Genomic DNA, 57,089 nt, shown 5'->3' with positions numbered 1-57,089 from the left:
AAGGCGCGCGTCACCCGGAGCGCCGACAGCAGGTTGGTGGTGAGCACGTCGGTGAAGGCGTCGTCGTCGAGCTCGTGAAAGGCACCGGTCGGCCCCGTGATCCCGGCGCCGTTGACGAGGATGTCGATGTCGCCGACCGTCAGGGCCACCTCGCGGGCCAGGCGCTCGGCCGCGGCCACGTCGGAGAGGTCGGCAGCGATCTTGTGGACGCTCGACGAGACGGTGAGGGAGGCGACGGCCCGGTCGAGCTGGTCGGGGTCCTGGTCGCTGAGCACGACCTCCACCCCGTCGTCGAGGAGCGCCTGGGCGGTGGCACGGCCGATGCCGCCCGCACCGCCGGTGATGAGTGCCTTCTTGCCGGAGATTCCGAGGTCCATGGCACGAGACCACCACCTCGGGACGGGTCGGTCCCACCCCCGGAGGGGTTGGAGCGGTTGGGGGGCCCTGCCACTGTGGTCGGACCCCACGCCACCTCGAAGGAGAGTCGATGACCGACCGCAGGGCAGTGATCTTGGGCGCCAGCATCGCCGGACTCTCGGCGGCCTACTGGCTCGGCTCGTCCGGCTGGGACGTCACGGTCATCGAGCGGGCCCCGTCGTTCCGCGACGGCGGGCAGAACGTCGACGTGCGCGGTGTCGCCAAGGACGTCCTCGAGCGGATGGGCCTGACCGAGGCGGTCCGCGCGCAGAACACCACCGAGACCGGGACGGTCATGGTCGACGACTCCGGTGACGTGGTCGCCGAGCTCCCGTTCGGCGGCGAGGACGGCGCCACGGCCGAGCTCGAGGTGCTGCGCGGCGACCTGGCCCGGGCGATCCTCGACGTCCTGCCCGACGGCGTGGAGCTCGTCTTCGACGACCGGATCGAGGAGGTCCACGACGACGAGGTCGTCACCGCCGGCGGCCACCGGCTCGCAGCAGACCTGGTCGTGATCGCCGAGGGGGTGCGCTCGCGGACCCGCGACCTGCTGTTCGGCGACGAGGTCGAGAAGCGTCCGCTGGGCGTGACGATGGTGTTCGGCACGATCCCGCGGGTGCCGGGCGACGACGACCGCTGGCGCTGGTTCACCACCACCGAGGGCCGCCAGGTGCACCTGCGCCCCGACAACCGCGGCACCACCCGCGGGATCCTCGCCTTCACCGACGACGACGGCCTGGCCGGCCTCGACCACGCCGAGGCGATGTCGCTGCTGCGCGAGAGGTACGCCGATGCCGGCTGGGAGGCGCCGCGGCTTCTCGACGAGCTGGCGACGTCCGACGACGTGTACGTCGACGACCTCACGCAGGTCCGGGTGGAGACGTGGCACCGCGGCAACGTCGTCCTGACCGGCGACGCCGCGTGGTGCGTGACCCCGATGGGTGGCGGCGGCGCCTCGCTGGCGCTGACGAGCGGGTACGTCCTCGCGTCCGCCTTCAGCCAGCACCGGGACGACACGGCGGCCGCCATCGCGGCGTACGAGGGGTGGATGCGGCCCCTGGTCGAGGACGCCCAGACGATGCCGCGCTGGGTGATCCCGTTCGCCTACCCCCAGTCGAAGGTCGGCGTCGCCGCACGTCGGGTCGCCGACAAGGTGCTCACCGCCAAGATCTTTGAGCCGGTGGCCGCGAAGATCACCGACATCGCGGAGACCGAGCGCGAGCTGCCGCCGGTGCCGACCGCCTGAGACGGCCCCTCAGCGGATGCGCTCGCGGAAGACGCGGTGGAACGTCATCACCGCGTGCCGGCGGGTGTCGGCGCCCTCGATCGTCCCGGTGTCGAGGTAGTCGGTGAACCCGGGGATCTCCTCGGCCTCGCCGGGCGAGACCCGGCGGAAGCCCATCGACCAGCCGGAGAAGAGCCGGTCGGCGACCTCCTCGCGCCGCACGACCAGCACGCCCTGGTGCCGCGAGTCGTCCTCGACCTTGGCCATGATGGCGTCCACGGCCTCGTCGGGGCCCTCGAGCGTCTGGATGAAGTTGCCGCCGGAGTAGAGCAGCATCCCGGTGACCTCGACCGTCGCGTTGGTGCCGCGCGCGTGGCGGAGCAGCTCCTCGAGCTCGTCGTCGCTCCACTGCTCGACAGCCGAGCTGAGGTAGGTGATCGAGAGCAAGTGTCCTCCGGGTTCAGGGTGCGGGGGCGGCAATCGTGCCATTCCTGCACGATGCCTGCGGTGAGTTCCGATGGACCTCACACCCAGGGGTGGAGGACAGTGGACGGACCCCGCCACCCCTGGTCGCGCGGCCGGCGGTTGGCAGCGTCCCACGGCCGCGCGGGACCCCGGTTGGCGTGTGACCCCCCTCAACCGCCGGCCGGGGCATCCAGAGGACCTGCGCCTCACATCAGGACGATGCGGTCGCTCACCCGGTCGTACGTCGCCGGGTCGAGGTTCGCGTAGTTCACCAGGTCGTCCGGGTGCTGGAACCTCCCGAGCTGGGTCCGGGCGTCCACCACCTGCGCGGACTCCGCCGGGCTGAGGCCGAGCCAGTGGCTCATCACCTCCGGCGGCGCGCTGTTCACGTCGATGAGCCCACCGTCGTCGTACTGCCGCTCCAGGTCGGGCCTGCCGATCCGCAGGTCCCGCGCCATCATCGGGTCTCGTTGCAGCAGCTCGCGCGCCTCGTGGCGCTTGCGGCGCCCGGCCTCGACGCTCGCGACGGCAGCCGCGTTGGGGTCGTGCGGCGGCGATGGCGGCGGCGCTCCGTAGACGACCTTCCCCGGCCACTCGACCTTCGGACCCATCACGAGCGCGAAGACGACGGAGGTGATGAGCGTGCCGAGGAAGAGGAACCCGCCGACGTCGGACGTGGTGCCGTCCTCGTTCGAACCGATCATCGCGAAGCCGGCGAGCCACGCCGCCGACAGTGCGCCGGCGACCAGCCACGTGCGCGCCGACCTCGCCTTGGCCGCGATCGTGATCACCGGGACGAGCGCCAGGAAGCCCACCGACGCCACCGGCACGATCCACAGCCACTTGGGCGGCTTCGAGACGAGGTAAGGCGTCGGCGGCTGCATGCGGAGATCGTAGGTGTCAGCGCAGGCCGATGACGGCCCATGCCGCGGATCAGCCTTGGGCTAGACGTGAATGAGACTCGCGAGGAAGTCCTGCGTCTCGGCGTCCGTGGAGTACACGAGCGTCCCACGCATGCCCCGCGTGAGTAGGACCTTGTACGTGTTGCGGATCGCCCGGTCGAAGTCATCCGGTGCCGCCCGTCGGACCTGGTTGTCCTTGCTCCTGTCCGGGCGCGCCTCCCAGCGATCGGTGCGCCAGACCAGGTCGTCGCCAAAGATGACGCCGCTGTAGTCGTACTCAAAGCCTTGGGCGGTGTAGACGCAGCCCACCTGTTCGAACCCGGCAGGATCGGATGCCCAGAAGGGCCGCCCGGGCGCCGCGCCGACCTTCGTGTCCTTCGGGTTGTTCCACGGACGCTTCCAGTCGCCGATCTGCACGTCCGGAAAGAGGATGTCGCCCTTGGGCTTGCTCCAGGACCAGCAGTAGCCAGCCGCGATGCGACTCGAGAATCCTCGGTCCAGACGAGCGCGCAGCCTGAGCTCCATCTCACCGGGCGACTCCGCCAGGTCAAGATCGAAGACCTCATCACCGGGCCACGCCATCGGACCACCGGGTTCGAGCCCGAGCAGGCGCATGACCCACTCCTCGTACAGACGGCTACCACCGCAACGGAACTGGTCATCGAGGTCGATCTGAACGACCTCACAGCCAAGGCGGCCGGCAGCAGCAACGATGTCGGCCACGTTGCCGCGCTCGCCAGGCTTGACGACCTGGTGCTCGTCGAGGAGGAAGACGGAGACACGCGCGGCATCGATGAGGTCCTCGACCTGCGGACGTCCTGACCTCTTGGCTGCCGGCGTCCAGCGGTTGGTCGAAGTCTCGCGGATGCGGTGGGCCTCGTCGTTGATCAGGACGTCGAGACCGTTCTTGTCGGCGTCGACGAAGTTGTTGTAGTAGCTGAAGAGAGCTTTGACCCGAGGCTCCCGATGCCCCGCGACCTTGCGCAGGGTCTGAGTGAACGCCGACGAACCGGTGGCGTGGAGGACGGAGCGGCCCTGCCGCGACAGCTCGCCGAGAAGGCTCAGAGCGATCACACTCTTGCCGGACCCAGGACCACCCGTGACGACAACGACCTCTTTGGTGTTCGCTCGCCGCGCGTGTTCCACCGCCCGCAGAATCATGGAGTACGCGACTTGCTGCTCGTCGAGAAGGACGAACTGCTCCCGCTCCTTGATCTCCTGCGCGGCGAGGTCAAGGAGCTGCTTGCTCGGCTTGATGGCAGCTCCGAGCAACGCATCGGCCGCGTCGGCACCGGGGATCGTCGACAACCTGCCCTTGAGGAAGTCCAGGAACTCGCCGCGGCGCTGACCGGTGAACATACGACGTGTGCGGCTCTGCTCGAAGTCCCACAGTCCACTGACACCGTCGTCATCCGCGTTGTGCAGGTAGGCGACGCCGGCAAGTCGATCGGTCGATCCGCCGAGGGCTGCGTTGAAGTCCGCGAGGTAGTCGCAATATCCGCCTACTTGGGCAGCCGGGTGCAGTCGCCGGCCGCGACCGTCGTCGAGGACCACGTCATCGGTGCCGTCGACTGGCGCCGCACTGCTCCACTGCTTCAGCTCGACAACTACGTACGACGCCTCGCCCGTCCGAGGATGCGTGCCGCACAGCAACGCATCGACTCTTCGACTGGTCAGTGGGAGCTGGTACTCGAGCAGGACCTCGACCTTGTCCAGGCCGGCGTCGTGTAGGTCGCCCGTCAGAACCGTCAGACTGCGCTCCCACGACCGCTGTTCAGCGATGGAGGCGCGATACCCGTAGGCGTGAGCGAACTGCTCACTCATCGTCGGCACCAACGTGTTGGCAGCGATCTGGGCTCGGACTCCAGTGACGGAGGCGCGAAACAGCGGCACGACAACTCCAGGAAGGCATGACAGTCTTCCCGATCGGGTTGGAGGCTTGTCGTGAGAGACGCGCGCTGTCGGGCCGAGCGGATTACGGTGTCGATGCTAACCACCGTTGCGCAGGCACCTGTGTTCGTTGCCCGTGACGATCACATGGGAACGATGCCGACGGCTTCAGTTCTTGTTATGACCGAGGGTGCGGGCATGCAGAACCTCTTTCCAGTACGACTCCCGCTCGAGAACGTGATTGTCGTCGGTGCGCACGGACCAGAACTCCAGCAGCGCGAACTTCATGTTCTCGCGGAAGAACTGCTCGCCCTTCTCTCGGAGCAGCTCCTGCAGTCCAACGTTGTGTCCATGCAGAGTGGCCGCATATGCGCTCCACCGCTGCCATATTCCGGTATCCCCGTACGCGGATCCGACGTATCGCGCACCGGTCGTCTGGTCATGGATGACGTAGACACCCTTCATGTGTTCCAGAGCGATGCGCCAGTCAGGTCGCTGCTGCTGCACGATCACTTGGAGTTCTCCGAGCGAGTGATTGATGCGGTCATGCCCAGGGAAGGGGTCGCCGACGAACTCCTCTTCGAGAATCGACGACACCGCCATCTCGTCCAAACAGGACTCCATCGTCCTGCGGCGCTGTCGCCCGGCCAAGTGCATTCGCACGTACAAGCGGCGGATGAACGGCCCCATCAGATCATCGCGAGCGATGACGTCGTAGGAGTAGGTCCGCGGATCGGGCCGGCGGGCGGACACCTCCCACACACCACCGAACAACCAGAGACTCGCGTCGTGGCGATCCTGCGCTAGGGAGAAGATCAACTGGCGGTTGAAGTCGTTCTTGTCCCCGCGCCACGAGTTCCAGCGCTGCCACTCAGCCGGGTCGTTCGCCAAAACGTCAATCGGGTAGGTCGTGCCGTTGTAGACCGCGCAATGGAGCTTGCATGCCGTCGGCTCGAGATCGGCGGGCAGGATTGACGCCAGCGGGATCGGCTGCATGAACCGACTCTAGGCGGCAAGCTCGTGTCTCTGCCGCGAGCGCTGGCTGAACACCACGGGCGGTGACTCGCTCGCGGCGGGCTGGGCTACAGAGTTCCCCTCACTCCCCACCCCCGAAGTCCCAGGCCGAAGCAGCCTCGCGGATCAACCCCGCCGCCAGATCGACCACCTTCGGCACCCCGCGCCCCTCGTACCGCCGAAGCACGATGCGGCGCTGACCCAGCCCAGGCACGTCCAACGTCTCGATGCCCTCCTGCGTGATGCCCTCGAGGGCGAGGGAGGGCACGAGGGCCATGCCCTCGCCGGCGGCGACGAGGGCGAGGGCGGTCCGGGTCTCGGCGTAGCGGTGGATGGTCGGGGTGTCGCTGCCGGCGGCACGGCGTACGCGCTTCAGGGCACTTGCCCAGGCCCCGTCGGGGTCGACGCCGAGCCAGGGCAGTCCGAGGCGGGAGAGGTCGACGGAGTCCTCGGCCGTGATCGTGCCGGCGGGAACGACGACCTTCCACGGCTCGTCGAGCAGGGGCGTCTCGGTCAGGCGGGCGGGGAGCTTGCGCGCTGTCTCCTCGACGTCGATCTCCAGGATCGCGATGTCGAGCTCGCGCGCCCGCAGCATGCGCAGCGTCTCCTCCTCGGACGACTCGACGACCTCGAACCGCAGCCGCGGGTGGCCCTCCCGCCAGGCCGGGATCTGCGGCAGCAGCACCTGCGACAGGAAGCTGTGGAAGCCGCCGACGCGGACCGTGCCGCCGGGCTCGTCCTCGTCGTCGACGAGCCGCGCGCGGGCCTCGGTCAGCACCTTCTCCACGTCCTCGGCAGCCTCCGCCAGGGCCAGGCCGTCGTCGGTCAGCACGGTGCCCGTCGGCGTACGACGGACGAGCGGGCGGCCCACCTCGGCCTCCAACCTGGCCAACTGTTGGGAAACAGCAGATGGCGTGACGCGTAAGTCGTCAGCGGCCGCGAGGACGCCTCCGGACCGCGCCACGGCGAGCAGGAACCTGAGGCGCCTCGGATCGATCTCCATGTTCAGCAACTCTAAACTGCCGATGTAGAAATGTGCGTTTGATCTGAATACCCAACAGGGTCAGACTTCAGGGGTCGGTGGCCGTGGGGGTCGCCTGGGAAGAAGCAGGAACAGCACGATGATCGCGGCAGCACTGGGTTGGGTCGGCACGATGGGGACGTTCGCGGCCTACATCCTGTTGTGGCGGGGCAAGCTCGCCTCCGACTCGCTGACCTATGCCGTGATGAACACCGTCGGCGGTCTCCTCGGCGGTGCCGCCAGCGCCTACTACGGCGCCTGGCCGAGCGTCGCCTCCAACGTCGTCTGGGCCGCCGTCGGCATGCACAGCATCGGTGTCGAGGTCCGCCGCCGCATTCGCAGCCGTCGCTCGCGCGCGACCACCGCGATGCAGGCGCTCTACGAGCCCATCGACTGCCTGGTCTGACCCGCCCCGTAGGCCCGCTCGTCCGGCCTCAGGCGCCGGCGTCGAGCAGGGCGATCGCGTTGTCCAGCGAGCGCTCGAGGTGCGCGCGCAGCAACGAGGCGGCACGGTCCGCATCGCCCTCGACGAGGGCGACGAGGATGTCGCGGTGCTCGGCCAGCGCGGCGCGGGCCCGGGCCGGCTGGCTCGCCGACCTCGACCGCGCCAGGCTCATCCGCGCCGACACCGAGTCGGCCGCCTCGCGCAGCGCGGTGTTGGCGGCCAGCCGCATCAGCGTGCCGTGGAAGTCCTGGTCGGTGGGGTATGCCGCCGAGTCCTGCTCGTCGAGCAGCGCGGCCGCATCGTCGAGCGCCCGCGCCAGCTCCTCGACGCCCGACCGGTCGTCGAGCTCGGCGACGAGGCGGGCGGCGTGCGTCTCGAGGGCGATCCTGAGCTGGTAGAGCTCGGCGAGCTGGACCGGGTCGAAGGAGGAGACGAACGCGCCGCGGTGCGGCACGAGGTCGAGGAGTCCCTCACTGGCCAGTCGCCGCAGTGCCTCCCGCAGGGGACCGCGGCTGATGCCGAGCGCCTGCGAGAGGTGGACCTCGTTGAGCCGCTCGCCGGGTGAGAGGGAGCCGTCGAGGATCATCGCGCGCAGCACGGCGACGCTGCGGTCGGCATAGGTGACCTCACCGCCGAGCGGTGCCGGCATCGATGCGCCCACGGACCCTCCTCCCCCGGTCGTTCCCTCCCGCGAAACTACCGGACTGCGGCGTCGTCCAGCGCAGAGGCCCGGCGCCCGGCATGGGCGCCCGCGAGCCGGCCGAGGCCGATCGCGGCGAGCAGTCCGTTGCCGGACGAGTAGCCCGCGCCACCCTTCTGGCCGGAGACGCCGGCCGCGACGCCGCCACCGGCGTACAGGCCCTCGACGACCGTGCCGTCGGCGCGCAGGACACGCGCGTCGGAGTCGACGCGGACACCTCCCTGGGTGTGGAAGAGCGCAGGCTGCGAGCGGACGGCACACAGGGGCGTGCCGAGCGGGCCGTGGCCCCAGTCGGTGCGGCCGAACTCGTCCTCGGCCTCGCCGGCGGCAGCCGCGGAGGCGGCCTCCAGCGTCGCGCGCAGGGTCGCCGGGTCGCACCCGATCACCTCGGCGAGCGCCTCAGGCGTGTCGGCCTCGCGCACCCCGTTCATCTCGACGAGCTCGGCGAACTCCGGCTCCTTGCCGGCCACCCGGTCCCGGGTGGCGGCGTCCATCACGACCCACGACGTCGCGGTGCTCGCGGAGACCACCGCAGCGAAGCCGGAGTAGCCCACGGACTCGTCGTCCATCCGCCTCCCGGCGGGGTCGACGAGCACGGCGCCCTGCTCGACGGTGGTCCACGACGTGATGGACCCGTGCGGGTCGGCGACGGCGGCGTAGCCCTGGAAGGCACCCATGTTGGCGGTGTCGGCGCCGAGGTCGAGCGCCCACGTCATCGCCTCGCCGGTCGAGCCCTCCGCGCCGAGGTAGGGCGCGTCGACGACGTCGGGCAGGAACCTGGCGCGGAGCTCCGAGGAGTTGCCGAAGCCGTTGGCCGCCAGGATCACGGCGCTCGCACGCAGGTCGTACGACCCGCAGCGCGGGCCGTCGACGTGCACGCCGACCACCCTGCCGTCCTCGACGAGGAGCTCGGTGACCGGGTTTCCGACGAGCACGTCGACGCCTGCCTTGTCGACGGCGGCGAGCAGGTCCTTCATCAGCGACGCCCCGCGCTTGTCGGCGGGGGCGTGGAGCCGCGGGACGCTGTGCCCGACGTGCTTGTACTCGGTGATGACCTGCAGCCCGACGGCGTGCTCCTCGACCAGCCACTCGACGAGCGACGCGGACGTCCGGGCGAGCAGCGCCGTGAGGTCCTCGGCCTCGTGCGGCCCGGACTGTCGCAGCAGGTCGGCGATCATCCGGTCGGCGTCGTCATCGATGCCGGCGGCGCGCTGGTACTTCGTGCCGGCGCCCGGGATCGAGCCAGTCGACACGAAGGTGTTGCCGCGCGCGGTGTCCATCTTCTCCAGCACCACGACGCTGGCACCCGTGTCCGCCACCGCCAGTGCCGCCGCCAGACCGCACCCTCCGGAGCCCACGACGACGACGTCGACGTCGGTCGCCACGCCCTGTTCGTCCACGTGCGCCGTGGCGGCGGTCATCGGGCCGCCGCCTCTGGGATGGTCGAGAGTCGCTCGAGGATCTCCGCGGTCGTCGCGACGTCGGCGTACTTCTGCGACATGTCGAAGAGGTTCGCCTCGTGCACGACGGGGCTGCGGTCGTAGACCGCGTCGGACGGCACGCTCACCTTGAAGTTGTAGGAGAACGCATCGGCGACGCTGGACCGCACGCAGCCCGACGTGGTGCACCCGGTCACGACGAGCGTGTCGGCGCCGGCCTCGACCAGGTAGCTCGCCAGCGGCGTGCCGAAGAACGCGCTGGGGTGCCGTTTCGGGAGCAGTACGTCGCCCTCCCGGGGCGCGACCTCCTCCACGAAGTCGTAGCCGCGGGCGGGCACGTCCATGATCCCCGGGACCTTCGCGGCCAGCGCCCCGGTGTCGTACGACTGCTTCGGCGCGACGTGCGGGTAGAGGATCGGCCAGCCCTTCGCGCGGAACAGGGCGACGAGCTCGGCGATGTGTGTCACGGCCGCGTGCCCGACCTCGCCGCACGAGGTGGTGAACTCCTCCACCGACTCCTCGAAGGGCGCCGGCGTGGTGCCGATCGTGCGGTACTGGACGTCGATGATCAGCAGGGCGGGGCGGGTGCCCATCCCGATGGGCTTGCCGAAGCCGGCCAGCTCGTAGCGGTGGCGCGTGGTCTCGTCGATGATCCCCGCTCCTCCCACCTCCCAGGGGCGGTCACCGGTCGGGGTGCTCATGCGTGCTGCTCGCTCTCGTCGTGGGCGTCGGACAGGTGCGTGATCGTGTCGAGCGCGGCCGCGCCGCTCTCGGTGCGGGCGAGGTAGCGGCCGCTGGGCTCGTCGGAGACGACGCCGTCGCGCATCGCGAAGCGTCCCCCGACGATCGTGTGGACGACGCGCAGGCCGACCTCGGTGCCCTCCCAGGGCGAGTAGTCCGCCGCGGAGTGCTGGGTCTCGGCCGTCACCGTGAAGCTGCCGTCGAGGTCGACGACGGCCAGGTCGGCGTCGGAGCCGACGCGGATCGTGCCCTTCTGCGGGTAGAGGCCGAAGAGCTGGGCGGCGCGGGTCGAGGTCGCCTGGACCATCCGCTCGAGCTCGACGCCACGGCAGAGCCCTTCGGCCAGGCCGACCGGGAGGACCAGGCCGGTGCCGGGGAACCCGGCCGAGGCGTCCCAGATGTCCTTCTCCTTGTTGCTGCGGTGCCGGGCGTTGTGGTCGGAGCCGATCGTGTCGACCGCGCCCGACGCGACGCCTTCCCACAGCGCCTCGACGTCCTCGGCGTGCCGCAGCGGCGGGTTGACCTTGCCGTAGGTGCCGCAGTCGGCGGAGGTGTCGAGGGTGAGGTACTGGGTGCAGGTCTCGACGAAGAGGTTGTCGTAGTCGGAGCGCTGCAGCTGCATGGCGGCCAGCGCCATCTGGCTCGAGGTGTGCACGGCGTAGACCGACGCACCGGTCGCCTTGGCGAAGTAGGCCACGCGCTGCACGGCCTCGGCCTCCACGATCGGCGGCCGCGAGCGGTACCACGCCTCGAGCGGGCCGAGGGTCTCGTCCTTCGGCTGCTCGCGCAGCTTCCAGACCAGCTCGATGTTCTCCGGGTGCGGGCACACCAGGGCGCCGGCGTCGGCAGCCGTGCCGAGGAGGTCGTACATGTAGGCGTCGTCATTGCCGGGCAGCCCGAGGTACTTCCCCTCGTCACCGCGGAAGTTCATGAAGAATTTGAAGCTCGGCACGCCCAGCTCGGAGACGTAGGACGGGATGTCGGCGACCTGCTCGTCGGTGCCGAGCACGAGGTGGAAGCCGAAGTCGCAGTGGCTGTTGCCCTCCATCGCGGCCCGGGAGTCCGCCTGCACCTGGTGGTAGTCGTCGGCGCTCATCAGGTAGATCAGCATCGAGGTGATGCCACCCGCGACGGCCGAGGCGGTCTCGCGCTCGCCGTCGTCGGGGTCACGGGGGACGCGGATGTCCTTGCCGAGGTGGACGTGCGGGTCGATGCCGCCGGGCAGCACGGCACGGCCGGCGAGGTCGACGCTCTCGCGCGCGAGCACCTCGGCGCCCGGGGCGTGGAGAGCGGCGATCCGGCCGTCGTCGACGGCGACGTCGAGGGCGACGAGGCCGAGGCCCTCCTGGAAGACCTGGCCGCCGCGCAGCACGAGGTCGTGGACGTGGGGCTCGCGCATCAGCTCTCCTCCTGGTCCGCGTAGCGCGCATCGAGCTCGTCGAACTCGGGCTTGCGCACCAGCGCCTGTCGATCCTGCCAAGTGATCATCAGCTCGGCGGCCTCGCTGGTGTCCCCGTGCTTGGCGAGGTGGCCGAGCACCTCCCGCATCCCCTTCACCGCGCCGCGCATGGCCGCGTTGGCGTAGAGGGCGACGGCGAAGCCGAGCTCGGCCAGGTCCTCGCGGGGCAGGATCGGGGTCAGCCCGCCCTCGACCATGTTGGCCATGTGGATGCCGGGCACCGAGCTGGTGACCTGCCGCAGCTGCTCGCGCGTGGTGGGCGCCTCGACGAAGAGCACGTCGGCGCCCGCCTCGCGGTAGGCGTTGGCCCGCTCGCACGCGGCGTCGATGCCCTCGATCGCCAGCGCGTCGGTGCGGGCGATGACGACGAGGTCGTCGTCGTCGCGGGCGTCGACGGCGGCCTTGATCTTGCCGACCATCTCCCCGGTCGACACGACCTCCTTGCCGGCGAAGTGCCCGCACTTCTTGGGCATGACCTGGTCCTCGATCTGGATCGCCGCCGCGCCGGCCCGCTCGAGTGCCCGGACCGTGCGGCCCACGTTGAGCGCGCTGCCGAAGCCGGTGTCGGCGTCGACGACCAGCGGGATCCGCACGGCATCGGCCATCGCGGCGACGTGCGAGGTGAGCTCGGTGACCGACATGAGCCCGAGGTCGGGCATCCCGAGGAAGGTGTTGGTGACCCCGGCGCCGGAGACGTACGCCGCCTCGAAACCGGCCTCCTCGATGACGCGGGCGGTCAGTGCGTTGGGGGCGCCGGGAAGCAGCAGGGGCAGGTCACCGGACTCCAGCAGGGCGCGCAGGCGAGCAGGGGAGCGCGACATCAGGCGGTCACCGCCTTGAGGTTGGCGCCCCTGGTCTCACGCATCGTCAGGGCGGTCAGCAGGGTGATCACGGCGGTGCCGATGAGGAACCACGCCGGCGACAGCGGCGAGCCGGTCGTCTCGACGAGCCAGGTGCACACGTAGGGCGCGGTGCCGCCGGCCAGCGCGGCTCCGATGTTGAAGCCGAGCGCGATGCCGGTGAAGCGCACGCGGGTCGGGAACATCTCGGCGTAGGCCGACAGCGCGACGCCCATCAGGGCCGAGTCGATCAGGCCGAGCAGCACGTGGGCGAGGATCGCGCCGACGGTGCCCGACTCGAGCAGCATGAAGCCGGGCAGCGGCAGGATGATCGCGGCCACGGACGCGCCGATGAAGACCGGGCGGCGGCCGATGTGGTCGGACAGCCTGCCGAAGAGCGGCATGCACGCGACCGCGACGGCCAGGCAGGCCGTGGTCGACCAGAAGGCGGTGCGGGTCTCCATGCCCACCACGCGCTGGAGGTGGATGTTCACGTAGACGTAGACGACGTAGTAGGCCGAGAACAGCAGGATCGACAGTCCCACGCAGGTCAGGGTCGCGCGCCAGTGGTCGCGCAGCAGCTCGACGATCGGGGCGCTCTCCTCCTCGATCTCGTCCTCGGCGGCCTTGAAAGCCGGGGTCTCGCCCAGCTTGGAGCGGATGACGAGGCCGACGACGCCGAGCGGGATGGCGATCAGGAACGGGATGCGCCAGCCCCAGTCGTTCATGACGCCGTCGCCGAGGATCGTGAAGAGCAGCGTCACGACGAGCGAGGCGAGCAGCGAGCCGGCCAGGGCGCCCATCTGGACGAACGCGCAGAGCAGGCCGCGCTTCTCGGTGGGGGCGTACTCGGCGACGAACGACGCGGCTCCGCCCAGCTCGCCGCCGGCGGCGATGCCCTGCATGCAGCGGGCGAGCACGAGCAGTGCCGCGGCGCCGACGCCGATCGAGGCGTAGGTCGGGAGGAAGCCGATCAGGCCGCTCGCGATCGCCATCATGACGACCGTCGCGGCGAGGGCGTTCTTGCGGCCGTGCTTGTCACCGAAGTGACCGAAGACGATCCCGCCGATCGGCCGCAGCACGAAGGCCAGCCCGAAGGTCGCGAGGGTGAGCAGCAGCGCTGCCGTGTCGTCCCCGGTGACGAAGAACTTCGCGGCGATGATCGTGGCGACGTAGCCGTAGACGCCGAAGTCGAAGTACTCCACGATCGAGCCGACCGCACCTGCGAGCACGACCCGGGGCTGCACCTCGGTCGGAGCCGTCGCCCGGTGGGCGGGGGCGGGCGGGACGGTCGTCGGCGGCGTGGCGCTCTGCTGGTCCACGGCTTCTCCTCTGGTTGTGGTGCCGGACGCCGCCTCGGTGCTGCCGCTGGGCAGGCTCGAGCGGGATGCGGTGGCCCGGGTCACACCAAACTAGGATCGCGTCTGCCAACTGTCAACAGTTGAGAGTCGTCAATCTCCGGTCAGCCGTCGTCGCCGAGCTCCTCCTCGAGGGCCAGCAGGGCGCTCTCGACGACCTCGGTCAGCGCCGGGTGGATCCAGTACATCGAGCGCGCGAGACCGGCGACCGGCAGGTCGTGCGCCATCGCCATGACCAGCGGCTGCACCAGCACCGACGCCATCGGGGCCACGACGTGGGCGCCGAGGAGGCGGCCGGTCGAGCGGCGGGCCACCAGCTTCACGAACCCCGGGCCTCGGCGTCGCCGTCGAGGTGACCGGCCAGCGCCCAGCCGTACGCCACGTCGGCGACGTCGTGGCGCGCGACGACCACGTCGTCGCCGTGCTCGTCACGGGCCTCCGCCTCGGTGAGCCCGACCCGGCCCACCTGCGGGTGCGCGAAGACGGCCTGCGGGACCGCGGTGTGGTCGCTCGTGACCCACGACGACCGGTCCTCGTCGCCAGCCCGCAGCGCGCGGAGCAGGTTGTGCTGGACGACGCGCGCGTCCTGGTTGGCGACGTGCTTGAGCGGCTCCTCGCTGCTGGCGTCGCCGAGGGCCCAGACGCCGTCCGCGGACGTGTGCTGGTGCTCGCCGACGACGATGCGGCCGCTGTCGTCGGCCTCGACCCCGGCGGCGTCGAGGTCGAGCAGGTCGGAGTTGGGCTCGCGACCGATGGCGAGCAGCAGCACGTCGACCTCGGCCTCCTCGCCGTTCGCGAGGTGCAGGGTGATCGGCCCGCGGTCACCACCGCTGACCTTCTCGAGCTCGGTGCCGAGCCGGAGGTCCCAGCGCTCCTGCACGGCCGCGGTGAAGTGGGCGGCGACGTCGTCGTCCTGCCCGTTGAGGAGCGTGTCGCTCCCCTCGACCTGCACGACCTCGGCGCCATAGGAGGAGAACACGTGCGCCAGCTCCGAGCCGACGTACCCTCCGCCGACGACACCGAGCCGGGCCGGGAACGTCTCGAGCCGCATGATCGTGTCGCTGGTCTCGAAGCCGGCCTCCTCCAGGCCGGGGATGTCGGGCACGACCGGGCGCGTCCCGGTGGCCAGCACCACCTGGTCGGCGGTGATCTCGGTGACGACACCGTCGACGTCCACGGAGAGTCGCCGCGGGCCGGTGAAGGTCGCGGTGCCCTGGTAGACGTCGATGTTGTCTTCCTCCCGACGCCCGGCCAGGCCGTCGGCGGCGTCCTCGTCGACCTTGCCCATGACCCGGTCGCGGATGGCCGACCAGTCGGCCGGTCCGACCGTCGCGGGGACACCCAAGGCGTCCCCGCGACGGGCCGTGGTGGCGACGTCGGCCGGCAGGATGAACATCTTCGACGGGATGCAGCCGCGGTTCAGGCAGGTCCCGCCGAGCGGCCCCCGCTCCACGAGCGCCACCCGGAAGTCGTCGAACCGGTCGTCGACGATCGTGTTGCCGGAGCCGGCGCCGATGATGACGAGGTCGTAGTGCTCAGAGGCCATCCCCCGAGGCTAGGCAGCCACGCATGAGCCGGCCTCCCACGTCCGGGTGGGACGGTCGCCGTCAGTAGCGCTTCACGTCCACGCGGGTGAGGTCCTTGTCCGGCTTGCTCGTCCCGGCCAGCACCGGGTCGACCGAGCGGTCACCCTGGAGGTAGCGGGCGAAGAAGGCCTCGAGGTAGGTCGCGGCGACCGTGCGCTCGTCGTCCTCGCCGAGGGTGTCGTGGAGCTCGCCGTCCAGCTGGGAGACGCACTTCCCGGGGCGACCCTTCGGGTGCATCGCGTCGTCCTCGCCGCCGGGCAGGCCGCTGCTCGCGGCCCAGCGGGTGTTGAGGTTGTTGTGGTTGGCGCCGCGCACCATGATCGCGATGTTGACCGGGTTGTCGGCGCGCCGGGCGAGCCGGTTGAACTCGGCCTCGTCGCCGGTCGGGTCGCAGGACCCGGCCCACGTCATGAGCGGGACGTCGGTGACCTGCAGGCGCTTGAAGGCCCGGTCCATGAACGGCGGCTCGGCGGGCGCGAACCCGAAGACCGCACGGAGTCGTACGCCCTCGGGCACGAGGTGGCGGTTCTTCCTCGCCGCGGCCCACATCATCCCGCGGCCGCCGCGCGAGTGGCCCATCAGGCCGACGCGCTGGAAGTCGGCGGCACCGGTGAAGTCCGGCGTCGCCGGCGTGTCCGTCCCGGCGACCCGGAAGGCGCCGACGAGCCGGCCGCTCCCCTGCTCGGTGAGCTTCTGCCACAGCCGCAGGTGCCGGAAGGCGACCAGGGCGCGAGCCCGGTCAGCCACCTCGCCGAGCGATCCGGCGTTCACGCCGTTGGCGCCCACCGAGACCACGAGCATCCCGCGGGCCGCGAGCGTCCGGCCGAGGTAGTCGTAGCCCTGGTCGCTGTGAATGCCCTCGAAGCGCTCCCGGCACGGCCAGTTGGCCTCCGTCCTGCCGCTCGTGTTGTTGGCGCAGGTCCAGAACAGTCCGTGCGCGAGGATCGCGACCGGCAGGTGCCGGCCGGCGGCGTCGGCGGGTGCGTAGACGCGGCCGGTCAGCTCGATCGGCGCCCGCCCCTTGGTCGGCATGCCCTTGTCGTCGTACCCCCGGAAGCCGGGCACGGTCATCGCCGCGTCGCCCAGGTCGTAGTCGTAGACGGCCACCTCGGTGCTCGCGCGGTCGGTGCTCGCGCGGTCGGTCGTGCCGGCCGGTGCGGCGTACGACGTCGTGGTGGCGGTGGACAGGGACGCGACGAGCGCGCCGGCGACGACCACCGGGAGGGCGCGGCGCAGGAGCCTGGGCAGGAGGGGGTGACGATTCATGGCGGCAGCCTCGTCGACGGATGTCAGGAAGTTGTCAGGGCGTTGTCACGCGCCGGTCAGAGCCGGATCGTCGCGACGGTCCGGACGCCCGGATCGCTCTCGAGGGTCACGGTGCCGCGGTGCGCCTCGACGATCTGGCGCACGATCGCCAGCCCGAGCCCGCTGCCACCGGTGACCCGGCTGCGCGACGGGTCGACGCGGCGGAACCGGTCGAAGACGTGCGGCAGGTCGGCCGCCGGGATGCCCTCGCCCGTGTCCTCGACCTCGACGAGGCCGGGGGCGGAGCGGACGGTGACGGTGCCACCGGAGGGCGTGTGGCGCACGGCGTTGGCGACGAGGTTGGCGACCGCCTGACGCAGCCGCACCGGGTCGGCGTCGACCACCGAGCCGGGCTCCCCGGTCGCGAGCAGCGTGACCCCGGCGGCCTCCGCCACACCGCCGAAGGACTGGACGGTGCGCTCGACGAGGTCCGCCAGGTCGACCGGCTCGAGGTCGAGCACCAGCCCGCCTGCGTCACCGACGGCCAGGTCGCGCAGGTCGTCGACCAGCCGCTGCAGGAGGAGCGTCTCCTCGTGGAGGCTGTCGAGCAGCTCGCGGTCGGTCTCGACCAGCCCGTCCTGCGCGGCCTCGAGCCAGCCACGCACGTTGGACAGCGGCGTGCGCAGCTCGTGCGACACGTCGCTGGTCAGCCGGGTGCGCGCGGCGTCGTCGGCCTGGCGTCGCTCGGCCATCCGGTTGAAGGCGGCCCCGACCTCCCCGACCTCGTCACGCCGGCGGACGGGCACACGGGCCGACAAGTCGCCCTCCCCAGCCTGCTGCGCCGCCGTGGCCATCCGCCGCAGCGGCCGTACGATGCTGCCGGCCAGCAGGGCGCAGAGCAGCAGCGTCACGAGGAGTACGCCGCCCGCGAGCAGGCCGATGCGCTCCTGGCTCGCCCGCGAGAGGTCCCACAGCACCTCGGGCGGGGCCGCGTCGGCGCTGAGGTAGAGCAGCGCAGGCGGTGCGACGGACGACGCGAGCAGGTCGCGCCGCGCCTGCTCGGCGCACTGGGCGACCGCGTCGTGGCCGCGGCGGTAGTCGACGAGCACCGCGAAGTCGGGCCGCACGGCGTCGGCCCGCCGGAGGCCGGCGGTCCGCAGGCACTGGTTGGTGTCGCGCAGGAGCCCGGCCACGGCCGTCTTCGCGTCGGCCGCGTCGACGGACACCCGGCTGTCGACCAGTCCGGTCGGCTCCACGGCGTAGACCCGGCAGCGGACGGTCGCGTCGCACGGCCGGGCCACGAGCTCCTCGGCCGGCTCGGTCGCCGGCTGGAGCGGCTCGCGCAGCACCGGGTCCACGTCGAGCGCGTCGAGCCGGGCACGGGCGTCGGCGGGCGCCCGCGGGGCGTCGCGACCGTCGGAGTCGAGCAGGACGGTGCCGGTGAGGTCGGTGACCGTGACCGGTCGGCGCAGCTCGGCCGACAGCTCGTCCACCAGGCCGGCCGCACCCGCCCACCCGCGGTGGGTGGCGGCGTACTCGACGAGCGCGTCGTAGGCCCGCGCGTCCACCTCGAGCGAGGCTGCCTGGCTCTCGCGCACCGCGACCGACGTGGCGCGGACCGTCGCCCACGTCGTCGCGACGACGGCGACCAGCGCGATCACCGCGGCGAGGGCGAACAGCCGGACGAACAGGCTGCGCCGCCACGGCACCCGGGCCGACGGTCCGCTCACGAGCCGGCCGGGGCGACGGCGGCGTAGCCCACGCCGTGGACGGTGCGGATGAGGCCGGGGTCGAGCTTCTTGCGGAGGTTGGCGACGTGCACGTCGACCGTGCGGGGCGTCACGTGCGCCGCGTCGCCGTGCCCGTGCAGGCGGGTGAGGAGCTGGGCCCGGGAGAACACCCTGCCCGGCTCGGCGGCGAGCGCCTCCAGCAGGAGCAGCTCGCCGGGCGTGCAGGTGACGACCTCGCCGTGCCAGCGCACCTCGTGGGTCGTGGGGGCCACGGTCAGCGGGCCGAGGGTCACCGCCGACCGCCCCGCCTCGGCGGCGTCGATGCGTCGGCGGCGCAGCAGCGAGCGGACGCGGGCCATCAGCTCGCGGGGGCTGTAGGGCTTCGTGAGGTAGTCGTCGGCACCGAGGTCGAGGCCGTGGAGCAGGTCGTCCTCGGTCGCACGCGCGGTGAGCATGAGGATCGGCACCGCCTCAGTCGCCTCGTCGGCGCGCAGGATGCGGCACACGTCGAGGCCGTCCATCCCGGGCATCATCACGTCGAGCACCAGCAGGTCGGGCGTGGAGCGCCGCGCCGCGTCCACGGCCTCCCGGCCATCGCCCACGACCGTCACGTCGTGGCCCTCGGCGACCGCGTAGCGCCGGACGAGCTCCGCCTGCTTGGGGTCGTCCTCGGCGACCAGGATGCGTGCCACGGGAGTGACTGTAGGTGGCGGGGCCGAGCCCCGGTCCCGCCACGGTCGCTGCGCGACCTGCTCAACCAGCGGCGACCTGGTCCAGCGCTCGCGTCAAGCAGGCGACGAAGTGGTCGACGTGGTTCTCGTCCCAGACCAGGGGCGGGCGGACCTTGAGGACGGTGCCTCCCGGTCCGGTGAGGCCGGCCAGCGCACCCGCGCGCACCAGCGCCTGGAGCAGCTGTCGGGCGACCGGGCGGGAGACGACGTCGACGCCGACGACCAGGCCGGTTCCCCGCACCTCCCCGAGGACGTCGGTCGACGCGGCGAGGGTCCGCAGGCGGGAGACCAGGTGCTCCCCCGTCACGAGTGCGCGTGCGGGCAGGGCGCGGTCGGACAGGACGTCGAGCACGGCGTTGCCCGCGGCCGCGGCGGCAGGCGTGGCCGCGAAGGTGGAGAAGTACTCGTAGTGCGTGGCGAAGCGGTCCACGTGCTCGCGCCGCGTGATCACGGCTCCCATCGGGTAGCCCGCACCCATCGGCTTGCCGATCGTGACGAGGTCGGGCACGACGCGGGACTGCATGAAGCGCCACATCAGCGGCCCCGTGCGGCCGTAGCCCACCTGCACCTCGTCGGCGAGGAAGAGCGCACCTGCGGCGTGGGCGGCGTCGCGCAGCCCCGCGAAGTACGACGCCGGCGCGTCGTGGACGCCCTCGCTGGTGAAGCCGGAGTCGGCGAGCAGCAGCGCCGGTCGATGACCATGCTCCGCCAGGGTCACGGCGGCGTCGGCGATCGACGCGGACGGGTCGGCACCGCCGCGCGGCGCGTGGAAGCGCCCGACCGCCGACGGCTGGTGGCCCGGCGGCCACTCGTTGGAGCTCAGGTCGGCCATCCACTTCGTGCTGCCGTGATAGCTGTGCTCGACGACCAGCGCGCCCGACCCGCCGGTCCGCTCGGTCGCCAGCCGCCAGGCGACCTCGTTGGCCTCGGTGCCGGAGGTGGTGAAGAGCACGGTGTCGAGCTCGGGCGGCATGGTCGCGACCAGCCGCTCCGCGAGCTCGACGACCTCGGGGTGCAGGTAGCGCGAGTGCGTGTTGACGGTGCGCAGCTGCCGCGCCACTCGGTTCGCCACGGTCGGGTCGGCGTGCCCGACGACGGCGACGTTGTTGTAGGCATCGAGGTAGCGCGTGCCGTCCGACGAGGTCAGCCACGCGCCCGCACCGCTGACGATCTCCAGCGGCTCGTCGTAGAAGAGCGGCGCCACCGGTCCGCCCATCGCCGCGTCCCGGCGGGCGCGGACCGAGGACCACGTGGCCGGGGCGGTCCCGGCGAGCCGGTGCAGCCGGGCCGACAGGTCGGCCGGCGACAGCTCCATCAGCAAGGCCAGCACGCGGGTGTCGGCGTCGTCGTACTGCGTGATGTAGGCCGTGTTGCCGGGGTGGGCGCTCGCGCGCCGGCCCGAGATGATCGCGCTCAGCGCGAGGCGCGACAGCACCAGCTCGCCGAGCACGTCGACCTCGTCGGGCGCGAGCGGACGCAGCCGCTGGTAGCCACGCAGGGTCGCGCCCGCCAGCTCCCACAGCGAGCAGACCTGGGTCTCGCTGGTGTTGCGCAGGACCGAGGTCAGCGTGACCGCGAGGTCGGCGACGTCGGCCGTGTGGTGCATGTCGCCGAAGTCGATGACGCCGGTGACCCTGCCGTCGGTGACGAGCAGGTTGGTGAGCGTGACGTCGGCGTGGTGGATGCCGCCGGGCAGCGCAGCACACCGCTCCAGGGCCGGCGCGACCCGGGCGACGACGTCGGGGAGCGCCGGACCGGCGACGGCCGGGAGGCGGCGTACGTCCCAGTCGAGGTCGCGCTGACCCGCAGCGGGGTGGAAGAAGCCGCCCAGCGCCCGGGCCACGCGGGCGGCGGTCGCTCCGGCCTGCTCGGCCAGGTCCTCGGTGATGACCTGCCCCTCGAGCCCGTCGCCGGGGACGGTGGTGATGAGGCGTGCCAGGCAGGGGCGGCCGAGGTCGTCGGCGATGGCGCGAACTTGATTGAGGTCAATCAAGTTCGCGGTGCGAGGGATCGGCAGCGTGGGGTCGACGGCGGCCACGTGCGCCATCGCCGCGACCTCCATGTCGACGATCGCCCGGTCCTCGGCGGGGTTGGAGACCTTGAGGACGTGGCCGTCGACCAGCACGTTGAGGTCGCGCTCGCTGGACAGCGGCCGGACGCTCGTGACGGGGACGCCCCACAGGTCGGCGACCAGGGTGGTGACGCGCGCAGCGGACAGCACCGGCGCCGGCTCGGCCATCACGTCGTCGATCACCCGCGCATCATGGCAGTGCTCGACGGGCGAGCGGGCGGGCTACTCCGCCGGGGAGAGGCGGAAGCCGACGCCGCGGACGTTCTCGACCTGCTCGGTGGCCTCGACGGCCTCGAGCCGGTTGCGGATCCGGCCGACGGCGGCGGAGAGCACCATCGGCGAGCCCTCCCAGTCGGTGCCCCACACCTTGTCCATCAGCGTCTCGCGGAGGACGACGCGCCCGCGCTGGGCGATCAGGAGGGAGAGCACGTCGAACTCGCGACCGTGGGTCGCGATCTCCTCGCCCCCGAAGACGATGTGGTGGTCGACGACCTCGAGCTGCGGGTGCTCGGCCAGGCCCTGGGCCGTGGCGTCGTAGTGCCGGTGGATCCGTCGCAGCACCGACCGCACACGTGACTGCAGCTCGGCGATGGAGCACGGCTTGACGAGGTAGTCGTCGGCGCCCGCGTCGAGACCGGCGACGACGTCGAGCTCGTCGCTGCGCGCCGACATGATGACGATGCCGCCGGTGAAGCCCAGCGTGCGCAGCGAGCGGCACACGTCGACGCCGTCCATGTCGGGCAGCATCAGGTCGAGGATGAGCAGGTCGACCTCGGTCGACTCGACGTGGGCGATCGCCTCCTGGCCGTTGGTGACCACCGCGGCCTCGAACCCGCCTGCACGGAACAGGTGGGTCAGGGACGCCGCGAGCTCCCTGTCGTCTTCCACCATGAGTACGTGCACCAAATCAGCATAAGTACCCCATGAGCACGATGCCGATACCCCACCTCAACAAAAGATCCATCTCCCACCACCGATTCGGTTCGCGATGGACAACGTGGGGACACCGCGCCGGGTGCGGGAGGATGGACCGGTGGATCAGTCAGCCCCGGTCACCGCACGCGACATCGACGACGCCGCCGCCCGGTTGGCCGGTGTCGCCGGGAGCACGCCGCTCCACCGGTCGCCGCGGCTCTCCGCGCTCACCGGCCTCGACGTCTGGCTCAAGCGCGAGGACCTCCAGGAGGTCCGGTCCTACAAGGGCCGCGGTGCCTACAACCTGATCGCGCAGCTCAGCGACGACGAGCGGGCCGCGGGCGTCACGTGCGCGAGCGCGGGCAACCACGCGCAGGGGGTGGCGTACGCCTGCTCCCGCACCGGCGTGCACGCGCGCATCCACCTCCCCCGCACCACCCCGCGGCAGAAGCGCGAGCGGATCGCGGCCCTCGGCGGGTCCTTCGTCGACGTGGTCGTCGACGGTGACACGTACGACGACGCTGCCGCCCTGTCGCGCGTCCACGCCGAGACGACCGGCGCGATCCCGGTGCCGGCCTTCGACGATCCCCGGACCGTCGCCGGGCAGGGCACGATCGCGGCCGAGGTGCTCGCGCAGCTGGCGGCCCAGGACAGCGCGGCGCCGGACGCGATCGTCGTACCCGTTGGCGGCGGCGGGCTCCTCGCCGGCGTGCTGACCCACGTCGCCGAGCACGCGCCGACGACGCGCGTCATCGGCGTCGAGCCGCAGGGCGCGGCCTCGATGACCGCGGCCGTCGAGGCCGGAGGGCCGGTCGACCTCGCCGACGTCGACCCGTTCGTGGACGGCGCGGCCGTGCGGAAGGTCGGCGCGATCCCCTTCGACGTCGTCCGACGACACCGTCCCGACCTGCGCGTCGTGCCCGAGGGGCTGGTCTGCGTCGAGATGCTCGCGCTCTACCAGGCCGACGGGATCATCGCCGAGCCCGCCGGCGCGCTGGCGCCCGCCGCGCTCCGCCTCGCCGACCTCGGCCTCGCGCCCGGCTCGACCGTCGTGTGCGTGCTGTCCGGCGGCAACAACGACGTCAGCCGCTACGCCGAGGTCGTCGAGCGCGCGCTCGTGCAGGAGGGGCTCAAGCACTACTTCCTCGTCGACTTCCCGCAGGAGCCGGGCGCGCTGCGGCGCTTCCTCGACGAGGTCCTCGGCCCCGACGACGACATCACGCTCTTCGAGTACGTCAAGCGCTCCAACCGCGAGACCGGCCCGGCACTGGTCGGCGTGGAGCTCCAGCGGCGCGAGGACTACGAGCCGCTGATGAAGCGGATGGCCGACTCCGCGCTGCGCGTCGAGCTGGTCGAGCCGTCGAGCCCGCTCTTCCGCTTCGTGCAGTAGGCCCTACCGCAGCAAACCGTCGAGGTGCTGGCGGACCTCGTCCGGCGAGCCCGTGCCGTGCACCCGGATCAGCTCGGCCAGCGCGGGGTGCTCGGCGGCGAGCAGGTCGGCCGCCCGCAGCAGGTCCTGCCCCGACGCGACGGCCCGCAGCAGCTGGGCCGTCGACGGGTCGCCCGTGGGTCGCGCCGACGGTCCGGTCAGGGTCGTCGAGTCCTGGCGGCCGATCTCCTCGAGCCGCACCGCGACCTCGCTGTGGGCCAGGCCCGCCACCACCTCGTCCGACAGCTCCACCAGCGCACGCAGCCGCTGCACCGCGAGCGGGTTCCCGATCGTCGTACGCCGACCACTGGCGAGCTGCGAGAGCATCGGGGCCGACACCCCGATGGTGCGCGCGACGGCTGCCTGGCTGAGGCCGAGGGTTGAGGTGACGCGGTCGAGGACGTCGCCGATGGCCGCGCCGTAGAGCTCCTGCTGGCGCCGGCGGCTCTCCGACTGTGCAACCATGCCGGGATCGTAACGCACGCACATAGTATGTTTGCGATTGCTAACGCTGGGTAGACGGGTCGCAGGAGGTTCTCACCATGACGCGGATGCAGGACGATCACCGGGCGACCCCGCCCCTGGCCACGCTCGTCGCGGCCCTGGCCGCACTGGCTGCGGTCGCGCTGTCCCTCGCAGTCGTCGCGACGGCCCCGGCCCACGCCGGGAGCCCGGACGAGACGACGAGCACGGAGACAGGCACCGACACGGACACCGACTACGCCCGGATGGTCCTGGTCCTCGACTCCTCCGGGTCGATGGCCGAGCCCGCCGGATCGGGAGGCACGAAGATCGAGGCCGCGAAGCGGGCCCTCGGGACGATCGTCGACGGCCTGCCCGACGACGCCTACGTCGGCCTGCGGGTCTACGGGGCTCAGGTGTTCTCACGTGACCAGAAGGGCGCGTGCACCGACTCCCAGCTGGTCGTGGACCCCGCCACCGACAACCGCGACGAGCTCCGCTCGGCGCTCCAGCAGTACGAGCCCTACGGCGAGACGCCGATCGGCTATGCCCTGCGGCAGGCGGCACGTGACATCGGCGGCGAGTCGACGCGGTCGATCGTGCTGGTCTCCGACGGAATCGCGACGTGCGAGCCCGACCCCTGCGTCGTGGCCGGCGAGCTGGCCCAGCAGGGGATCGACCTCCAGATCGACGTCGTGGGGCTCAGCGTCGACGCGAAGGCACGCGCCCAGCTGCGCTGCGTGGCAGCGAAGGGCAACGGCACCTACTACGACGCGGACGACGCGGACGACATCGTGGAGAGCCTCCAGACCGCGACCGACCGGGCCCTCCGGCCGTTCGCGCTCGACGGCACCCCGCTGGCGGGAGGCGACTCGGCCAATCCCACTCCGGTGGAGGTCGGGCTGTGGAGCGACACCGTCGGCACCACGTCGAGGACCGCCGAGCGGTGGTTCTCCTACAACCGCACGATGCCCGGCTCGACGGTGCGCGTCGGGATCGCCAGCCTCGGCGGGAACCCCGAGGAGTGGGACACGGTGCAGCTGGCGACCAGCACGCCGGTCGGCATCCCCTGCGGAACCGACAGCGGCTTCAAGAACATCATCTCCTCCGAGCTCCTCGGTGCGGAGGTGGCGGCCGGCACCCAGGGCAACGACGACTGCGCGACCTCCGACGAGGTCCTCATCTCGGTCTCCCGCTCGCTCGGCAACCTCGGCCGCGGCAAGGCGCCCTTCAGCCTCCAGGTCGCCGAGGAGCCGCCGGTCGACGGCACCTCGCTCCCGGAGGCCGACGACTGGAACGGCCTGGTGCTCGACCCGCCCGACGTCACCGGCAAGCCGGGCCGGGTCGACGGCGGCGACTCCTTCGCCACCGCACCGGTGCTCACCGACGGTGCCTACCGGGGCACCATCGTGCCGGGCGAGACGCAGGCGTTCCGGGTCGAGCTGGCCTACGGCCAGACGCTGAGCGCACGGGTGCTCGTGCCCCCGGCCGGCCCCGCACTGCGCGACGAGGTCGGCTTGCAGGGGCCGTTCGGCTCGCTCCACGTCTACAGCCCGATGCGCGGGCAGGTGACGATGAGCGGCGACGGCATCAAGACCACCGGCTTCGCCGCCGGGTCCGGCTCGGACGTGCTCGGCGTCCAGACACCGCAGGTCCGCTACAACAACCGCGCCAGCTCCTCGACCCTGAGCACCAGCCTCCCCGGCTACTACTACCTCGTCTACGCCGCCGACGCCGACTACCTCGACCGGTCCTTCGAGATGCCCTTCCGGATCGACCTCCAGGTGCGTGGTGAGGAGTCCGGAGTGCCGGACTACGCCGACGGGCAGGCGCTGCTGACCGGCGGCGACGGGCCGCTGGGCGAGCCCGTCACGACGACCGAGGAGACCGCGGACCCGTCGGAACCGGCGGACCCGTCGGAGACGTCGGGCACGGACGAGCGCGACGGGGCAGACGGGGCCGAGAGGTCGGCCTCCGACGACCCGGGCGGCGTCTCCACCCTCACGCTGGTCGCCGCCGGCGGCCTGTGCGCTGTCGCCCTCGGATGCGTGGGCGTCGCCCTCGCCCTGCTGCGGGGTCGCCGCCGCGCCTGAGGCCCGGCCGTCAGGCCAGCACCAGCCAGGCGGCACCGAGCAGGCACGCGGCCGCGACGACCAGGAGGAGCACGGCGACCAGGCCCCGACGGTCGTCGCTCGGCCCCTCGCCCGGCGCGGACGGCGTACCGGTGACGGCGGCGTCCTCCTCGACGGCGTCGCCATCGGGGCGGGTCGCGCGCGGGCGTACGCGGGTGGCCTCGGGCGCCAGCTCCTCGAGCTGGTCGAGGACGACCACCGGCTCGACGGGGCCGGGGGTGGCGGAGAGGTCGAGCGCGACGAGCTGCTCGCGCAGCCGCGCAGCCGACGCCGGCCGGGCTGTGGACTCGTGCTGCACCGCGTCGAGCAAGAGGTCGGCGAGCGGCCGGAGACTGGGCTGGGCGCCGACCGCCGTCCCGACGGCGTCCCGCGTGTGGGGCGGACGCACGCCGGTGAGCATCTCGAGGCCGACCATGCCCGCGCCGTAGACGTCCTGCGCCACGGCGGGATCGGCCCCGGCCAGCTGCTCGGGCGCCATGTAGCCGGGCGACCCGATCACCTGGCTCGCGTGCGTGAGCCTGGGATCGTCGAGTCGCGCCGAGATCCCGAAGTCGGTCAGGAGCAGGTGCGGTCGATCGGTCCCGGTCGCGTGGAGCAGCAGGTTGGCGGGCTTCACGTCGCGGTGGACCACACCCGCGGCATGGACCGCCTCGAGCGCGTCGAGCAGCTGCACGAGGAGCTCGCGCACCCACATCGCGGGGAGGGCCCCGTGGTCACCGAGCAGCGTGGCGACCGAGCCGCCGCGGACGAGCGGCATCGTGAAGAGCACGCGGTCGTCCTCGCCCGCCCACGACAAGGGCGTGACGACGTGGCGGTGGTCGATGCGGGTGGCCTGCTCGCGCATGAAGCGCACCAATGACGCCGAGTCCGACTGCCGCAGGAGCTTGCCGGCGTAGGCCTGCTGGTCGCGGAGGTCGCGCACGACCCACACCGATCCCATGCCGCCGTCCGCGATCGGCTCGAGCAGCTCGAAGCGCCCGGCGAAGACCTCCCCCACGCCGGTCACCGTAGCCGGTGCCGGCTCAGCACTCGACGACGTTGAGGGCGAGGCCGCCGCGGGCGGTCTCCTTGTACTTGTCCTTCATGTCGCGGCCGGTGTCGCGCATCGTCTTGATCGCCTTGTCGAGCGAGACGAAGTGGGCGCCGTCGCCGCGCACCGCCATCCGCGCGGCGGTGATCGCCTTGATCGAGGCGACCGCGTTGCGCTCGATGCAGGGGATCTGCACGAGCCCGCCGATCGGGTCGCAGGTCAGCCCGAGGTTGTGCTCGATGCCGATCTCGGCGGCGTTCTCGACCTGCTCGGGCGAGCCGCCCAGCACCTCGGCCAGGCCGGCGGCGGCCATCGAGCACGCGGAGCCGACCTCGCCCTGGCAACCGACCTCGGCCCCGGAGATCGAGGCGTTCTCCTTGAAGAGCAGGCCCACGGCAGCCGCGGTCAGCAGGAACCGGACGATGCCGTCCTCGTCCGCACCGGGGACGTAGTGGTGGTAGTAGAGCAGCACCGCCGGGACGATGCCGGCCGCGCCGTTGGTCGGCGCCGTCACGATCCGGCCGCCGGCCGCGTTCTCCTCGTTGACCGCGAGCGCGTAGAGCGTCACCCACTCCATCGCCCCGAGCGGGTCGGGGATGCCGGTCGCCGCCTCGGCCTCGAGCCGGGTCTTCAGCTCGGCCGCGCGACGCCTGACCTTCAGCCCGCCCGGCAGCACGCCGGTCGTGGCGGCGCCGCGCGCCACGCACTCCTGCATCACGCCCCAGATGGCGAGCAGCTCGGACCGTACGTCGTCCTCGCTGCGGCGCACGAGCTCGTTGGCGAGCATCAGGTCGCTGATCCGGAGGCCGGTCTCGCGGGTCATGGCGAGGAGCTGGTCGGCGGTGTGGAAGTCGTAGGGCACCGGCGTCGCGTCCTGGACCAGGACCGGGTTGCCGACGTCGTCCTCGTCGAGCACGAAGCCGCCGCCGACGGAGTAGTACTCACGGCGGCGGACGTCCGCGCCACTGGCGTCGGTCGCGAGGAAGACCATGCCGTTGGTGTGGAACTCGAGCCGCTTGCGGCGGTGCATGACGACGTCGTCGTCGGCCGCGAAGGCGATCCGGTGCTTGCCCGCCAGCAGGAGCTCGCCGGTCTCGCGGACCTCGGCCACCATCGGGTCGGCCGCGACCGGGTCGACGAGGTGCGGCTGCTCCCCGGCCAGCCCGAGCACGACGGCCTTCACGCTGCCGTGCCCGTGGCCCGTGGCACCGAGCGAGCCGAAGAGCTCCACCCGCACGTGCGCGACGTCGTCGAGCAGGCCGTCGGCGAGCAGGCCGTCGGCGAAGAGGAACGCAGCCTTCATCGGCCCGACGGTGTGCGAGCTCGACGGGCCGATGCCGACCTTGAAGAGGTCGAACACGCTGATGGTCATGGCGCTCCCTCATCGAGAGGCGTCACCGACGTCGTTGTCGGCGACACCCCCGATGATGGGGCCGCGGAGGCGCGGGCACAAGCGGTTGTTGCGTTCAGCGATGCGGGTTGCTCATGACACAACCGGCGACCGACACTCGAGATCGCACTCGGCTCCCGGAAGGACTGCGGCCGCGCGACACCTCGGGACGGATCCAGGACGTCGTACGGCCGCAGTTCTGCGACCGACCCGGTGCCGCTCAGGCCTCCGACACGTCGATCAGCACCTTGCCCACCGCACCGTCCTCGACGGCGGCGTGGGCGTCGGCGGTCCGCTCGAGCGGGAAGCGGTGGAGCGGCAGCCCGTGGTCGTCGCCGACGCCGAAGGCGCCGTCGGCCAGCGCGGCGGTGATGTCCTCGGCCGCGGCCGTGAGCGCGGCCTGGCCGACGGTGTAGAGCAGCACCCACTGGAAGCGCGCGTTGGTCGAGAACGTCTCGCGGATGCTGAGCGCCACCTCGTCGCCGCCGTTGTTGGCGTAGATCGCGATCGTCGCGCGCGGCTTGATGACCTGCAGGTCGAGGCGGATGTTCTGCGCGGGCGCGACCTCGACGACGAGGTCGACCCCGTCGGTCGCGAGCTCACGGATCGCGGCGACCGTGTCCCCGGCGGTGTAGTCGACGACGTGGTGCGCGCCGGCGGCCGTGGCGAGCTCGCCCTTCGAGGCGCTGCTGACCGTGCTGATGACGGTCGCACCCGCCCAGCGCGCGAGCTGGATGGCCGCGTTGCCGACCGCGCCCGCACCACCGGCGACGAGCACGGTCAGCCCGTCCAGGGCGCCGGGCGCGAGCCGCGACGGGCCGTCCTCGGAGGTCGTCAGGGCACGGTGGGCGGTGACCGCGGGGACGCCCAGCGACGCGCCGACGTCGTACGACGCCGAGTCCGGCAGGACGGTCACGTTGGCCACCGGGAGGACGACCTGCTCCTGCGCGGTGCCGCCGGGCCGCTGGTGCTGGGCGAGCATCGTCCACACGCGGTCACCGACCGCCAGGTCGACCCCGGGTCCCACGGCGTCGACGACGCCGCTGCCGTCCTGGCCGGGGACGATCTCCGGGAAGGCGAGCTCGCCCATGCCTCCGGCGCGGAACTTCCAGTCCGTCGGGTTCACGCCGGCCCGCACGATCCGCACCCGGACCTCCCCCGGTCCCGGCTCCGGGACCTCCCGCTCGACCAGCTCGAGCACGGAGGAGTCGCCTCGCTCGGTGTAGACCACAGCACGCATCACGTCTTCTTTCCGTCGGGAGGACCTGTCGCTCGATCACAACACAGAAGCCCCGCTGCCTATGCCGAGGGGCGAACCAACCGGTTCGTTAGGCTCGGCGCCATGGGAGAGAAGGGGGCGGCGACGCGGGCGCGCATCCTCGAGGCCGCCCGGGTGGAGTTCGCCGAGTTCGGCTTCGCCGGCGCACGCGTGGACCGGATCGCGGAGCGTGCGCAGGCCAACAAGGCCCAGCTCTACTCCTACTTCGGCAACAAGGACGCCCTCTTCGACGCCGTCCTCGACGACGCACTGGTGTCGATCGTCGACGCGGTCCCGATCGACGCGGCCGACCTGCCGGGCTACGCCGTACGCCTCTACGACCACTACCTCGACGAGCCCTGGGTGATCCGGCTCGCGACGTGGACCCGGCTCGAGCGCCGGCCGTCCGGCCCGCTGACCCCCGAGCCGATGCCCCGCGAGCCCGAGAAGCTCGCCGCCATCGCGGCGGCCCAGGAGGACGGTCTCGTCGATCCGACGCTGTCCCCTGCCGAGGTCTTCGGCACGGTGATCGCCCTGTCGATGACGTGGTCACCGGCCAGCACGACCTTCGCCGCAACGGCCGACGACGCGGTCCCCGAGCACGACCGCCGGCGGGCGGTCCTCCGCACGATCGTGGCGCGCGCCTTCGCCCCCACGTCAGGGTGAGCCGATGACGGGACCGCAGGCCTAGCGTCGAGGGTCCGGGGCAGTCGACGGAGGAGCACGGATCGATGAACCGTCTGACCGCCGCGGTGCTGCGGCACCGCGTGATCGTCGCCGTGGCCTGGCTCGCGATCGCGATCGCCGGCGGAGCGACGGCGTCCACGACCGTCGACCGCCTGACCTTCGACTTCGACCTCCCCGGGCAGCCGGCCTACGAGACCAACCAACGCATCGTCGACGAGTTCGGCAACGGTGGGCTCACCGACCCCCTGCTCCTCGTGGTCGAGGGCGACGACGCGGCCTCGCGCGCCGACGAGGTGGCCCAGGAGGTCCGCTCGGCGGTCCCGGGCACCCGCACGGTCTCCCCCGGTGATGACGGCGCCGACGTCCTGGCCACCGATGCCGACTCGGCGGTGGTCGTGGCCTATGCACCGCTCACGCCCGGCCCCGAGTCGTACGCCGAGGCGCAGCCCGCGCTCGAGCAGGTCGCGGAGGCCGCGTCCGGTGATGGCACGACGGTCACGCTGACGGGCTTCTCGGTGCTCGAGGAAGGTGGCGGCGACGACCGCGGGCTGATCGTCGAGGTGCTGATCGGCGGGATCGGCGCGCTCGTCGTGCTGGCGCTCGTCTTCGGTTCGCTGCTCGCCGGGCTGCCCCTGCTGGTGGCCGCGGTCTCCATCCTGGGCACCTTCCTGGCCCTGCTGGGCCTCACCCACCTGACCGACGTCTCGGCCGTCGTGGAGTACCTCATCGCACTCATCGGTCTCGGCGTGGCCATCGACTACTCCCTCCTCGTCGTGACGAGGTGGCGCGAGGAGTCGGCCAAGGGGGTCGACAACGACGAGGCGATCCGCGCGGCCATGGCGACCGCCGGCCGGTCGGTGGTGTTCAGCGGCGTCACCGTGGCGGTGTCCCTCGCGGCACTCGTGCTGGTGCCGATCCCGTTCCTGCGGAGCATCGGGCTCGGTGGCCTCCTGATCCCGCTCTTCAGCGTCGCCGTGTCCCTCACCCTCGTGCCGGCCCTGCTCAGCGCGGTGGGTCCGCGCATGAACTGGCCGCGCCGCAAGCCCGCGGTGACGCGGAGCCGGCTGTGGGCAGCGATCGCGACCGGCGTGCTGCGCCGGCGATGGCTGACCGTCGTCGGCTCCGTGGTCGTGCTCCTCGCGCTGGCTGCTCCCGTGCTCGGCCTCACGCTCGGCACCGCGCAGCTCAGCGGCCTGGCCAACGGCTCGGCGGCCTCGCGCGCGCTCGTCGACGCGGTCGCCGACGGCGTGCCCGCGGGCGTCGTACGTCCGACGGAGGTCCTCGCCCCCGAGGGAGACGCGCAGGGTGCCGTCGAGCAGCTGACGGGCCTCGACGGGGTCGCCGCGGTCGTCGCGCCTCCGGGGCAGGAGTGGTCGGCGGACGGGCAGTCGCTGCTCCAGGTCTGGACCGACACCGACCCCACCAGCGACACCGGACGCGCCACCCTGCAGCGCGTCCGGGACGAGGCCGACGACCTCGGCGTCGCCGTCGGTGGCACTCCGGCCGAGGACGCGGACTTCATCTCGGCCGTCTACGGCAAGGCGGGCTGGGTGGTGCTCGGCGTCGCCGTCGTGACCTTCCTGCTCCTCGCCCGCGCGCTGCGGTCGTTCTGGCTTCCCCTCAAGGCGCTGGCGCTCAACGCGCTGTCCTTGGCCGCGGCCTACGGGGTCACCGTCCTCATCTGGCAGGACGGGCACGGCACCGAGCTCCTCTTCGACCGGACGGCGACCGGGGCCGTCACGATCTGGGTGCCGATCGCGGCATTCGCCTTCCTCTTCGGGCTCTCGATGGACTACGAGGTCTTCATCCTGTCCCGCATGCGCGAGGAGTACGACGCCCTGATGGCCGCCTCCGCCGACTCGACCGCGGGTGCCGCCACCGAGCGCGAGGCCACCGATCGGGCCGTCGTGGAGGGGATCGCCAACACGGGACGACTCGTCACCTCCGCCGCCCTGATCCTGTTCTTCGCCTTCATCGCCCTCTCCACGGTCCCGACCGTCGAGGTGAAGGTGCTGGCCACGGCCCTGGCGCTCGGCATCGCGATCGACGCCGTCATCGTCCGGGGCCTGCTGGCCCCGGCCCTCGTCGGCGTGCTCGGGCGCGCGAACTGGACCATCCCGCGCGTCCTGTCACGCGCGCTCTTGCTCCGTCCCTCCGAGCCGCGGCACCTGGGGAGCCCGGGGTACGTCGACCCGCGGCACTCCGCCGGCAGGTCGTCGGGGCGACGCGGTCGGTGACGCGACGCCGTCAGGCGAGGGCCGCCTCCACCCACGGCGCTCCCGCGACCTGTCGCACGTCGTCGGGGGGTCGAGGTCGCGACGCAGTCCCCGGAGGGGCCGCTGGGCCGCGACGTAGCCGAGCCGCCGGTGCGCCTCCGCGGAGCCTCGTCCGAAGCCGAACCCGGGCCGCGTGCGAGTGCCGTGCACCAGGCAGGTGGTGCCGTCGCCGTGGTGGTCCGCGACGACGAGGGGCATCCGGCGCTCGAGGTGCTCGTCGACGACGAGGCGTAGGTCGCTCGCCGCCAGCTCGGGCAGGTCGGCGACCATGACCGCGACGGGCAGGTGCGGGTGCGTCGCCAGGGCGCGGCGGCTGCCGAGCGCGGCGGCCGCGTTCATGCCGATCGGCCGGCCCTCGCCCACCACCACGACGTCGTTGCGGGCCGCCCAGGACGTGAGCTCGGGGTCGCTCGTCACGACGAAGACCGACCCCGCACGCGTCGCTTCCACCGCGGTCCCGAGGGTGTGCACCGCCATCTCGAGAGCGAGCCGCTGGGTGCGGGACCGTTCGTCGCGCAGCCTCGTCTTGGCGACCGACGTGTCCTTGGCGAGCACGACGACCGAGACGTCGCGGCCGGACGCGCTGACCCGGCTCATCCCGCCTCCCGCACGCCCGGGGTGCCGTAGGTGGTGGTGCGCTCGCGCACCGGGCGGCCGATCCCCGCGCCGATGTCCTGCAGGTCGGCGATGGTCTTGGCACTGCCGTGCTCGGAGCCGGCCATGCGCGAGATGGTCTCCTCCATCAGCGTGCCGCCGACGTCGTTCGCGCCGGCGCGGAGCATCGCGCGGGTGCCGTCGACGCCGAGCTTGACCCAGGAGGTCTGGATGTTGCGGATCGAGCCGTGGAGCATGATCCGACCCATCGCGTGCACCGCGAGGTTGTCGCGCATCGTCGGACCCGGCCGCGCCACACCGGCGAGGTAGATCGGCGAGCTCGTGTGCACGAAGGGCAGCGGGACGAACTCGGTGAAGCCGCCGGTCTCGTCCTGGATGCCGCGCAGGACCCGCAGGTGGCCCACCCAGTGCCGCGGGTTGTCGACGTGGCCGTACATCATCGTCGAGCTCGACGGCAGCCCGACGCGGTGCGCCGTGGTGACGACGTCGATCCACGTCCGGGTGGGGAGCTTGCCCTTGGTGAGGATCCAGCGCACGTCGTCGTCGAGGATCTCCGCGGCGGTGCCGGGGATCGACCCGAGCCCGGACTCGCGGGCCTTGATGAGGAAGTCCTCGATCGAGAGCCCCGTGCGGTTCGAGCCGTTGACGACCTCCATCGGGGAGAAGGCGTGCACGTGCATCTCCGGCACCCGGGCCTTCACCGCAGCAGCGAGGTCGAAGTAGGCCGTGCCGGGCAGCTCCGGGTCGATCCCGCCCTGCATGCAGACCTCGGTCGCGCCGAGGTCCCACGCCTCGGCCGCCCGGTCGGCGACCTGGTCCAGGGAGAGGGAGTAGGCGTCGGCGTCCGTGCGGCGTTGCGCGAATGCGCAGAACCTGCACCCGACGTAGCAGACGTTGGTGAAGTTGATGTTGCGGTTGACGACGTAGGTCACATCGTCGCCGACCACGTCGCGACGCAGGTCGTCGGCCAGCCGGCACACCGCGTCGAGGAGCTCGCCCTCGGCGGTCATCAGCTCGAGCGCCTGCGGGTCGGAGAGCCCGGCCGGGTCGGCCTCGGCTGCTCGGAGCGCGGCCCAGCCGTCGCCCGCGAGCGCCACCGACGGAGCCGAAGCGGAGACCCTGTCCCGCAGCTCGTCCCAGTCGCCGTAGACGCTGTCGAAGTCCGCGCGCCGGTCGTGGGTGCGGCCCTCGGTGTCGATGGAGGCATGCAGGTCCGTGCGTCCCTGGGCGGACAGGCCGCCGTCGGGTGCCTGCCACGGCAGGCCCGTGGGTCGTACGCCCTCGCGCGCGAGCCCGTCGGGGCCGGCGAGCGCCGCGACGTGCGCCGCCACCCGCGGATCGAGCCACGCCTCACCGTGCTGCAGCGAGCCCACGACGTACTCCGGGTGCACCGTCAGCCGCGCCCGGAGCTCCAGCCCGGCCTGCGCGGTGATCGAGCGCAGTCGCTCGAGGGAGGGCCAGGGCCGCTCGGGGTTCACGTGGTCGGGCGTCAGTGGCGAGACCCCTCCCCAGTCGTCGACGCCGGCGGCGAGGAGGGCCTGGCACTCGGAGAGGTCGGTGAGGTTGGGCGGCGCCTGGATCCGGGCCTTCGGCCCCAGCACGACCCGGGTGACGGCGATGGCCGCGCGGTAGTCGTCCAGGCCGAGGTCGTCGACACGGCGCATCGCGGTGTCGGGCTTGGCCCGGAAGTTCTGGACGATGACCTCCTGCAGCCCGCCGTAGCGACGCGACACCGCCCGCAGCGCGAAGATCGTCTCGGCCCGCTCGACCAGCGTCTCCCCGATGCCGACGAGCAGGCCCGAGGTGAACGGCACCGAGAGCCGTCCCGCGTCCTCGAGCACCCGCAGGCGGACGTCGGGGTCCTTGTCGGGCGAGCCGAAGTGCGCCTCGCCCCTGGTCTCGAAGAGCCGCCGCGAGGTCGTCTCGAGCATCATCCCCATGGATGGCGAGACCGGCTTGAGCCGCGTCATCTCCTCCCACGACATGACGCCCGGGTTCAGGTGGGGCAGCAGCCCGGTCTCCTCCAGCACCCGCACCGCCATCGCGCGGACGTAGGCCAGCGTCGAGTCGTAGCCCTGCTCGTCGAGCCACTCCTGCGCCTCCGGCCACCGGTCCTCGGGCCGGTCGCCGAGGGTGAACAGCGCCTCCAGGCAGCCCACCTCGGCGCCCCGACGGGCGATGTCGAGAATCTCGTCGGGCGAGAGGTACGGCGCCCGCCCCTCCCGCGCCGCGTGCCCCGGCGTCTCCACGAACGTGCAGTAGTGGCACCGGTCCCGGCACAGCCGGGTCACCGGGATGAAGACCTTGGGCGAGTACGTCACCGTGCCCGGCCGGCCGGCCGCCACCAGGCCCGCGTCGCGCACCCGCGCGGCGACCACGGCCAACCGGTCGAGGTCCTCGCCGCGTGCCGCCAGGAGCGCCGTCGCCTCCACCACGTCCAGCGCCGCTCCGCGCTCGGCGCGCACCAGGGCGCGGCGTACCTGTCGGTCGGTCGGTGTCGCCTCGTCGCCGTTCATCAGTCTCCGGGTCGTCAGGCAGGGGTCGATCCGGGCAGGCCCGCGACGCGGATGCCCGCGTGGATCTTGTAGGCCTTGTTGATCGAGATCAGCACGGCGGTCAGAGGCTCGAGCTGCCGGGCCAGTCGGAGCCTACCGGCGTCCACCCCGGCCCGGCCGGTCACCACCCGGGCCAGCTCCATCACCACCTGCTGAGCACGTCAGTCGGCACGGCCCTGGCTCGACGCTGCGAAGTTGACGCTGATGCGTGGACCGGTCGGCGAAACCTGCTTGGGGACGCAGTGTCGGAAGTCCGACTGGCAGCGCCCGCCCATCACGAGCAAGTCGCCGGCGAGCGGGCGGAACGTCGAGCTGGGACCTCCACCCGTCGGCCTGACCAGGAACCGGCGACTCGCGCCGAGGCTCAGGACAGGCACCACGCACTCGCGTCTGCGCGTCGAGGCGCCGTCCCCGTGCCATCCCGTGCTGTCGCGATGGTCGCGGTAGAGGTTGACCCACAGGTGGTCGTAGGTCACGCCGTAGTGCGAGCTGAGTGCCTGCGCCGCCTGCTGCAGGAGCACCGGCGCGGTCGCCAGGTCGTCGTACTGCACCGTCAGCCTCGGCTCGACCACCATCTCGCCGTACATCCACCGGCGGCGCTGCTCCCATGCCCCGCCTCCGAGCAGCTCGTCGAAGAGGCTGTCGGCGCCCGTGAACCAGCCCGGCACGTGCTCGACCCACGAGTGCCCGTCGAGCCTCACGCGATGAGCGGTCGCGAAGCTCTCGTCGACACCCGGGACGTCCGGGCGCCCGGCCTCGCCGAACAACGGCAGAGCTGCGTCGGTCACGACCCCACACCTACCAGCCGCCACCGACACCGCACGCGATGCGGACCGCCTCCCGCATCTGTCGCACGATCGTCGTCCCGAGTGCTGGTGACCAGCCCCTGGGCGAGCGACGGCCGTACCAGGCGTCACATCGGCCCGGGTCGCCCTTCCCTCCGACCGCCTAGGCTCGAGTGATGACGTCCACCCTCGAGCCCCTCTCGGCCGCGGAGGTCTACCTCCTCGGGCTCGAGCCCCGGCACACGCGCCGGTGGGGCCGGCTCGTCGCCGGCGCGCTCGACCTCTGGTGCGCGACCACGGGTGGACGGTTCGAGCTGACCGGCGAGGGATACGTCGTGGTGAGGCTGCGCAGCGACGGCGCGCTCGAGCTGCGACTTCCCGTGGGCGGTGCGGAGGCTGCGGCCGAGCTGATGGGCATCCTGCGCCGCCAGCTCGACACGATGGCACCCGACGAGTTCCGCCTCGCCTGGGGCCTGCGCTAGCCGAGCGGCCGACGGAAGACGAATCGGCGGAAGAGGTAGAACCGCGCACCGAGTCCGAGCACGAGTCCGATGACGTTGGCCGCGATGTTGTCCGACACCGGGTCGTCGAGACCCAGCACGTCGCGACTGATGACCAGGCACGCGACGGGCAGCGACATGGTGACCAGGTTGATGAGCACGTACGCCACCCGGCCGCCGTCCGCCTGGCGCGGCGGGCGGTCCCTGAAGGCCCAGCTCCTGGCGCCGCGGTAGCTGATCACCATGCCCACGGTGTTGGCCAGGACGTACGCGAGGACCGGTCGGTCGCGGAGGAGCGCAGGGCCACCGGCACCCCAGCCGTGCACCAGCCCGTTGAAGAGGATGAAGGCGACGACCGTGGCCACGCCGCCCACCGTGAGGAAGCGCCCCAGCTCGGCCAGCACGCGCTGGTGACGACTGCCGACGAGGCTCGAGGCAGGTCCGACATCGCGCACCGACGGAACGGGTCCTCGCGTCACGGCCGCGGGGGAAGGGTCAGTGACACGCACACCAAGGCTGAACACCGGCGACCGGGGACTATTCCCCCCGTCGCTATCCGCACCATCGAGCGCCGAGTGACGATCTCCTGACCTCGCTCTCACCGGTCGTGGTTGTCGGGCGACCAGCCGGGCTCACCCCTCACCGCGGAGGCAATGCGCTCGCTGATCGCACGCAGCTGCCTCACCTGGGTGGAAGTGAGCGCATCCAGGACGAGGCGGCGGACGAGGTCGGCGTGTCCGGGTCCGGCTTCCGCCACCTTGTCCACTCCCGCCTCGGTCAGGATCGCCAACGTGTACCGACCGTCGGCGGGATCGGGAGTCCGGTGCACCCAGCCCCTCCCCTCGAGGCGGGCGACCGCCCTCGAGAGCCGCGAGAGGGTGCTGTTGGCGTAGCCCGCGAGCTGGCTCATGCGCAGCGTACGGTCGCGCGCGCCCGACAGCGCGAACAGGACGCCGTACTCGAAGTGCGTGAGACCCGAGTCTCTGGTCAGCTGAGCGTCAAGGGCGGCGGGGAGCCACTCCAGCACCGTCGCGAAGGCCGACCACGCGGCGAGATCCTCTCCCGCAAGACCGCGCCCCTCGGTGGTTGCGTTCACGGCCACAGTCTAGCCGCGAGCACGACTTTGACTTTCTCAGGCAAGCGAACGACAGTGGTCATTCACTTGCTCAGGAAAGTCATACGCGCGGCACGGGCCGCACCCGAGAGAACGGCACGACATGGACTTGCAGCTGGAGGGCGCGACGGCCTTCATCAGTGGATCGACCCAGGGAATCGGCTACGCGATCGCGAAGGCCCTGCTCGACGAAGGAGCGTCCGTCATCGTGAACGGTCGCAACGAGGCGCGAGTCGCCGACACCGTCGACCTGCTTCGCCACGCCGACCCCGTCGGCGATGTGCACGGAATCGCTGCCGACTTCGCCCGACCGGAGTCGGTCGAGGCGCTCCTCGGGCAGCTCGACCACGTCGACATCCTGGTCAACAACGTCGGACTGTTCGGCCTGAACCCCTTCGCGGAGACGTCCGACGCCGAGTGGAACCGCTACTTCGAGGTCAACGTGATGAGCGGCGTCCGGCTCTCCCGACACCTGCTCGACTCGATGCTGGCCAGGGGGCGTGGCCGGATCATCTTCGTCAACAGCGAGTCCGGGGTGAACGTCCCGGCGAACATGATCCACTACGGAGTGACGAAGGCTGCGATGTTGGGCCTCGGCAACGGCCTCGCCAAGCTCACCACGGGGACCGACGTCACCGTCAACTCCATCCTCGGTGGCCCCACCTTCTCCGACGGCGTGTCGGCCGCGGTGAGCCACGTCGCCGCACAGCAAGGTGTGGCCACGGACGCGATGAAGGCCGCCATCATCGGCGCCAACCAGACCTCGCTCATCCAGCGATTCATCGAGCCGAGCGAGATAGCCAGCCTCGCGGTGTACCTCGCCAGCCCGGTGTCAGCCGCGATCAACGGTGCGGCCCTGCGAGCCGACGGCGGCACGCTGACCGGAATCCTGTGACGCCTCTCCGAGTGCAGAAGACTCCCCGGGGTCTCGGGTCCCCGGGGGAGTCAGAGCCGCCTGTCAGAATCGAACTGACGACCTAGTCATTACGAGTGACTCGCTCTACCGACTGAGCTAAGGCGGCAAGGCCCTCGAGCGGTGCTCGGTGGACCGCGGGAGAGTATACGGAGCGCCCGGGCCGGGACTGAAATCACCGGGTGCGTGGTTGGGTTTCGACGTACGACCCCCACCCCACCAGAGGAGACACGATGCCCACTCGCACCGCTCGCACAGCCTGGAACGGCGGACTCCAGGACGGCTCCGGCCAGGTCGAGCTGACCAGCTCCGGCGTCGGGACGTACGACGTCTCGTTCCCCAAGCGCGCCGCGGAGGACGCCGGCGGGACGACGAGCCCCGAGGAGCTCATCGCGGCCGCGCACTCCTCCTGCTACGCCATGCAGTTCTCGGCGCTCATCGCCGAAGCCGGCGGCACGCCGCAGGCGCTCGAGGTGACCGCCGACGTCTCGCTCGGCGAGGACAAGGAGGCCGGAGGCTTCAAGCTCACCGGGATTAAGCTCACGGTCCGCGGTGAGGTCGAGGGCCTCGACGAGGCCGGCTTCAAGGAGGCGGCCGAGAAGGCGAAGGCCGGCTGCCCGATCAGCAAGGCCCTCGCGGGCGTGGACATCACGCTCGACGCCGCACTGGAGTCCTGAGCCTCACCGTCGATCCGTCATGCCGATCCGCACCGATGGATGCGCGTTCGGATGACGGATCGGCGATCGGTGGCGACAGGCCGGGATCCGTCATCCGGATCCGCAAGGATGACTGCGGGTCTGGATGACGGATCGGCGGAGCGGCGTCAGCACGTCGTCCCGGCGTCGGGGACCGTCCCGTCCACCAGGTAGTCCTCGACGACGGCGTTGATGCAGTCGTTGCCGGCGTTGTAGGCCGTGTGGCCGTCGCCGTCGCGCTTCACGAGCACGCCCGAGTCGAGCTGCGCGGAGAGCGCCTCGGCCCACTTCATCGGCGTCGCCGGGTCGCGCGTCGTGCCGAGCACGAGGATCGGGGCAGCCCCCTCCCCGCGGATGTCGAGCGGCTCCTCGCTCGAGGTGACCGCGACCCCGCGGCAGCCGGTCATCCCCCACGCGAAGACGTCACCGAAGGTCGGCGAGGCCTGCTCGAACTCACCGAACAACGACGGCACCTTCGCGAACGGCACTGACGTCGGGTCGTCGAGGCAGTTGATCGCGTAGTTGGCCTCGATGGAGTTGTCGCTGTAGGACCCGCTGCTGGTGCGGGAGGCGTAGGCGTCGGCGAGCTGCATCAACGCCGAGCCCTTGCCGTCCATCGCCGAACCGAGCGCAGTGCTCAGCAGGAACCAGTAGTCGCGGTTGTAGAGCGGCGCGATGATCCCGTAGAACGCGTTGCCGACGGTCAGCTCGCGATCGCCCGCCGGCAGCGGCTTCTCTTCGATCGAGTCGAGCAGGTCGCTGATCGTCGTGAGGCCCTCGTCGACGGTGTCGCCGAGGAAGCAGTTGTCGGTGGAGTCGAGGCAGTTCTGCACGTAGGCGCGCAGGGCCGTCTCGAACCCGGCGGCCTGGTCGAGCGCCGCCGACTTCGCGTCGAGGGAGACGTCGACGGCCCCGTCGAGCACGAACCGGCCCACGCGGTCGGGGAAGAGCTCGGCGTAGGTCGCGCCCAGCTTGGTGCCGTAGGACGCGCCGAAGTAGGTGAGCTGCTCCTCGCCGAGGGCCGCGCGCAGCACGTCCATGTCGCGGGCGGCCTCGATCGTGGTGACGTGGCCGATGAGCGCGTCGCTGTTGGCCACGCACTCCTCGCCGTAGGACAGGACGCCCTCCCTGTAGTCGGCGACCTCCTCGGGCGTGTCCGGGGTCGGGTCACCGGCGAGGTAGGCGTCGAGCCGCTCGTCGCTCAGGCAGTCGACCGGGTCGGACCGGCCGGTGCCGCGCGGGTCGAAGCCGACGACGTCGTAGGCCTGGAGCAGCGGCTCGCGGAAGACGCGGGCACCGAGTGAGGCGTACGTCGTGCCGGGGGCGCCCGGTCCGCCCGGGTTGACCACCATCGAGCCGACGCGCTCGCCGCTCGCGGGCACCCGCAGCAGGTTGAGCTCGATGGTCTGCCCCTGCGGGTCGGCGTAGTCGATCGGGACGGTCAGCGTGCCGCAGTCCTGGTCGGCGTTGCTCTCGCACGGCTGCCAGTCGATGCGCTGGGAGTAGAGGTCCGCGAGGTCGGGCTCGGGCGCCTCGGTGACCGTCGCCGGCGGAGGCGTGGTCGGCGACGGCGTGGGTCGCGCGGACGGCGTCGCGTCCGGCGTGCTGCCGCCGACGGCCAGGCCCACGGCGACGAAGGCCGTCAGGGCGAGGGCGAGCACCACGACCAGTGCGAAGACCTTCTTCATCGAGGCGTCACCGATGTCCTCCGGGCAGGCGCAGGGCGACCGCCATCGACTCGAGTGCCAGCAGCGGCGGCACGTTGAACTCCAGCATCTGGTCGCGCGCGGTGAAGATCGCGTCGATCATCCGCAGCAGCTCGTCGGGCGAGGCGGCTCGGGCGACGACCTGCACATCGGCGCGCAGCTCCTCGTTGACGAGCATGCCCGGCGCCCCGACGGAGAGGGCGATCGCATCGCGGTAGACCGAGACGAGGTCCATCAGGGCTCGGTCGATCACGTCGAGGACGCGCCGCTTGGCCTTCTGCTTCTGCAGCTTCTCCAGCCCGCTCAGCGCCGCCTTGTAGGAGCGGCTCGCGAGGTCCTTGCGCTCGCTGCCGAAGATCGCCTGGAGCTCGTCGAGCTCGCGCTTCTCGGCATCGGCGGTGATCGCCTCGGTCTCCTCCTTGGCGAGGTCGGCGAGGTTGGTCGCCGCGGTCATGCAGGCACCGATGCTGGTCAGCCGGGACGGGATGCTGACCACCTCCCGACGACGGGAGCGGGTCTGCTCGTCGAGGGCGAGCGCCCGGGCGCGGCCGATGTGGCCCTGGCTGGCGCGTGCCGCGAAGCTGGCGATCGTCTCGGAGATCCCGTCGCTGCGCGACAGGAATCGCGCGACGTCGTCGGTGCCGGGCGTGGACAGGGTCATGGTGCGGCAGCGCGAGCGGATCGTCGGCAGGACGTCCTGGACGGTCGGCGCGCAGAGCAGCCAGACCGTCTTGGGCGTCGGCTCCTCGATCGCCTTGAGCAGCGCGTTGCCGGTGCGCGGGTTCTCCGGGGTGCCGAGGCGGTCGGCGTCCTCGATGACGACGATCTGCCAGCGCCCGATCGCCGGGAACTTCGCGGCCGACTGCACCAGGTCGCGCATGTCGTCGACGTAGAGCACCGACGTCTCCGACTTCACCCACGTGATGTCGGGGTGCGAGCCGCTCATTCCGAGCCGGCACGCCTCGCAGTGGCCGCAGCCGGTCTGCGTCTCGCACTGGAGCGCCGAGGCGAAGGCCCGCGCCACGTTGGAGCGGCCCGAGCCGGGCGGCCCGGTGACGAGCCAGGCGTGGGTCATGCCCTGCCCGGCCGCCGCCTGCTTGAGCAGCTCGATCGTGGGGCGCTGGCCGACGAGGTCGTCCCAGACAGTGCCGGCGGTCCTGGGGGTCGTGGTCATCGTCCCTCCAGCAGCGGCTCGACCCGCTCCCGGACGGCGCCGGCGATCTCGTCGATCGGCGCCCGCGCATCGAGCACGACGTAGTGGTCGGGGTCGGCGGCAGCGAGGGCGAGGAAACCCTGCCGCACGCGCTGGTGGAACTCGAGCGACTGCCCCTCGATCCGGTCGCGCTCCTCGAAGCGGCCCAGCCCGGCCTCGGGCTCGAGGTCGAGGACGACGGTGAGGTGCGGGCGCAGGTCGCCGGTGGCCCAGCGGGCGACGGCCTCGACCTCGGCGACGTCGAGCGTGCGGCCGGCTCCCTGGTAGGCCAGCGTGGAGTCGACGTAGCGGTCGGTGATCACGACCTCGCCCCGGGCGAGAGCGGGCAGCACGACGTGGTCGACGTGCTCGGCCTTGTCGGCGATGTAGAGGAGCGCCTCGGTGCGGTCGGACAGGTGTCCGGTGGCCGGGTCGAGGACGATGCGCCGCATCTCCTTGCCGACCTCGGTGTCGCCCGGCTCGAAGGTCAGCAGGACGGTCCGCCCCTGCGCGACCAGCCAGTCGTGGAGCAGGCGCGACTGGGTCGACTTGCCGGCTCCGTCGCCGCCCTCGAAGCAGACGAAGAGGCCCGCCTCGGAGAAGATGCCAGCGCTCATCCGGGGTCCCCGCGGAGCTGTCCGGGGGAGCGCAGCGGCGGAGAAGAGCTCCGTGGGGTGGTCCTCACGGGCTGAACCCTACGGGGCGGGCCTGACAGCGTGTCAGGCCCGGCGCACCTTGATCACGCGCTTGGCGAGCACCTTCTTCGACCCCGGCGCAGTGAGCTCGATGCGCACCTTGACGACCCGACCGGGCCTGATCCGCTTCAGGCCCTTGGCGGTGAGCTTCACCGACACCTTCGCCTTCTTGCCCGCCTTCACCCGGTAGGACTTCGCCTTCGCCAGGGTCTTGCCGCCCTGGGCGAGCTCGACGGTGAGCCGGCCGGCACACGCAGCACCCTTCGCGCACTTCACCGGCACGGTGAGCCTGCCCTTGCGGATCGGCGTGACGCCCTTGACGGCAGGCAGGGTGCCGACGACGGTCGTCGTACCTCCGCCGCCTCCGCCACCACCGCCGCCCGGCGGGATCATGGTGACGCCGTCACCCAGGTCGACGTTGGTCGTGCCCAGCTGGTCGGTCGTCACCCGCACGATCGAGTTGTTCGTGGCGTCGGTGAACCAGATCGCGCCGTCGGGCCCGAAGGTCAGCGAGGTGGGCTCGTAGTTGCCGACCGAGCTGATCGCGCCGACGCCGTTGGCCGCGATGTGCCCGATGCCGGGAGCCGCGCCCCTGTTCGTGAACCACATCTGCCGGTCGGGCCCCATCACCAGGTCCTGCGGCGCGGAGCGCGAGCCGGTCGACCAGATCTGCGTGCCCCCGGTGGCCGCGTCGAGGTAGCCGATCGACCCCCGCGAAGGGCTGGTCAGGCTGCCGTCCGTGCTGCTGCGGGTGAACCAGATCGAGCCGACCGGGCCGGCCGCCAGGCCCATGGGGTACGTCGCGTCGCTCGGCAGCGGGTAGGTGACGCCGCCTGCCGCGTCGGCGTTCACGCGCGTGATCGTGTCCTGGCCCTCGGCCGATCCGCCCTGGCACCACATCGCGCCGTCAGCGGCCTCGCCGAGGACGTCGGCGCACTCCGGCGAGTTCTCGTAGGCGATCGGCTGGCCGGCAGGGACGATCGTGGAGATGAACGAGCTGCCGTAGTTCATCGTCACCCAGGCCTTGCCACTCGGGTCGATCCTCACCTCGCCGCCGTAGGGGCACGTGTTGATGCAGCCGTCGTAGTTGGGGAAGGTCCAGCTGGTGAGGAGCTGGCCCGCGCTCGAGAGCCGGACCACGTTCTCGCCGTGCTCGGTGATCACCCAGACCGAGCCGTCCGGTCCGACGTCCAGGCTCTGGGCGGGGTTGTCGACGCTCGAGTCCGTCGGCGGCAGGGCGAACTCCTGGATCGCGCCGGAGGTCGTGATGCGTCCGACCTTGTTGGCCCCGCGCTCGAGGAACCACATGCTGCCGTCGGGCGCGGTGGTGATCCGGCCGAGGTTCGCGTTGCTCGTCGGCACCGGGAACACGTTGACCGCGGCGTGCGCGGGGGTCGTACCGACCACCACGAGGAGCGGGCTCACGAGGAGCGCGAGGACGGCGAGCAGGGCTGTGCGAGCGCGGGTCATCGGGTCACTTTCGTCCGCGGCGACGCGTGCACCCCATGAGCACGCGGACCACCGTGCTTGTCACCTCACCAGTTGGGCACGGTTTCAAACACCCACCATCGGATGAACTGTCACTGCCACGTGCGGTCGTAGCCGACGAAGGCGCTGAGGACGAAGGTGGCGAGGAGGAACGCCCACCCTCCGGTGAGCCGACGACGGGAGGGATCAGCCGGTCGCAGGTGCGCCAGCGGCCCGGCGAGCACGACGTAGGCGACCAGCCCGATCGGTGAGGCGAGCGCGAACATCCAGAACCACGCCCACCTGGTCGACCGCCACGGCGGCGGCCCCGACACGATCAGCACGAAGACGGCGAGCCCCGCCGCGAGCAGCATCCAGGACAGCGCCGCGGGACCGCTCCACCCCATCAGGGTCCACCTGACGTAGTCGCCGTTGCCCGTGGTGTCGACCGACAGCCAGGGCGCCAGGCCGCGCAGGAAGTCAGCGGGGGCCTCGTCGACGTACTCCCGGCCACCGATACCGGGCGAGTCGACGGCAAGCTGCGAGTCCTTGCCCCGGACGACGCGCACCTCGGCGTAGTGGTTGATCGTCTCGCGCCACCGGACCACGTAGGTTCCGGGACCCCCGTCGCGTGGTCCGTGGATCTCGACCTGCTGCGCGTCCCCGTCGACGACCGCACCCACCAGATCGCCGTACGTGCTCTGCTTCTCCCCCGCGACGAAGGCCGTGCCGCCGATCGCGACGAGCAGCAGCACCAGCGCCAGGCTCGCGATCCGCCACCGCCGCCCGTACCACTCGTCCCAGTCCGCTCTCGCCGTCGGCGTCGGCTGGTGGACGAGCGTCGTCACGCCTTCCCCCGAAGTCATGGGAGCAGGCTAGGCCCTCAGGCCTTCTTGGCGGTCGTCTTCTTCGCCGTCGTCTTCTTGGCCGCGGTCTTCTTGGCGGTCGTCTTCTTCGCAGCCGTCTTCTTGGCGGGAGCCTTCTTCGCCGCCCCCTTCTTGGCCGCCTTCTTGGCGGGGCCGCGCTCGCGGCGCTCGGCGAGGAGCTCGGCCGCACGCTCGAGGGTGATGGACTCGACGGTGTCGTCCTTGCGGAGCGTGGCGTTGTACTCGCCGTCGGTGACGTACTCGCCGAAGCGACCCGCCTTCACGATGACCGGCTGGCCGGAGACGGGGTCGTTGCCGAGCTCCTTGAGCGGCGGGGTGGCCGCGCCGCGACCGCGCTGCTTGGGCTGGGCGTAGATCGCCTTGGCCTGGTCGAGCGTGATGTCGAAGATCTGGTCCTCGCTGGTGAGCGAGCGCGAGTCGGTGCCCTTCTTGAGGTAGGGCCCGTAGCGACCGTTCTGCGCGGTGATCTCGGTGCCGTCCTCGTCGGTGCCGACGACGCGCGGCAGGTCGAGGAGCTTGACCGCCTCCTCGAGCGAGACGGTGTCGAGGGTCATCGACTTGAAGAGCGATCCCGTGCGCGGCTTGGCCGACTTGGGCGCGTCCTCGGGCAGGAGCTCGGTGACGTAGGGGCCGAAGCGGCCGTTCTTCGCCACGATCTGCAGGCCGGTGTCGGGGTGGTTGCCCACGACCTGCTCCTCGCCGGCCGGGTTGGCCAGGAGCTCCTTGGCCTTCGCGACGGTCAGCTCGTCGGGCGGGAGGTCGTCGGGGACGTTGGCGCGGACCGGGGCACCGTCACCGTCCTCGGACGGGGGACCCTCGACGTAGGGGCCGTAGCGACCCACGCGCAGGTCGATGCCCTCCCCGATGGGGAAGGTCGCCATCTCCTTGGCGTCGATGTCGCCGAGCTCGGTGACGAGCGTCTTGAGGCCGACGATCTCGCCGGCGCCGTAGTAGAACTCGCCGAGCTCGGTGGCGCGGTCCTTGCGGCCACCGGCGATCTCGTCGAGGACGTCCTCCATCGAGGCGGTGAACTCGTAGGAGACCTGGCGGGGGAAGTGCTCCTCGAGCAGCCGGACCACCGAGAAGGCCAGCCATGCCGGGACGAGAGCGGTGCCCTTCTTGTAGACGTAGCCGCGGTTGAGGATGGTGCCGATGATGGAGGCGTACGTCGACGGGCGGCCGATCTCGCGGTCCTCGAGCTCCTTGATGAGCGTCGCCTCGGTGTAGCGCGCGGGCGGCTTGGTCTCGTGGCCCTCGGCGGTCAGCGTCGCGGCGGAGACGGCGGCGCCCTCGGTGAGGTTCGGCAGCCGCGTCTCGGCGTCGTCCTTGCGCTTCGAGGCGTCGTCGATGTCCTCGACGTAGGCCTTGAGGAAGCCGTGGAAGGTGATCGTGCGACCGCTCGCGCTGAAGACGACGTCACGACCGTCGGCTGCCGCGCCGCCGATGCGGATCGTCACCGAGTTGCCGGTCGCGTCCTTCATCTGGGAGGCGACGGTGCGCATCCAGATCAGCTCGTAGAGGCGGAACTGCTCGCCGGACAGGCCGGTCTGCGCCGGGGTGCGGAACGAGTCGCCGGCCGGGCGGATCGCCTCGTGCGCCTCCTGCGCGTTCTTCACCTTCGAGGTGTAGGTGCGCGGCGAGTCCGGGACGTACTCGGCGCCGTAGAGCTCACGCACCTGGTCGCGCGCCGCGCCGATGGCGGCACCCGACAGCGTCGTGGAGTCCGTACGCATGTAGGTGATGAAGCCGTTCTCGTAGAGCCGCTGCGCGACCGACATCGTCACGCTGGCGCTCATCCCGAGCTTGCGGCTCGCCTCCTGCTGGAGGGTGGTGGTGCGGAAGGGGGCGTAGGGCGAGCGGCGGTAGGGCTTGGACTCGACCGAGCGCACGTCGTACGCCGTGTCGGCCAGGCCGGAGGCCAGCGTCTCGGCGTCGGCGCGGCTGAGGTGGACGCGCTCGCCCTTCGAGCCCGACGAGCCCTTGAGCTCGCCGGTGTTGTCGAAGTCGGCGCCACGGGCGACGCGGACGCCGTCGACGGCGTGGAGCTTGGCCGGGAACATCCGCGGGTCGTGGCCGGTGCCGGCGTCGAAGGTCGCGTCGAGGTCCCAGTAGGAGGCGACGCGGAACTTCATCCGGTCGCGCTCGCGGTCGACGACCAGGCGGGTGGCGACCGACTGGACGCGGCCGGCGGACAGGCCGGACATGACCTTCTTCCACAGCACCGGGGAGACCTCGTAGCCGTAGAGGCGGTCGAGGATGCGGCGCGCCTCCTGGGCCTCGACGAGGTCGTCATTGATCTCGCGCGGGTTCTCGACCGCGGCGAGGATCGCCGGCTTGGTGATCTCGTGGAAGACCATCCGGTGGACCGGCAGGCCCTTCGGCGGCTTGAGCTCGTCGAGGAGGTGCCAGGCGATCGCCTCGCCCTCGCGGTCCTCGTCGGTGGCGAGGTAGAGGGCGTCGGCGTCCTTGACCAGCTTCTTCAGCTTGGCGATGTGGCTCTTCTTGTCGCGGGGCACGACGTAGTAGGGCTCGAACCCGTTGTCGACGTCGACAGCGAGCCGGCCCCACGGCTTGTCCTTGATCTTGGCCGGCGTGTCCGCGGCGTTGTTGGGCAGGTCGCGGATGTGACCGATCGAGGACTCGACGACGTAGTCCTTGCCCAGGTAGCCGCCGATGGTGCGGGCCTTGGCAGGCGACTCGACGATGACGAGCTTTGCCACAGTTGTTGCTCCTCTATTTGCTTCCAGCGCCGCAACCGTAGCGCCACATCCCGAGATGACCAGCCCGGGAGGTGGCCCACGTCCACGGTGGACCACGTCCACATCGGTACCCGAATCGTGCCCGGCGCGGTCTGGACCGGGCCGATTTCCGTCCACAGGGCGGCCCGCGTCGGGGCTCGTCCACAGGGTTCGACGACCTCGGGCCCTCCCGCGGAGCACGACCGCGCCCTCCCGTCGGAGGTAGAATCTGGAGCATGGCCACGTACGGCAAGCCCGGTGGCCACCGCGACGACCTCACCCACACCGACGTCACGCCGGCGTGGGTGGCGGATGGCGACTGAGACCGGCCGCGTCGAGGTCCTCGTCCTCGGCGCGTGCGAGGTGAAGGTCGACGGCACGGTCGTGCCCGTCACGGCCGCCCAGCAGCGCGTGGTGCTCGCCGCGCTCGCCCTGGCCGCCGGGGAGCCGGTGAGCGCCGACACCCTCTGCACGCACCTCTGGCCCGAGGAGGTGCCGGCGACCGGCCGCACCTCCCTGCACAACTCCATCCGTCGGCTGCGCACGACCCTGGCAGACGCCGGGGCCGCACCGGTGCTGGAGACCGGCGCCGCGGGCTACCGGCTCCGGCTCGGACCCGACGACCTGGACGCCGCCCGGGCCGAGCGCCTGGTCGGCGTGGCGCGCGCCCACGCTGCGGCCGACGAGCGAGCGGCGGCTCTGGTCGCGTACGACGACGCGCTGGCCGCGTGGCGCGGGGAGCCCCTCGCCGACCTCGCGGCCGCAGGCTGGCTGACCGGCGAGGCCGAGCGGCTCGCCGACCTCCGGCTGGCCGCCACCGAGGAGTGGGCCGACCTGGCGCGCGGCTCGGGCCTGGCCGACCGCGCCGTCGAGCGCCTCCAGCCGCTCGCCGAGGCCCACCCGCTGCGGGAGTCGCTGCGCGCGGCGCTGGTGCACGCCCTGCACGACGCGGGCCGGAGCGCCGAGGCGCTGGAGCACTACGCCCGGGCCCGCGAGCTGCTGGTCGGCGAGCTCGGGACCGAGCCCGGCGCCCTCCTGCGCGAGGCGCACGCCCGGGTCCTCGCCTTCGACGTCGGGGAGGAGCCGACGTCCTCGGCCCTGGTCGTCGTCCCGGCCCAGCTGCCCTCGCCACCGGCGCGCCTGGTCGGCCGGGCCGCGGCCGGCGCAGCACTGCACCGCAGCCTGTCCACGGTCGACGCCGGACCGGTGGCGTGGGTCGTCTCCGGGTCCGCGGGCGTGGGGAAGTCGGCGTTCGCAGCCCGGTGGTGCCACGACGTGGCGGAGCGGTTCCCCGACGGCCAGCTGTTCGTGAACCTCCGCGGCTTCGATCCCGGCGGCACGCCGCTGTCCGCCGTCGACGCGCTGCGTGCCCTGCTCGCCGGTCTGGGCGTGCCGGCCGAGCAGGTGCCGCAGAGCCTGGCGGAGATGGTCGGCGCCTACCGCAGCCTCCTCAGCGGGCGACGCGTGCTGGTGCTGCTCGACAACGCCCGCGACGCCGACCAGGTCGCTCCCCTCCTCCCCGCCTCGACCGGGAGCCTCGCGGTGGTCACCAGCCGCGACGAGCTGACGACGCTGGCGGTCACCCACGGCGTACGCCTGCTCTCGCTCGACCTGCTCGACGACCGCGACGCGCGCGAGGTGTTCAGCGCCCACCTCGACGCGGGTCGCCTCGAGGCCGAGCCCGGGGCGCTCGCGGAGATCCTCGACCGCTGCGGAGGCCTGCCCCTGGCGCTCGCGGTGGCCGGGGCACGCGTGGCGTCGGGCCCGCACACCTCCCTCGCCGACCTGGCCGCCGAGCTGCGCGACTCCTCGCTCGACAGCCTCACGCTCGGCCACCCCACCACCGACGTCCGGGCCGTGCTGTCGTGGTCCTACGACGCCCTGTCCGCCGACGCCGCCCACACCTACCGCCTGGTCGGCCTCCACCCCGGGCCCGAGATCGGCGTGGCGGCGCTGGCGAGCATGGCGGGCCGACCCCTGCGCCGCGTGCGGGCGTCCGTCGACGAGCTGGTCCGGGCCAGCCTCGTGACCGTGCGCCGGCCGGGCCGGCTGGCGCTCCACGACCTGGTCGCCGCCCACGCCGGCGAGACCGCCGAGTCGGCGCTCGGCGCCGAGGAGGTCGACGAGGTCCGGCGCCGGCTCGTCGACCACGTGCTCCGCGCGACGGTCGGCGCGACCCGGACGATCTTCGCCACGCCTCTGCCGTTCGCCCTCGGTCCGGCGCCGGACGGACTGGTCGCCGAGCCGCTGGACGACGCCGACCAGGGCCACGCGTGGCTGCGCGCCGAGCTGCCGGTCCTCCAGCGCGTCGCCGACCTCGCCGCCGCGACCCCGGGTCTGCACGCACACGCGTGGCGGCTCGCCCGCACCCTCAACGGCTACCTCTGCGACCGCAGCTCCTTCACCGAGCTCGTCGCCCTGCACGAGAGCGGGCTCGCCGCCGCGGTCGCCGCCGGAGACGTCGTCGGCGAGGCGGACTCGCGCCACGGGCTCGGCGAGGCGCTGACCGAGCTCGACCCCGAGGAGGCGGCCGTGCAGCTCGAGCGCGCCCGCGACCTCTTCGCGCTCGCCGGCGACCGCACCGGCGAGTCCGACGTCGAGAGCGCGCTCGGTCGGCTCCACGAGTCCACGGGTGACTACCAGCGCGGGATCACGCACACCACCCGGTCGCTCGACCTCGCCCGCGAGATCGGCGACGCCAGCGGCACGGCCGTGGCGCTCAACAACCTGGGCTGGCTCTACTCCTGCCTCGGCGACCACGAGGCCTCGCTCGGCTTCTGCCAGGAGGCGCTCGAGCACTACCGCCGCATCGGCGACCGGGGCGGCGAGAGCTATGCGCTCGACAGTGCCGCGCGGGCCTACCTCGGCCTCGGCGACCTGCGCCGTGCCGCCTCGATGTTCGCGCAGGCGGTGGAGATCGGCGAGAGCCTCGGGCACCACCTCAACCAGACCTTCAACCTGACCCACCTCGGCGACGCCCAGCACGCCCTCGGCGAGGTCGACCGGGCCCGCGCGTCCTGGACCGCTGCCCTCGACCTCCTCGAGGAGGTCGGCCACCCGCGCGCCGAGTCGGTGCGCTCGCGCCTCGCCCTGCTCGACGCCACGCCCGGGCCCGCGCAGGCGCGTTAGCGAGGCGTTAGCGCCCTCCTGCCAGCGTCGTCGTCGTACCTGGCAACGGGCTTCGCGGCACCCGCCGACGAGGCCCACCCCGACGGTCCTGTGCGACCGCCGGTCTCCTCGGAAGGGCACGTCATGCCTCGAACCTCCCGCCTGCGAGATCGCCTGCTCGGCGTCGTCGCAGCCAGCACCCTCGGCACCTCCCTGCTCCTCGCTCCCTCGCCCGGTCACGCGGACGAGAGCGCGAGCCCGACACCGGCACCGTCGGCCGAGGTCGGCGACGCCACGCGGCTCGCCGCCAAGGCCTACCCCGGCGTCCAGCTGATCTCCACGACCTACACCGCGACGGTGAGCGTCCGCGTCCCGGTGATCAACCAGGTCGCGGTCAACGCCCTCGCCCAGCGCCTCGCCATCCAGGCCGCCAACGGCGGCATGGACTTCACCGAGGAGGCGGTGACGGAGGAGATCGTCGACGCGCTGGTGAAGTCGCCCAACACCTACTTCGTCGCAGGCGCGCAGCAGGTCAGCCGCCGCCGCAGCCTCACCGGTGTCGGCACCGGCTGGGTGATCACGCCCGACGGCTACCTGGTCACCGCCGCCCACGTGGTCGACACCTCCGACGCGCAGCTGCGCCAGGAGTTCGCCTCGTCCGCGCTCAACCGCCTCGGCCGGCAGTTCGTCCGGGGCCTGCAGAACAGCGGCACGCAGCTCACGCCCGACCAGGTCTCGCGGCTCACCGACGCAGTCCTCGGCTGGCTCGCCGCCCACATGTCGGTGGGCCGGCTCGACGTGTCCGTCTCGGCCGACCTGGCGCTGGGCTTCGACGGGCTGGGCAAGGACCAGCGGGCCGTGGAGGCCGAGGTCGTCGACGTCGGCAAGCCCTACCCGGGCAGCGACGTCGCGCTGCTCAAGATCGACGGCCAGGACAACCTGCCCACCATCCCTCTCGGCGACAACGACGACGTCTCGCCCGGGTCGACGGTCCACGTGGTCGGGTTCCCCGCCGCGTCGACGTTCTCCCCCGGCCTGTCCCGCGACTCCCAGGTCCAGCCGACGGTCACCCAGGGTCCGGTGACGGCCGTGAAGAGCATGGACAACGGCATGCCCGTCTTCCAGACCCAGGCCCCCGCGAGCCCGGGCAACTCCGGCGGTCCCGTCCTGACCGACGGTGGCGAGGCGATCGGCGTCCTCGTCGCGAGCGCGGTGGGCAACGACGGCGTCGCCGCCCAGGGACAGAACTTCGTCATCCCGGCGAGCGAGGTGCTCGACATGCTCGGCCGCAACGGTGTGACCCCGGCCGAGAGCGACACCACGACGACCTACGACCAGGCCATCGACGCCTTCTACGACCACCACTACAAGGACGCCGTGCCGCTGCTCGAGCGGGTCGAGACGCTCTACCCCGCCCACCCGTTCGCGCAGAAGTTCATCTCCGACAGCAAGGCCGCGATCGACGAGGGCCTCGACGAGAGCCCGGTCGAGGAGGAGTCCGGCGGCCCGAGCGCGCTCCTCCTGGGCCTGGGTGCCGCGGCACTCCTCCTGCTGCTGGGCGGCGGGGCAGGAGCCTGGTTGCTCGTACGACGTCGTAGCGCGCGCCCGGCGCCGGCCGGCCAGTTCCCGACCCCGGCCTTCCCGGCCGGACCGCCTCCGGTGCCGGGACCGGTGCCGGCTCCCATGTCGGCCGGTCCGCCTCCCATGACGTCGGCCACGCCGGCACCGCCCACGCCGCGCCCCGAGGCGGTGTGGGACCCCGAGCGCGGCTGGCACCTGCCGGACGCCGGAACGGGACCGGCCCCGGCCCCCGCCCCGACTCCGGGCAGCACCACCCCCTGACACCCGTCGCTCCCACCCTCCGGTGGGGTCACGAGCCAGGTGCACCTGCGGCCCACCGGGAGGACGGGACGCACGAGGCCACCGGTCGGCTCGGGAGCGGCGGGGTGCGGGCCCCGGCGGCGCGGTCGACGCGCCGCCGGGGCCGGCGTGGTGCCTGCGACCGGGCCTGGAGGTCAGGTGGTGAGGAAGCCCTCGCCCACCAGCTCCCGGACCACCGGGAGGTAGGTCTCCTGCAGCTCGGCGACGTCGCGCTCGAGCAGCGCCCCGAGCGCACCGAGGAGCTGCCCGACCGACAGGTCCCCGTCGCAGGCACCGAGGAACGCAGCCTCCACGGTGTCGGCGGTGCGGGCGCGGCGGAAGCCCCGCTGCTGGCGCAGCACGATGGCCTCGGGGTCCTCGGCCCCCGGACGGCCGACCGTCTCCTGCTGCACGTCCTCCCGGGCGCGCAGCGTGGTGGCGAGCAGCTCCTCGTCACCCAGCCCGCGCAGGTCGGTGACCGCGTCGCCCCACGCGTGGATGGCGGGGCCGATCGGCTGCTCGACGTCGTACGGCCACTCGAGCAGCTGGTGCGTGCCCCCGCCTCCGAGGCGGACGTTGATCCAGCCGAAGCCGACGCCCTCGATCCCGGACTCCTCGAGCCAGGACAGCCAGGTGTCGTAGCGCCGGGCGTAGTCCGGACCACCGTGGTGGCCGCTGTCCTTGAGCCACAGCTCGACGTAGGCCGACGGGTCGAGGGTCTCGCGCTGCACGACGAGGGCGTCGCAGTCGTCGCGGAGCCACGAGCCGAGGCGGTCGTCCCACGACCGGCCCGCCACGATCGACCAGTTGGCGAGCACCTGGAGCCAGCCGCCGTCGGCGAGGTGGTCGGGCCCGGTGCGCACGATGTGCTCGACGACGCGGTCGCCGGGCAGGCCGGAGTCACGGTAGACGAGGCGTTCGCCCGTGGCCGGGGAGATGACGAAGGGCGGGTTCGTGGCGATGAGGTCGAACCGCTCGCCCGCGACCGGCTCGAAGAACGACCCGTCGCGCACGTCGACCTCTGCCGGGACCTCGTTGAGCGCGGCGTTGAGCCGGGTCATCCAGAGCGCGCGGGTGTTGACGTCGGTGGCGACCACGCGGGCGGCGTGCGCGCCGAGGTGCAGCGCCTGGACCCCGCAGCCGGTGCCGAGGTCGAGCGCCGAGGCGACCGGCTCGCGCATCGTCAGCTGGGCCAGGCTCGTCGAGGCACTCGAGATGCCGAGCACGTGGTCCGACCCGACCGCGACCGGCGCGCCGTCGAGGCCGGGCGTCAGGTCCGAGACCACCCACAGGTCCTGGTCGTCCGCGGCATAGGGGCGACAGTCCGTGCGGGCGGCGACCTCGCTCACGCTCTGCTCGAGCAGGCCGGCGTTGCAGAGCCGGTCGACCAGGCCGGGCAGGGCCTGGTCCGCCTCGTCGCGCGCGACCGTGGTCTGCAGCAGGAACAGCCGGACCAGCGTGTCGAGCGGCGCACCCGAGGTCGTACGCCGCTGGGCGGGCAAGGTCTCGTTGCGACCGAGCGCGCGGTGCGCCTCCTCGCCGATCGCCTCGGCGACGCGGTCGTAGGTGAAGTGGGCGGCGAGCAGGGCGTCGCGCAGGGGCTCGGCGAAGTCGAGGTCGGACGGCATGGGCCAAGCCTCCCAGACGTCCGTGCCACGATGACGTGGTGCTCGAGCGACCGGCGGACGTCAGCGACGACGAGGTCCTGGTGGTCGCGCGGGACCACTGGGAGCCGCGGGCCGACGCGGTCGAGCACCTCTCCGTCGGCTGGGGCGCGCACCACTGGCGGGTGGAAGTCGCCGGCGAGCCGGTCCTCTTCCTGACGCTCGACCCGGACCTGCCCCGCCACACGCACGCGTCGCTGGAGGCGGCGTACGCCTCCGCAGCGGCCCTGCCGCTCGACTTCGTGTGGCCGAGCCTCCCGACCGTGGCAGGCGCGTACGCCGTCCCGGTCGGCAGGCGCACGGCGAGCGCCACGCGGTGGCTGGAGGGCACGCGTCCCGAGGCATCGGTCGAGGAGCTGCCCGACCTGCTCGCGCGGCTGCACGCGACGCCTCCTCCTGCGACGGCCCGGACGTGGGCCACCGAGATCGACCCCGACCTGCCCACCCGCCTGCGCGACCTGCTCCAGCAGCGGTGGGACGGACCGCTCGGGACGGCCGCCCGTGAGCTCGTCGTCGAGCACCTCGCCCAGGTCGGCGGGTGGTCGCGCGAGCACTCCCGGCTGCTCGGCCTCCTCGACCCGTCGACCTACGTCGTCACGCACGGCGAGCCGCACGTGCGCAACCAGTGGCTCGCCCGCGGGCAGACGTGGCTGATCGACTGGGAGTCGCTCGTCCTCGCGCCGCCGGAGCGTGACCTCGCGACGCTGGTCCACGAGGGTCGCGACGTCGCCCACGACCCGCAGGTGGTGCGGCTGTTCGACCTCGAGTGGCGGCTCTCGGAGATCTGGTCGTTCGCCCAGTGGCTGCAGGGCCCGCACGCCGGCGACACCGACGACCACACCGCGCTCGGCGGCCTCACCGAGGAGCTGACCCGCCCGCACTTCGGCGAGCGCTGAGCGTCTTACCCCTGAAATGCCGCCGTGGCGGCCGGTTGCCGAGCAACCGACCGCCACGACGGTGAGGCGGTGCGTCCGTCAGACCGTGGAGGCCGCCGGGGCGTCGTCGGAGATGACGACCTCCCGACGCTTCGAGACCACGACCGCGACGGTGATGATCGCGACCGCCACGAGGGCGATCAGGATGCGGAGCACGTCGTTCTCGTCCTTGCCGACGCTCATCGAGACGATGGCGCTCGCGATGAGCAGCGACACCAGGTTCATCACCTTGATGAGCGGGTTGATGGCCGGGCCGGCGGTGTCCTTGAACGGGTCGCCGACGGTGTCGCCGATGACGGTGGCCTCGTGGGCGGGCGAGCCCTTGCCGCCGTGGTTGCCGTCCTCGACGAGCTTCTTGGCGTTGTCCCACGCGCCACCGGCGTTGGCCAGGAAGACCGCCATCAGGGTGCCGGTGCCGATCGCGCCGGCGAGGAAGCCCGCGAGCGCGGTGACGCCGAGGCCGAAGCCGACGGCGACCGGGGCCATCACGGCCAGGATGCCGGGCGTGATCAGCTCGCGGAGCGAGTCGCGGGTCACGATGTCGACGACCTTGCCGTACTCCGGACGACCCGTGCCCTCCATGATCCCGGGGATGTCGCGGAACTGGCGGCGCACCTCCATCACGACCGCACCGGCAGCGCGGGCGACCGCGTTGATGGCGAGGCCGGAGAAGAGGAACACCACGGCCGCGCCGAGCAGGACGCCGACGAGGACGGCCGGGTTGAAGACCTCGAAGCTGAGCAGGCCGGCCTCCTCGAGCGTCGGCTGAGCGTCGACGAGCGCCTCGGCCACCGAGGTGGCGT

Annotated in this window: 49 protein-coding genes and 1 tRNA gene (2 of these 50 only partly in view); 12 read left to right on the top strand and 38 right to left on the bottom strand. The window is 72.1% G+C overall.

What is annotated here, in order from left to right; all coding sequences use genetic code 11:
- Nucleotides 1–377, bottom strand: the start of a protein-coding gene (locus BLV76_RS09500) for an SDR family NAD(P)-dependent oxidoreductase (protein ID WP_090968910.1). Its footprint begins 421 nt before the window's first position; the window shows 377 of its 798 coding nt (coding positions 1–377); it begins with the start codon at nt 375–377; its stop codon lies off the left edge, out of view.
- 110 nt (nt 378–487) lie between these two features.
- Between BLV76_RS09500 and BLV76_RS09495 the strand changes: the two genes are divergently transcribed.
- A complete protein-coding gene (locus tag BLV76_RS09495) occupies nt 488–1,663 on the top strand; it encodes an FAD-dependent monooxygenase (RefSeq protein WP_090968909.1) in 1,176 nt (391 codons plus the stop codon).
- Between the two features lie 9 nt (nt 1,664–1,672).
- Here the strand turns inward: BLV76_RS09495 and BLV76_RS09490 are convergent, their stop codons facing one another.
- From BLV76_RS09490 to BLV76_RS09470, 5 genes are all read right to left on the bottom strand, one after another.
- Nucleotides 1,673–2,089, bottom strand: a complete 417-nt coding sequence (locus BLV76_RS09490; RefSeq protein WP_175539624.1) for a BLUF domain-containing protein — start codon at nt 2,087–2,089, stop codon at nt 1,673–1,675.
- A 224-nt stretch (nt 2,090–2,313) separates the two neighbouring features.
- Entirely contained in the window at nt 2,314–2,991 is a 678-nt protein-coding gene (locus tag BLV76_RS09485; RefSeq protein WP_090968907.1) for a ComEA family DNA-binding protein, read from the bottom strand.
- A gap of 60 nt (nt 2,992–3,051) precedes the next feature.
- A complete protein-coding gene (locus BLV76_RS09480; protein WP_090972537.1) occupies nt 3,052–4,833 on the bottom strand; it encodes a DUF2075 domain-containing protein in 1,782 nt (593 codons plus the stop codon).
- 234 nt (nt 4,834–5,067) lie between these two features.
- A complete protein-coding gene (locus BLV76_RS09475; protein ID WP_090968906.1) occupies nt 5,068–5,895 on the bottom strand; it encodes a GIY-YIG nuclease family protein in 828 nt (275 codons plus the stop codon).
- A 100-nt stretch (nt 5,896–5,995) separates the two neighbouring features.
- Nucleotides 5,996–6,916 (bottom strand): LysR family transcriptional regulator, encoded by a 921-nt coding sequence (locus BLV76_RS09470; protein WP_090968905.1) that lies wholly within the window; start codon nt 6,914–6,916, stop codon nt 5,996–5,998.
- A 118-nt stretch (nt 6,917–7,034) separates the two neighbouring features.
- On the opposite strand from BLV76_RS09470, the gene BLV76_RS09465 reads away from it, so the two are divergent.
- Nucleotides 7,035–7,340: a CBU_0592 family membrane protein gene (locus BLV76_RS09465; RefSeq protein ID WP_090968904.1), complete on the top strand. Its 306-nt coding sequence runs from the start codon at nt 7,035–7,037 to the stop codon at nt 7,338–7,340.
- Between the two features lie 28 nt (nt 7,341–7,368).
- Here BLV76_RS09465 and BLV76_RS09460 read toward each other — a convergent pair whose 3' ends face one another.
- The 13 genes from BLV76_RS09460 to BLV76_RS09405 all read right to left on the bottom strand — a co-directional run bounded on the left by BLV76_RS09460 (nt 7,369) and on the right by BLV76_RS09405 (nt 22,166).
- Nucleotides 7,369–8,040 (bottom strand): GntR family transcriptional regulator, encoded by a 672-nt coding sequence (locus BLV76_RS09460; protein WP_090968903.1) that lies wholly within the window; start codon nt 8,038–8,040, stop codon nt 7,369–7,371.
- Between the two features lie 35 nt (nt 8,041–8,075).
- Complete coding sequence (locus BLV76_RS09455; protein ID WP_175539623.1) at nt 8,076–9,500, bottom strand: FAD-dependent oxidoreductase; 1,425 nt, start codon at nt 9,498–9,500, stop codon at nt 8,076–8,078.
- Nucleotides 9,497–10,219 (bottom strand): isochorismatase family protein, encoded by a 723-nt coding sequence (locus BLV76_RS09450; protein WP_090968902.1) that lies wholly within the window; start codon nt 10,217–10,219, stop codon nt 9,497–9,499. Before BLV76_RS09450 ends, BLV76_RS09455 begins: the two co-directional genes overlap by 4 nt.
- Nucleotides 10,216–11,658 carry a dihydroorotase gene (locus BLV76_RS09445; protein WP_090968901.1) on the bottom strand — a complete coding sequence of 481 codons (1,443 nt, stop codon included), beginning with the start codon at nt 11,656–11,658 and terminating at the stop codon, nt 10,216–10,218. Before BLV76_RS09445 ends, BLV76_RS09450 begins: the two co-directional genes overlap by 4 nt.
- Entirely contained in the window at nt 11,658–12,539 is an 882-nt protein-coding gene (locus tag BLV76_RS09440; protein WP_090968900.1) for an isocitrate lyase/PEP mutase family protein, read from the bottom strand. Before BLV76_RS09440 ends, BLV76_RS09445 begins: the two co-directional genes overlap by 1 nt.
- Complete coding sequence (locus BLV76_RS09435) at nt 12,539–13,879, bottom strand: MFS transporter (RefSeq protein WP_175539622.1); 1,341 nt, start codon at nt 13,877–13,879, stop codon at nt 12,539–12,541. The genes BLV76_RS09440 and BLV76_RS09435 overlap by 1 nt, the downstream gene beginning before the upstream one ends.
- A 140-nt stretch (nt 13,880–14,019) precedes the next feature.
- The gene (locus BLV76_RS23315; RefSeq protein ID WP_281246160.1) at nt 14,020–14,238 is read right to left on the bottom strand and encodes a hypothetical protein; all 219 of its coding nucleotides are present in this window, start codon (nt 14,236–14,238) and stop codon (nt 14,020–14,022) included.
- Nucleotides 14,235–15,461: an FAD-dependent oxidoreductase gene (locus tag BLV76_RS09430; RefSeq protein WP_281246159.1), complete on the bottom strand. Its 1,227-nt coding sequence runs from the start codon at nt 15,459–15,461 to the stop codon at nt 14,235–14,237. The genes BLV76_RS23315 and BLV76_RS09430 overlap by 4 nt, the downstream gene beginning before the upstream one ends.
- A gap of 61 nt (nt 15,462–15,522) precedes the next feature.
- Nucleotides 15,523–16,767, bottom strand: a complete 1,245-nt coding sequence (locus BLV76_RS09425; RefSeq protein WP_090968899.1) for an alpha/beta hydrolase — start codon at nt 16,765–16,767, stop codon at nt 15,523–15,525.
- A gap of 56 nt (nt 16,768–16,823) precedes the next feature.
- Entirely contained in the window at nt 16,824–18,476 is a 1,653-nt protein-coding gene (locus BLV76_RS09420) for a sensor histidine kinase (protein WP_139306534.1), read from the bottom strand.
- A complete protein-coding gene (locus tag BLV76_RS09415) occupies nt 18,473–19,168 on the bottom strand; it encodes a response regulator transcription factor (RefSeq protein ID WP_217630303.1) in 696 nt (231 codons plus the stop codon). The genes BLV76_RS09420 and BLV76_RS09415 overlap by 4 nt, the downstream gene beginning before the upstream one ends.
- A 61-nt stretch (nt 19,169–19,229) precedes the next feature.
- Nucleotides 19,230–21,461, bottom strand: a complete 2,232-nt coding sequence (locus BLV76_RS09410) for an aminotransferase class III-fold pyridoxal phosphate-dependent enzyme (RefSeq protein WP_090968897.1) — start codon at nt 21,459–21,461, stop codon at nt 19,230–19,232.
- Between the two features lie 39 nt (nt 21,462–21,500).
- A complete protein-coding gene (locus BLV76_RS09405) occupies nt 21,501–22,166 on the bottom strand; it encodes a response regulator transcription factor (RefSeq protein ID WP_175539621.1) in 666 nt (221 codons plus the stop codon).
- Between the two features lie 145 nt (nt 22,167–22,311).
- On the opposite strand from BLV76_RS09405, the gene ilvA reads away from it, so the two are divergent.
- Nucleotides 22,312–23,583 carry a threonine ammonia-lyase IlvA gene (ilvA, locus tag BLV76_RS09400; protein ID WP_245734612.1) on the top strand — a complete coding sequence of 424 codons (1,272 nt, stop codon included), beginning with the start codon at nt 22,312–22,314 and terminating at the stop codon, nt 23,581–23,583.
- 3 nt (nt 23,584–23,586) lie between these two features.
- On the opposite strand, the gene BLV76_RS09395 is transcribed toward ilvA, so the two are convergent.
- On the bottom strand, nt 23,587–24,087 hold the full coding sequence (locus BLV76_RS09395; protein WP_090968894.1) for a hypothetical protein: 501 nt from the start codon (nt 24,085–24,087) through the stop codon (nt 23,587–23,589).
- A 77-nt stretch (nt 24,088–24,164) separates the two neighbouring features.
- Between BLV76_RS09395 and BLV76_RS09390 the strand changes: the two genes are divergently transcribed.
- Nucleotides 24,165–26,177, top strand: coding sequence for a vWA domain-containing protein (locus BLV76_RS09390; protein WP_090968893.1), 2,013 nt, complete (start codon nt 24,165–24,167; stop codon nt 26,175–26,177).
- 10 nt (nt 26,178–26,187) lie between these two features.
- On the opposite strand, the gene BLV76_RS09385 is transcribed toward BLV76_RS09390, so the two are convergent.
- From BLV76_RS09385 to BLV76_RS09375, 3 genes are all read right to left on the bottom strand, one after another.
- The gene (locus BLV76_RS09385) at nt 26,188–27,213 is read right to left on the bottom strand and encodes a serine/threonine-protein kinase (protein ID WP_245734611.1); all 1,026 of its coding nucleotides are present in this window, start codon (nt 27,211–27,213) and stop codon (nt 26,188–26,190) included.
- A 25-nt stretch (nt 27,214–27,238) separates the two neighbouring features.
- Nucleotides 27,239–28,618, bottom strand: a complete 1,380-nt coding sequence (locus tag BLV76_RS09380) for an L-serine ammonia-lyase (protein ID WP_090968892.1) — start codon at nt 28,616–28,618, stop codon at nt 27,239–27,241.
- A 238-nt stretch (nt 28,619–28,856) separates the two neighbouring features.
- A complete protein-coding gene (locus tag BLV76_RS09375; protein WP_090968891.1) occupies nt 28,857–29,876 on the bottom strand; it encodes an NADPH:quinone reductase in 1,020 nt (339 codons plus the stop codon).
- 102 nt (nt 29,877–29,978) lie between these two features.
- Here BLV76_RS09375 and BLV76_RS09370 point away from each other — a divergent pair, with 102 nt between their 5' ends.
- A complete protein-coding gene (locus BLV76_RS09370; RefSeq protein ID WP_090968890.1) occupies nt 29,979–30,560 on the top strand; it encodes a TetR/AcrR family transcriptional regulator in 582 nt (193 codons plus the stop codon).
- Nucleotides 30,561–30,625: 65 nt separating this feature from the next.
- Nucleotides 30,626–32,818, top strand: a complete 2,193-nt coding sequence (locus BLV76_RS09365; protein WP_090968889.1) for an MMPL family transporter — start codon at nt 30,626–30,628, stop codon at nt 32,816–32,818.
- Here the strand turns inward: BLV76_RS09365 and BLV76_RS09360 are convergent.
- Genes BLV76_RS09360 through BLV76_RS09345 form a run of 4 tightly spaced genes read right to left on the bottom strand, consistent with a single transcriptional unit; the run spans nt 32,711 to nt 36,815 of the window.
- Nucleotides 32,711–33,454: a hypothetical protein gene (locus BLV76_RS09360; RefSeq protein ID WP_090968888.1), complete on the bottom strand. Its 744-nt coding sequence runs from the start codon at nt 33,452–33,454 to the stop codon at nt 32,711–32,713. The two genes, BLV76_RS09365 and BLV76_RS09360, sit on opposite strands and share 108 nt — an antisense overlap.
- Entirely contained in the window at nt 33,451–35,988 is a 2,538-nt protein-coding gene (locus BLV76_RS09355) for a bifunctional FO biosynthesis protein CofGH (protein WP_090968887.1), read from the bottom strand. Before BLV76_RS09355 ends, BLV76_RS09360 begins: the two co-directional genes overlap by 4 nt.
- A 14-nt stretch (nt 35,989–36,002) precedes the next feature.
- Complete coding sequence (locus BLV76_RS09350) at nt 36,003–36,170, bottom strand: NAD(P)-binding domain-containing protein (protein ID WP_245734610.1); 168 nt, start codon at nt 36,168–36,170, stop codon at nt 36,003–36,005.
- 18 nt (nt 36,171–36,188) lie between these two features.
- Complete coding sequence (locus tag BLV76_RS09345; RefSeq protein ID WP_090968886.1) at nt 36,189–36,815, bottom strand: alpha-ketoglutarate-dependent dioxygenase AlkB; 627 nt, start codon at nt 36,813–36,815, stop codon at nt 36,189–36,191.
- Between the two features lie 173 nt (nt 36,816–36,988).
- Between BLV76_RS09345 and BLV76_RS09340 the strand changes: the two genes are divergently transcribed.
- Nucleotides 36,989–37,294 carry a hypothetical protein gene (locus tag BLV76_RS09340; protein WP_090968885.1) on the top strand — a complete coding sequence of 102 codons (306 nt, stop codon included), beginning with the start codon at nt 36,989–36,991 and terminating at the stop codon, nt 37,292–37,294.
- Here BLV76_RS09340 and BLV76_RS09335 read toward each other — a convergent pair.
- Nucleotides 37,291–37,767 carry a GtrA family protein gene (locus tag BLV76_RS09335; protein WP_175539620.1) on the bottom strand — a complete coding sequence of 159 codons (477 nt, stop codon included), beginning with the start codon at nt 37,765–37,767 and terminating at the stop codon, nt 37,291–37,293. The genes BLV76_RS09340 and BLV76_RS09335 overlap by 4 nt on opposite strands.
- A gap of 143 nt (nt 37,768–37,910) precedes the next feature.
- On the bottom strand, nt 37,911–38,408 hold the full coding sequence (locus BLV76_RS09330; RefSeq protein WP_245734609.1) for a MarR family winged helix-turn-helix transcriptional regulator: 498 nt from the start codon (nt 38,406–38,408) through the stop codon (nt 37,911–37,913).
- A 121-nt stretch (nt 38,409–38,529) separates the two neighbouring features.
- Here BLV76_RS09330 and BLV76_RS09325 point away from each other — a divergent pair, with 121 nt between their 5' ends.
- Complete coding sequence (locus BLV76_RS09325; protein WP_090968883.1) at nt 38,530–39,321, top strand: SDR family NAD(P)-dependent oxidoreductase; 792 nt, start codon at nt 38,530–38,532, stop codon at nt 39,319–39,321.
- A gap of 54 nt (nt 39,322–39,375) precedes the next feature.
- Here BLV76_RS09325 and BLV76_RS09320 read toward each other — a convergent pair.
- Nucleotides 39,376–39,448, bottom strand: a tRNA-Thr gene (locus BLV76_RS09320).
- 124 nt (nt 39,449–39,572) lie between these two features.
- On the opposite strand from BLV76_RS09320, the gene BLV76_RS09315 reads away from it, so the two are divergent.
- Entirely contained in the window at nt 39,573–40,016 is a 444-nt protein-coding gene (locus tag BLV76_RS09315) for an OsmC family protein (RefSeq protein ID WP_090968882.1), read from the top strand.
- A 146-nt stretch (nt 40,017–40,162) separates the two neighbouring features.
- On the opposite strand, the gene BLV76_RS09310 is transcribed toward BLV76_RS09315, so the two are convergent.
- From BLV76_RS09310 to topA, 6 genes are all read right to left on the bottom strand, one after another.
- Nucleotides 40,163–41,722, bottom strand: a complete 1,560-nt coding sequence (locus BLV76_RS09310) for an alpha/beta hydrolase (RefSeq protein WP_090968881.1) — start codon at nt 41,720–41,722, stop codon at nt 40,163–40,165.
- Nucleotides 41,723–41,729: 7 nt separating this feature from the next.
- Nucleotides 41,730–42,914, bottom strand: coding sequence for a DNA polymerase III subunit delta' (locus BLV76_RS09305; RefSeq protein WP_090968880.1), 1,185 nt, complete (start codon nt 42,912–42,914; stop codon nt 41,730–41,732).
- On the bottom strand, nt 42,911–43,549 hold the full coding sequence (tmk, locus tag BLV76_RS09300; protein WP_090968879.1) for a dTMP kinase: 639 nt from the start codon (nt 43,547–43,549) through the stop codon (nt 42,911–42,913). Before tmk ends, BLV76_RS09305 begins: the two co-directional genes overlap by 4 nt.
- A 102-nt stretch (nt 43,550–43,651) precedes the next feature.
- A complete protein-coding gene (locus BLV76_RS09295; RefSeq protein WP_090968878.1) occupies nt 43,652–45,097 on the bottom strand; it encodes a Vgb family protein in 1,446 nt (481 codons plus the stop codon).
- Nucleotides 45,098–45,207: 110 nt separating this feature from the next.
- Nucleotides 45,208–45,960 carry a hypothetical protein gene (locus BLV76_RS09290; protein ID WP_139306532.1) on the bottom strand — a complete coding sequence of 251 codons (753 nt, stop codon included), beginning with the start codon at nt 45,958–45,960 and terminating at the stop codon, nt 45,208–45,210.
- A gap of 17 nt (nt 45,961–45,977) precedes the next feature.
- Nucleotides 45,978–48,701, bottom strand: a complete 2,724-nt coding sequence (topA, locus tag BLV76_RS09285; RefSeq protein WP_090968876.1) for a type I DNA topoisomerase — start codon at nt 48,699–48,701, stop codon at nt 45,978–45,980.
- A gap of 330 nt (nt 48,702–49,031) precedes the next feature.
- Between topA and BLV76_RS09280 the strand changes: the two genes are divergently transcribed.
- Both BLV76_RS09280 and BLV76_RS09275 read left to right on the top strand, forming a co-directional pair.
- Nucleotides 49,032–51,848 carry an AfsR/SARP family transcriptional regulator gene (locus BLV76_RS09280; RefSeq protein WP_090968875.1) on the top strand — a complete coding sequence of 939 codons (2,817 nt, stop codon included), beginning with the start codon at nt 49,032–49,034 and terminating at the stop codon, nt 51,846–51,848.
- 123 nt (nt 51,849–51,971) lie between these two features.
- Nucleotides 51,972–53,669 (top strand): S1C family serine protease, encoded by a 1,698-nt coding sequence (locus BLV76_RS09275; RefSeq protein WP_090968874.1) that lies wholly within the window; start codon nt 51,972–51,974, stop codon nt 53,667–53,669.
- 173 nt (nt 53,670–53,842) lie between these two features.
- Here the strand turns inward: BLV76_RS09275 and BLV76_RS09270 are convergent, their stop codons facing one another.
- Entirely contained in the window at nt 53,843–55,315 is a 1,473-nt protein-coding gene (locus BLV76_RS09270; protein ID WP_090968873.1) for a DUF7059 domain-containing protein, read from the bottom strand.
- Nucleotides 55,316–55,353: 38 nt separating this feature from the next.
- Here BLV76_RS09270 and BLV76_RS09265 point away from each other — a divergent pair, with 38 nt between their 5' ends.
- On the top strand, nt 55,354–56,247 hold the full coding sequence (locus BLV76_RS09265; RefSeq protein WP_175539619.1) for a phosphotransferase: 894 nt from the start codon (nt 55,354–55,356) through the stop codon (nt 56,245–56,247).
- A gap of 78 nt (nt 56,248–56,325) precedes the next feature.
- Here the strand turns inward: BLV76_RS09265 and BLV76_RS09260 are convergent, their stop codons facing one another.
- A protein-coding gene (locus BLV76_RS09260) for a sodium-translocating pyrophosphatase (protein ID WP_090968871.1) crosses the window boundary here: on the bottom strand, nt 56,326–57,089 show its end. Its footprint extends 1,528 nt past the window's final position; 764 of the gene's 2,292 nt are visible here — the last part of the coding sequence; the start codon falls outside the window, past its right edge — the gene reads right to left on this strand; its stop codon occupies nt 56,326–56,328.

Origin of the sequence: Nocardioides exalbidus, assembly GCF_900105585.1 — a bacterium.
GTDB lineage: Bacteria > Actinomycetota > Actinomycetes > Propionibacteriales > Nocardioidaceae > Nocardioides > Nocardioides exalbidus.
This window is presented reverse-complemented; position numbering and strand designations above follow the sequence as displayed.

Excerpts from the sequence above, each read along its gene's own strand:
- BLV76_RS09305 (WP_090968880.1), bottom strand. The coding sequence starts at position 42,914 with ATGACCACGACCCCCAGGACCGCCGGCACTGTCTGGGACGACCTCGTC.
- BLV76_RS09310 (WP_090968881.1), bottom strand. The coding sequence starts at position 41,722 with ATGAAGAAGGTCTTCGCACTGGTCGTGGTGCTCGCCCTCGCCCTGACG.
- BLV76_RS09380 (WP_090968892.1), bottom strand. The coding sequence starts at position 28,618 with ATGACCATCAGCGTGTTCGACCTCTTCAAGGTCGGCATCGGCCCGTCG.
- BLV76_RS09450 (WP_090968902.1), bottom strand. The coding sequence starts at position 10,219 with ATGAGCACCCCGACCGGTGACCGCCCCTGGGAGGTGGGAGGAGCGGGG.
- BLV76_RS09375 (WP_090968891.1), bottom strand. The coding sequence starts at position 29,876 with ATGCGTGCTGTGGTCTACACCGAGCGAGGCGACTCCTCCGTGCTCGAG.
- BLV76_RS09350 (WP_245734610.1), bottom strand. The coding sequence starts at position 36,170 with ATGGAGCTGGCCCGGGTGGTGACCGGCCGGGCCGGGGTGGACGCCGGT.
- BLV76_RS09475 (WP_090968906.1), bottom strand. The coding sequence starts at position 5,895 with ATGCAGCCGATCCCGCTGGCGTCAATCCTGCCCGCCGATCTCGAGCCG.
- BLV76_RS09360 (WP_090968888.1), bottom strand. The coding sequence starts at position 33,454 with ATGAGCCGGGTCAGCGCGTCCGGCCGCGACGTCTCGGTCGTCGTGCTC.
- BLV76_RS09465 (WP_090968904.1), top strand. The coding sequence starts at position 7,035 with ATGATCGCGGCAGCACTGGGTTGGGTCGGCACGATGGGGACGTTCGCG.
- BLV76_RS09425 (WP_090968899.1), bottom strand. The coding sequence starts at position 16,767 with ATGAATCGTCACCCCCTCCTGCCCAGGCTCCTGCGCCGCGCCCTCCCG.
- BLV76_RS09430 (WP_281246159.1), bottom strand. The coding sequence starts at position 15,461 with ATGGCCTCTGAGCACTACGACCTCGTCATCATCGGCGCCGGCTCCGGC.
- BLV76_RS09295 (WP_090968878.1), bottom strand. The coding sequence starts at position 45,097 with ATGACCCGCGCTCGCACAGCCCTGCTCGCCGTCCTCGCGCTCCTCGTG.
- BLV76_RS09340 (WP_090968885.1), top strand. The coding sequence starts at position 36,989 with ATGACGTCCACCCTCGAGCCCCTCTCGGCCGCGGAGGTCTACCTCCTC.
- BLV76_RS09455 (WP_175539623.1), bottom strand. The coding sequence starts at position 9,500 with ATGACCGCCGCCACGGCGCACGTGGACGAACAGGGCGTGGCGACCGAC.
- tmk (WP_090968879.1), bottom strand. The coding sequence starts at position 43,549 with ATGAGCGCTGGCATCTTCTCCGAGGCGGGCCTCTTCGTCTGCTTCGAG.
- BLV76_RS09315 (WP_090968882.1), top strand. The coding sequence starts at position 39,573 with ATGCCCACTCGCACCGCTCGCACAGCCTGGAACGGCGGACTCCAGGAC.
- BLV76_RS09290 (WP_139306532.1), bottom strand. The coding sequence starts at position 45,960 with ATGACTTCGGGGGAAGGCGTGACGACGCTCGTCCACCAGCCGACGCCG.
- BLV76_RS09325 (WP_090968883.1), top strand. The coding sequence starts at position 38,530 with ATGGACTTGCAGCTGGAGGGCGCGACGGCCTTCATCAGTGGATCGACC.
- BLV76_RS09395 (WP_090968894.1), bottom strand. The coding sequence starts at position 24,087 with ATGGTTGCACAGTCGGAGAGCCGCCGGCGCCAGCAGGAGCTCTACGGC.
- BLV76_RS09440 (WP_090968900.1), bottom strand. The coding sequence starts at position 12,539 with ATGTCGCGCTCCCCTGCTCGCCTGCGCGCCCTGCTGGAGTCCGGTGAC.
- BLV76_RS09365 (WP_090968889.1), top strand. The coding sequence starts at position 30,626 with ATGAACCGTCTGACCGCCGCGGTGCTGCGGCACCGCGTGATCGTCGCC.
- BLV76_RS09270 (WP_090968873.1), bottom strand. The coding sequence starts at position 55,315 with ATGCCGTCCGACCTCGACTTCGCCGAGCCCCTGCGCGACGCCCTGCTC.
- BLV76_RS09370 (WP_090968890.1), top strand. The coding sequence starts at position 29,979 with ATGGGAGAGAAGGGGGCGGCGACGCGGGCGCGCATCCTCGAGGCCGCC.
- BLV76_RS09275 (WP_090968874.1), top strand. The coding sequence starts at position 51,972 with ATGCCTCGAACCTCCCGCCTGCGAGATCGCCTGCTCGGCGTCGTCGCA.
- BLV76_RS09355 (WP_090968887.1), bottom strand. The coding sequence starts at position 35,988 with ATGAACGGCGACGAGGCGACACCGACCGACCGACAGGTACGCCGCGCC.
- BLV76_RS09485 (WP_090968907.1), bottom strand. The coding sequence starts at position 2,991 with ATGCAGCCGCCGACGCCTTACCTCGTCTCGAAGCCGCCCAAGTGGCTG.
- BLV76_RS09495 (WP_090968909.1), top strand. The coding sequence starts at position 488 with ATGACCGACCGCAGGGCAGTGATCTTGGGCGCCAGCATCGCCGGACTC.
- BLV76_RS09280 (WP_090968875.1), top strand. The coding sequence starts at position 49,032 with ATGGCGACTGAGACCGGCCGCGTCGAGGTCCTCGTCCTCGGCGCGTGC.
- BLV76_RS09390 (WP_090968893.1), top strand. The coding sequence starts at position 24,165 with ATGACGCGGATGCAGGACGATCACCGGGCGACCCCGCCCCTGGCCACG.
- BLV76_RS09470 (WP_090968905.1), bottom strand. The coding sequence starts at position 6,916 with ATGGAGATCGATCCGAGGCGCCTCAGGTTCCTGCTCGCCGTGGCGCGG.
- BLV76_RS09480 (WP_090972537.1), bottom strand. The coding sequence starts at position 4,833 with ATGAGTGAGCAGTTCGCTCACGCCTACGGGTATCGCGCCTCCATCGCT.
- BLV76_RS09445 (WP_090968901.1), bottom strand. The coding sequence starts at position 11,658 with ATGCGCGAGCCCCACGTCCACGACCTCGTGCTGCGCGGCGGCCAGGTC.